Raw genomic sequence first — 57,671 nt, forward strand, 5'->3', positions numbered from 1 at the left:
TTATTTTTTTTGTGGTTTTTTTTTTTTTTTTTTTTTTTTTCTATTTTTTTTTTAAAAATTTTATATATAAAACACCATAAATTTTTTTTTTTTTATTTTTTTTTTTGTTCTTTTTATCTCACAATTTTTTCTATACCCCCCAACAACGTACTTATAAGATTTTTCACATAGTTAGTGTTCAAATATGTCTTTAAATTGTAGTAGGTCGAGTTGTACAATTGTGGGTAATGCTTGAAAACATTCTTGGGCTAATTCCCAACGTTCTTCTCTTTTTAGCATTGTGATTAGTTTTTCTTTTGCACTTAATAAATAACGCACGTCGTTGGCGGCGTAACGTAGTTGTTCGTTGCTTAAGTTGGCGGCGTTTCCCCAGTCGGAACTTTGGGCACTTTTATCTAGTTCTATTTGTTCTAGTTCTTGGATTAGGTCTTTTAATCCGTGTCTTTGGGTGTAGGTTCTGGCTAGTTTACTGGCTATTTTTGTACAAAAGATTGGTGTTACTTGAATTCCTAAGTTGTACCGTAATTGGGCTACGTCGAATCTGGCAAAGTGGAAGACTTTGGTGATGCTAGTTGCTTCCATTAATTGTTTTAGGTTTGGTGCTTCTAGTTGTCCTTTGGCGATGCGAATTACGGTGATGAAACCGGGACAAAATAATTGTACCAAACATAAGCGATCGCGCAACGGTAACAACCCCATTGTTTCTGTATCCACAGCTACGGCTGATGCTTGCAGATAATGGGATAATAAATCGTCGGGCAGGTCGCGATCGCAAACTTGAAAGTCTTCTAATTCCATAAATTGTTAACGGCTGCGAATGAAAATCTGTGTGAAATAATATTCCCCTTTGCTATTCTGTGCAACCCCTATTCCAGTTAAGTTAAAATTACCCCGAATATTCTTCAAGTGACCTGGACTTTTTAACCATCCTTGCACTGCTTGGGTAGCCGGATCTTTGTATCCTTGATTGTAGGCGACATTTTCCCCAGCACTATTGTAAGAAACGGATTTTTCGATCGCATTTACTCGCTGTTCAAATCCTTGATGACTAAAGGGAACTTTCCCATTTGCCATTGCTTGACTATGCAATCTTGATTGTTGAGTAATTGCCGAATTTAATGTTAAAGGTGGGAGTTTTTGCGATTGACGATACTTATTTACCTGTTCGTGAATTGACCTTTCTAAATTAGTAAGTGTATTGGGGTTTTGGGCAACAATTTCCGAGTTATCTTGAAAAATTTCTGGTTGCATAGATGAGTCAAACTCGCTAATAAAAATACAGCCACTCAGTCCTACAACCAGAAATAAGCTTCCGAAAGCAATTTTGCTGACTTTTCTGAACATTATTATTGTGATGATTCAGTTGAATTTAAGAATTTCGCTACAGTTTGCACATCCTTATCACCACGTCCAGAACAGTTAATTACTATCCGGGGATTACCACTTAGCTGAGGACAAAGTTTATCTAAAAACGCGATCGCATGAGCAGTTTCTAACGCCGGAATAATCCCTTCCAAACGCGAAAGCCGCTGAAATGCTTCTAGCGCTTCATCATCTGTTACGCTGTAATACTCAGCCCGCCCGGAATCTTTTAAATAACTATGTTCAGGCCCTACTCCAGGGTAATCTAAACCAGCACTAATTGAGTGCGGTTCAATTACTTGACCTTCCTCGTCTTGCAGCAAATAGCTCATCGCACCGTGCAATACACCAATTTGTCCTTTTGTCAAGGTGGCGGCGTGTTTTCCTGTGTCCACACCTTCACCCGCTGCTTCGATGCCAATCAAACGGACGCTTGTTTCTTTGACAAAATCGGCAAATAATCCCATTGCATTTGACCCACCACCGACGCAAGCGAGGAGAATATCGGGCAAAACTCCCCATTTTTCTAATGCTTGGGCGCGAGTTTCTTGACCAATAATCGCCTGAAAATCTCTGACTAACATCGGGTAAGGATGGGGTCCCGCTACCGAACCTAAAATGTAATGTGTAGTTTCGACGTTCGTCACCCAGTCGCGTATCGCTTCCGAAGTCGCATCTTTGAGCGTTCCCGTTCCTGCGGAGACTGGACGAACTTCGGCACCCATTAACCGCATCCGAAACACATTTAACGCTTGACGTTCCATGTCGTGAACGCCCATATAAATGATGCAGTTTAAACCAAATCTAGCGCAAACGGTTGCTGTTGCTACGCCATGTTGACCCGCGCCAGTTTCAGCAATGATTCTTTGTTTGCCCATGCGTTTTGCCAGCAATACCTGAGCTAGGGCATTATTAATTTTATGCGCTCCGGTGTGGTTCAAATCTTCCCGTTTTAAATAAATTTGTGCGCCGCTGCCATCGGGTCGGGCATAATGGGCGGTGAGACGTTCGGCAAAATATAAAGGTGTGGGACGACCAACGTAGTCTTTTAGTAATTGCTGAAGTTCATTTTGGAAGTCTGCATCAGCGCAATATTTCTGAAATGCTGCTTCTAACTCGCTTAAAGCAGGCATTAATGTTTCCGGCACATATTTGCCGCCAAAACGTCCAAAACGTCCTAATGCGTCGGGTACTTGTGTCGCGTTGTTACTTTGTTGGGGATTAATAGGGGTCAGTGTCACAGTGATTTCGGAAAAAAATTTCAACTTCTCCCAATGTACTACGATCGAGGGAGTAAGGGAGCAGGGGAGCTCCTGGGGACAAGGGGACAAGGGGACAAGGGGACAAGGGGAGAGTTTTAAAATTAGGTTTTAATTCTCAATCTTAAATCTCTATCTTACATCTGTGTTCATCTGTGTTCATCTGTGGACATCTGTGGTAAAAAATCTAAAGTTCGTTGTGGCGACTTCAGTCGTAGTAGGGCTAAAGCCCAACAACGTACCTAGTTTAATAGTTTAGGTGAAATTTATGTCTTCTAAAGGTAAAAATTCCGATTCTCAAAATAATGAAAATCGTGTTGTTTATTCTGAATTTGGCAACCAAAGTAATTCTGCTGCTTTTGAAAGGGCAATTCAAGAATTACCGCCAAATCAACAGGATTTACGGGTGCAAGCTTCTAGCAAAGGACGCAAGGGGAAAACTGTTACAGTAATTACTGGTTTTCAAGCGAAACCGGAAACTTTGGCGGACTTACTTAAAAAGTTAAAAACTCAATGCGGTGCTGGGGGAACTGTTAAGGAAAATTCGATCGAACTTCAAGGCGAACACAAACAAAAAATTCTCGAAATCCTCAAAAGCTTGGGTTACAAAGCCAAAATTAGTGGCGGTTAAAATTGTTAGTCATTTTTTAATTTGTCAGCGTGACTTTGCGATCGATCTAAAGTATCTTGAGATAGTTTAATTAATTCCCTGGTAGCTTGAATGTGTTCTATTGTGGCTTGAATGTGTTCTGCGGTTGCTTGAACGTGCTCTTCGGTTGCCTCATTTGAATGTTCTACTGATGATTTAGCATAATTTCCGGCTACCTTTCCATGTTGCTCGACTACTTTGGCTTTTTGCTGAATCAACTTTCCTTTTTCTTCAATAGATTTACCATGTTCTTGCTCTTCAATTGAACGAGCGTTTTCTTGAATTGATTTTCCCAGCGATTCTACTGATTCGCCGTGTTGGAAACTTTTCTGAGCGTGTTTTTCGATTAGTTTAGCGATATATTGCTGTTCTTCAGACATAATTTTAGTTTGGGTAAGTAATTATATTCAGCCCTCCGACTAAAGTCGGGGCTATACAGACAAAACCTGCCTTCGCAGGTTAAAAGTCCGCGTAGGCGGACTTGGTTTGTGTAGTCGCGATTTTAATCGCCAGACTCTTTTCAAACATCGGCTTAATATTTCTAATTTTCCTTACTTTAATCCTGTCTTTCATCTATCAATAGAATGACACCTTCTGGTCGATTTTCTACAATTAAGGATGTACAAATTACTCGACAACGAATATTTCTCCCGCGACGGTTTACCGCATTGACAACAGTTGTGTGTTCTTCACTATTTCCAGTTTGACAAGCGCGAATTAGTCCGCGTAATTGTTCAACTGGTAAACCAATATCTAAGTCAAAAAAGAAACGTTCTACAGCTTCTTCGGCGCGTAAACCCCATAACTCTTCGGCTCTTCCGTTCCAAAGTTGAACGCTGAGTCTATTATCTAAAACTATCATGCCAACGCGCAAACTAGTTAATATTGATTCCATAAATATGGTGACTCGGTTGAGTTCTTCTGTACGTTGGCGAAGTTCATCATTAGTTGTTTGTAATTCTTCGTTTGCTGATTGGAGTTCTTCGTTCATTGTCTCCAATTCTTCGTTGGTGCTTTGTAATTCTTCGTTGGTTGTTTCTAATTCTTCGTTGGTACTTTGTAATTCTTCGTTGGTTGTTTCTAATTCTTCATTGGTGCTTTGTAATTCTTCGTAAGCGGTTTCTAATTCTTGGGTGGAACGCTGTAATTCTCGCTCTAATTCGTTGTAGCGAGTGATATCTTGAAATACGATCGTTACCCCAAGTGCATCAGCGGAGTTATCTAATAAAGGTACTACTTGAATTTCTAAATATAGAATGTTCTCTTCGCTGCGAATTAATTCTATTTCTGATATAGTAACAGTGCGGCGTTCGGTGTATGCTTGTTGAATTCGCGATCGCAATTCTACCGGACGATATGATAACTCTAAATCCTGTAACGGACGACCTAAATCTTGCGTACTTAAATTAAATAATACTCTAGCTTGGCGATTAGCTAATACTATATTGCCCTGAAGATCTACTACTATTTGAGCCACTGGCAAAGACTCAAAAGCTTCGTCTTTTAAACGCATATTTCCTACTAATTGCGTACTGGCTTCGGTGTTACCCGATTCTGCCATAATTAATAATCGATCGCGTAAACTAATCCTTGGTACTCTAGAAAAAATGCGATATTTCAAGTTTGCTGGTTGAAAAAGATTAGCGTGTGTTAGCAACATTTCAGCTTTGCCGACAAACAAAAACCCCGTATCACTTAAAGCAAAGTGAAATCTTGCTAAAATCCTCGCTTGAATATCTGCATTAAAATACATCAAAGTGTTGCGACACACTAATAAATCTAAGCGGGAAATTGGCGCATCATGAACTAAGTCATGGCGACCAAAAATTACGCAACGTCTTAAATCGGTGCGAAAAGTATAGTTATTTCCCGAAGCTTCAAAGTATTTTTTCCGCAGTTCTTGTGGTACAGTTTCTAAAGCTTTTGCAGTGTAAGTTGCTTGCCGACCTTGTACTAAAGCTTCTTCATCTAAATCGGTTGCATATATTTTTACCCGATTTCTAAAAGCTTCTGCTCCTAAAGCTTCTGCTAATATAATAGCAATAGTATATGCCTCTTCTCCAGATGCACAACCAGCACTCCAAACTCGAATCGGTTCGTTGTTTGGTTTAGCTTCCAGAATTCGGGGAATGATTTCTGTTGCTAAAACTTCCCAAGCTGTTGCATCACGGAAAAAGTTAGTAACGTTCAGTAATAACGTATCGAAAAGTATGTTTAGTTCGCCTGGGTGTACTTGCAAATAATCTAAATAATCATTGAAACTTTCCACCCCTACTCGTTGAATGCGCTTTCGCATTAAACGCATTAAACTAGGGCGTTTATAACCTGTAAAATCAAATCCCCGATTGCGTTTTAAATACTGTAATAAGGCTTCAAATTCTGGGTCTTGCTCTGGTGTGGGTTTGTTCATTCGATCGCTCCTTTATGTAGCAAATTAACGATCGCTTCTGCTATTTTATCAATTGGCAAAATAAAGTCAACACATCCTGTGGCAATTGCCGATCCAGGCATCCCGAACACTTTTGATGTTGCTCGATCTTGAGCAATTACTGTCCCTCCCATGTTCTTCACTGCTTTTACTCCTTCCGCGCCATCCACATCTGCACCTGTTAATATTACTGCGATCGACCTTCCTTGATAATTTTCTGCAATTGATTTTAATAGTACATCCGCCGAGGGACGCACAGCGTTTACTTTTTCCGTTTGACTTAAATAAATTTCTTTATCTGCATTAACTAATAAATGATAGTTTGGCGGTGCAACATAAACTATAGAAGGCTTGATTTTTTCTCCCATTTCTGCTTCTTTAACTGTTAATAAAGTCCGATAACCAAAAATTCCGGGGAAATAGCTTTTGTAGCCACTAGCTAGATGTTTGACTATTAAAATCGGAACTGGTAAATCTTTTGGTAACTTCTTAAGAATATTAATTATAGCATTTGTGCCGTCCGACGATGCAGTTATTCCGACAATTTCAAAGAATAACCCTTGAGGCTGATTTAATTGATTATTTTCATTTGAGTAGCTCACAGTTACTTAGTGCTAAAATCAATATTTTTTCCGCCTGCAATTATATATCTAATAAATTTCACTTTTCCACAACCAGTAACCAACAAATATTTACATTTTATTTAAGTAGTAAATTATACAAAAAAATCCGGGCAAATATTGGAAAAGAACATATTTAATAATTAAATCATAGTTATTAAAATTTCAAAAAAAAAAAAAAAGAATTTATTTAGTAAACTATTGACAGTACAAAACCAAATAAATATGTGAATCTTTCTAAAGTTTAATGTATAAAGCAAATTATTTATCTTATCCTATTTAACATATACAGGGTAAAAAGCCCTAACCATTAAAAGAATGCTAGGACACGACATTATAGTTATTGGAGCGTCAGCAGGTGGTGTAGAGGCAGCAACTCAATTAGTTCGCAGCTTACCAGCAGATATTCCTGCGGCAGTTTTTGTAGTTATTCATATTGCGGCTCACAGTAAGAGCGTTTTACCACAAATTTTCCAACGTCGTGGTCATCTACCTGCAACTCATCCTAAAGACGGAGAGGACATTTTACATGGACATATTTATGTTGCGCCTCCAGACTTTCATTTATTAATTAAACCAGGATATGTTAATTTAGCTCATGGCCCGAAAGAAAACCGTCACCGCCCAGCCGTCGATCCGCTATTTCGTTCGGCAGCGCAAGCATATACTAACAGAGTAGTAGGGGTAATATTGTCTGGTTCCCTGGATGATGGGACAGCAGGTTTATTGGCAGTAAAAAAAGTGGGTGGAATAGCGATCGTCCAAGATCCCGAAGAAGCGCTTTATGATGGAATGCCAGGGAGTGCGATCGAAAATGTCCAAGTAGACTATGTATTACCTATTGCTGAAATTGGCGAGAAATTAGTTACTTTAGCTCACGAACCAGTAGAAACAAATAATAACTCAGTTGATTCTCAGTTAGCAATGGAAACTGATATGGCAGAGTTAGATTCAGAAGCTGTACAAAGCTTAGAGCGTCCCGGAAAGGAGTCTCCTTACAGTTGTCCAGAATGCGGTGGCGTTTTGTGGGAAATAAAAAATAGCAACTTTTTGCGGTTTCGCTGTCGCACCGGACACGCTTTTTCCCCAGACAGTTTGTTCGCTGAACAATCAGACGCATTAGAACAAGCGCTTTGGGTAGCACTACGAGCACTAAAAGAGCAATCAGGTTTATCAAAAAAACTTGCCCAACGAGCTAAAGCACAAAACCATTCGATCACAGCAAAACGTTTTGCAGAACGAGCACAAGAAACAGACGCAAAAGCCGATTTAATTCGCCAAGTGTTACTGCGAAGCAAAAATGAAACAATTAATACTGAGCATACAGATGCAAACGTCGAAGACAATGATTTAGAAACAGATGTGGGTTAATTTGTTCTTAAACTGGTTTGATTAACTTTTTAAACATTAGCGCTCGCTACGAAAAAAGAAAATTTATCATACAACTACTTATTCCTTTAGATAGTTGAAACTGCTCCTAACTATACCAAAGAAACCAAAATTGTAGTACAAAATACATCTCAGTAATAATTTATAAATAAATTCAAGATATTAGTAAATTCTTGAATATTTTGATTAAGATGTATTTTGTAAGAAAGAATCCAGCAACACTTTTTCAGGAACTCTACTATTCTCCTCTAATAAACAAGTTTAAAAAACATCATGATTGAAGATATCTTTGATACTCAGCTGGAAGCCGCCATTCAAAAACTAGAGCAACTTTGGGAAAAAACTGAACAGCTTCCCAGTAAAAGCAACCCAGCTTGGCAGATCTTTGCAGAAGAAACAAGTTCCGAAACTGAAAAGTTATTGCTGAGGGAAAGCTTGCATGAACTTGGTAATACTTTACAAGAATTGCAGTGTGCATTAGAGGAAATGCACCTGAAAAATGACGAGTTAGCTATTAAGCAAATGTTGTTGGAATCGGAACGCCAGCGATATCAAGAATTGTTTGATTTTACACCTCATGCTTACATAGTGACAGATGTTGCTGGAGTAATTACGGAAGCTAATCAAGCGGCTGAAAAGTTATTGGGAGTTAGGTGCGATCGTTTAATTGGCAAACCGTTAATTGTATTCTTATCAGATCTAGAAAGGCGCAAGTTTCGCAATTATTTAACTGACGTAAAAAGAAGCAAAACAACTCAAGAATGGGAATTAGAAATTCAACCCAGAAATAAACAACCATTACCAGCCGCTTGTATTGCTGTACCAATACTAAACACTTACGGATATGTAATTGGATTGCGTTGGCAAATTCAAGATATTTCCCAACGCAAACAAGCTGAAGAGATGGAAAAACAGTGGCGAATGCTCGATCGAATTCTCAGCGCTTCGCCAGCTAAAATTTGCCTAATTGACGAAACCGGAAAATACCTCTATGCTAGTCCAGCTGCTGCCAAAATTTTTGGTTTAGCAGCCACAGAAATAGTTGGGAAAACTAGTCCCGACTTAGGATTTACCCCAGAAATAGTCGAAAAGTTTGACAAACAAATAGAAACAGTTGCATCAACAAAAGTCAGTATTATAGATGAATTGACTTTGTATGGAATTAACGGAGTAGCTGATTACGAATATACCCTCAGTCCGTTAGAAGATGATTCCCTAATAGAAGGTAATGCAGTCGTAGTTACTTTCAGAGACATTAGTAAACATAAGCAAATAGCCATAGAGATTAACAAAGCACTCTGTAAACAAAGACAGCTTCATCAAATGAAAGCGCGGTTAATCTCCATAGTTTCCCAAGAGATTCGCACACCTTTAGCTAACATTTTCGCTTCCGCCGATATTTTGACCAATTATTCGCAAGACTGGAGCGCAGAAAGAAAAACTAAGCAACTACAAAACTTAAAAGCCAGTGTTAAACATATTAACCAGTTGTTCAACGACTTGATATTAATCAGTGAAGCAGAAGCAGGAAAATTACAAGTTAGCCGATCGATATTAGATCTAGAACAATTCTGCCAAAAACTGCTCGCCGAAGCACCATTTTGTGAAGAGAAAACACACACAATTAACTTCTCTGCCAAATGCGAACATACTAACGCCTGCTTGGATAAAAAATTACTGCGATATATTTTGGTAAACCTCCTCTCTAACGCTATTAACTATTCTCCTGAAGGAGGCGAAATTCAATTTGACTTAATTACTGAAGGTAAAGAAATAATCCTTCGGATTGAAGATTCTGGGATTGGCATTCTCCCAAAAGAACAAGCTCATATTTTTGAGTGGTTTTATCGAGGTAGCAATGTTGGTAAGGTAGAAGGCATCGGGCTAGGTTTATCAGTGGTAAAACAGTGTGTAGAATTACACAAAGGCAACATAGCCATAGAAAGTGAAGTAGGAATAGGAACAACTGTCACTGTAACTTTGCCGATGTACTATGCGCGTTAAACATATCCGTAGGGGTAATTCATGAATTACTCCTACAGATATGTTTCTATCTGTAGAAAGAGCCAAAACTCTTTTATCTAGGGACTTAGGATAGATTTACCAAATCAAAATCATTGTTAGATATATAAGTATAAATGAATTAGTCAACTACAGTGAAAACAAGCAAAAAATCGGGGTGCAAGCTGCTCGTTAGTCACAAAGACATACTTAATCGTCAAGGAGCGAGAGCTATCACAATGGTTAAATCAACCCCAGTTACTACTTATCATGCTATTCCTATTTATCTGCGACCATTTAAGAGAAAAGGCGAAATGTGGCTGCAATGGAAATATGCAGGCATTCAATATGGTGTCCGGGTGAGCAACATGGGTCAATCACTTTATAATGCCAAACAAATGATTGATGCTATGTTGGAATTAGAAGCCAAGAGTTATGAAGCTATGGGTTGTTGAACTCAACAATTTAAAATGCAAAATTTTAAATACTGTGAATCAAATTAAAAGCCCGGTAAATACCGGGCTAAATAGTTTTTTGAGGTTAGGTTTTAAGTCGAATGACAGGCAAGATGCCTGTCCTACGTGAATGATATTGGGAATTTTTATAAGTAGAGGTTGCTGGCAAATGGGATAGCTTCGATCGGATATCCTACAGCTTTCCATGCAGGTAAACCACCCCTGATTTGCGATACGTTGATATATCCGGCTGCACGTAGTTTGGCAGCGGCGATCGCACTTTCCTCATCAGTCTCACCATATATATAGATATCGCGGTTGAACTCTAAGCTGGCGCGGGCGCGTTCTACTAATTGGTCGATCGGCATCGGTACAGCACCTAAGATGTGGCTGGTGCGGAACTGGTTGCGATCGCGCACATCAATAATCGTTAAAGCTGGCTCTCCCCAGTCCAGGCGGGTTTTCAAGTCATAAACCAAACATTGCTCCCGTAAGGGTGTGGGGCTAGGAATCAAATCCAAAATCCGGCTCATAGCGCATTACATCTTCATTGACAATACTTGCAATGTAACAACATATTTCAGATATTGCAAATTTTTATAGTAAAAGTATTTACATAAGTGATAATTCGTGCATTTGTATCCAACTTGGCAAAAAAAGAATTAAAAGAGGTAGAACCTCCTTTCGTCTCGTTCCCTGGTTCAACCAGGGAACAAAAACTGAGGCTCTGCCTCTTGGTACAAGTGTGAGTAATTACTGCTTTGCAGATTTTGCAGATTCAGAGATCCGGCTGACTACGTTGTAATCGCCTGCGGTGGGAGGAGTCATCGACTCAACGACACCTTCAGTTGGCCCACCGATCGCTTTCCATGCGGCTAAACCACCTTGGAGTTCGGAAACGTTGACAAAGCCAGAGTTACGAAATTGGCTGGCAGCCTGAGAAGTTTGCTCATCACTGTCAGAGTAAATGTAAATATCACGGTTGAGAGCTAAAGAAGGAGAAGGTTCAATACCTTGTGATAATTGTTCCATTGGCATCGGCATTGCGCCCATGATATGACCATTATTGAAGGTTTCGCGATCGCGCACATCCAAAATAGTCAATGCTGGTTCGCCCCACTCTAAACGAGATTTTAAGTCGTGAGCAGAAGATTGCGCTTTGATTCCCGGAGGAGTAGGAATAATATTGGGCATTTTTTCCTTAGCATTTAAAATTGCTTCAGAAACTTTATCACCAGAGTATTTAATATCGTCAGACAGTTTTTCTTTAACGGTTTCTTGCGCGTCGTGCATTTTATCTGACATATTTTCCAGGTTGTTTTCCAGATTATTTTCCATGTTTATTTCCTCAACTACATCTGCTAGAAATGTAGCTAGCTGTCGCCCAGAATTAATCTTTCTTCAGGGAGATCGTATAGATACCTACAACTCTCTTTCTTTTGGTAGAGAGGAGTTGATGAAAGCTGCGTAACGCTTCTAAGTTTTGGCGAATTCTGATGATGACGGGATGATTGGGGAGCGAGATGCGATCGACTATTTCTAAAGCTTGTAAAAAAAGTTGTAAGATAGTTTATTCACCAATGATTATCACTGACTTACTCTACTGTTGAGTTAATTGATTTTACCTTAAACTTAATTTTATGGCATCTTCCCTTATTCAAAGCTTACCTAAAGAAGTTGTAAATTTAATAGCGGCTGGCGAAGTAATTGATTCTTTAGCAGCAGTTGTTCGGGAATTAGTAGAAAATTCTTTAGATGCAGGTGCAACGAGAATTGTGATTTCTGTTTGGGCAGATCTTTGGCGAATTCGAGTTGCGGATAATGGTTGTGGGATGGATTTAGATAATTTGCGTTTAGCAGCAACCGCCCATAGTACTAGTAAAATTCATGATTATGATGATTTATGGAAGATTACTACTTTAGGTTTTCGCGGGGAAGCTTTACATAGTTTAGCGCAATTATCAGATTTACAAATTGCTAGTCGGGCGATCGACAATTCTGAAGGATGGCGCATTTTATATGATAACTTGGGAGAACCCGTAATTGAAGAAGCGATCGCCATTGCACCCGGAACTATAGTCACTGTTTCTAATTTATTCGGTAATTGGCCTGTGCGTCGTCAAGGTTTACCAACTCCTGTCCAACAAATGCGATCGTTACAAGCAATGATTCACCAAATTGCTATCTGTCATCCCCAGATTACTTGGCAAGTTGAACAAAGCGATCGCCCTTGGTTTACCATTAGTCCCGGAACCACTGCCCAAGACATTTTACCGCAAATTATCCGCGATCTAAAATTAGGAGATTTGCAACATTTAAAAGTAGAATTATTAGCAGATTTGGAAAATTCAGAATATTTAGAATTAGTTTTGGGTTTACCAGATAGATGTCATCGTCGCCGTTCTGATTGGGTGAAAGTGGCAACAAATGGCAGAATTATTAAATCATCAGAAATAGAACAAACTATTTTAACAGCATTTGCCCGCACTTTACCACGCGATCGCTTTCCTGTCTGTTTCTTACACTTAAAAATTTCTCCCAATCAAATAGATTGGAATCGTCACCCAGCAAAAGCAGAAATTTATCTGCATAGTATTAGTTACTTGCAGAAACAGATATTGAGTGCGATCGAACAAGCATTAAATCTTAACCCTAATAATATCTCAGAAACCGCTCATAATCAAAGAGTCGGAAAATTACTCACTGCTGCTGAAGAGAAAGCTAGTTATAAGATCGATCGGACCATTCAACCAGAAACAGCAAAAAAAGACCAAATTAACTTAATGGAACTTCGGGCAGTTGCCCAAGTCAATAACACCTACATAGTAGCAGAACACCCCGCCGGATTATGGTTAATAGAACAACATATCGCCCACGAACGAGTATTATACGAACAAATCTGCCAACATTGGCAAATAGTCCCCTTAGAACCTCCAATAATTCTCAATCAACTTTCCCCGCAACAATTAGAACAATTACAACACATCGGGTTAGAAATAGAAATTTTTGGCGAACAAATTTGGGCAATTCGTAGCGCCCCAGCATTACTTTCCCAAAGGCCAGATTGTGCAGATGCTTTAAGAGAATTAAGCTTAGGAGGAGACTTACAAACAGCGCAAGTTGCTGTTGCTTGTCGCAGCGCCATACGCAACGGTACACCCCTAACTTTACCAGAAATGCAAACATTAATAGAACAATGGCAGCGCACCCGTCATCCCCGCACCTGTCCTCACGGTCGTCCGATTTTTTTATCATTAGAAGAAACAGCTTTAGCGAGATTTTTCCGCCGACATTGGGTAATTGGCAAAAGTCATGGTATTTAATTATTAAGATCCCCGACTTCTTCTGTGAAGTCGGGGATCTGAGGGGATCTGAGCAGAAATATCCATTAGGTTCTTATGAAAAAACACATCTGGAGTTTGGTAATTTCTTTAACCTCAATCTTTTTAGCAACTTCCGTACAAGCTGCTAACCCACTTCATGTTAAACAACTATTGGCAACTAACAAATGTCCTAATTGTGACTTAAGTAAAATCGACTTACGGGGAGGCAATTTTCAGGGTGCAGATTTAACTAATGCTAACTTAGCAGGTGCCATGTTAGAAGGAGCTAATTTAAAAAATGCTAACCTCCAAGACGCGCAATTGCAAAATACAGTTCTCAGAGGTGCAAATTTAGAATCAGCTAATTTAAAAAATGCCAAAATGCGCGGAGTCATGATGCGAGATGCTAAATTGCGAGGTGCTAATTTTCGGGGTGCGAGAATGCGAGATGCCAAACTTAGAGGAACTGATTTGCGAGATGCTAACCTGATGAATACCCTTTTAAAAGATGCGGTGTTGCGGGAAGCTGACTTAACTAATGCTAATTTAGGAGCCGCTGATTTGTCAGGTGCTAAACTTAATGATGCTGACTTGGAAGGTACTAAATTGGAAAGCGCTAACTTAACTAATGCTGATTTCAGTGCAGCTTATTTAGGCGATGCTACTTTGAAAGATGCTAATTTATCCAATGCCAATTTTAAAGGAACAAATCTAGTAACAGCGACTTTAGTGGGAGCTAAACTGATTCAAACTAACATGAGCAACACTAATTTACAAGGAGCTAATTTAAGTCAGGCGGATTTAAGCAGGGCTAATTTCACCAATGCAGATTTAAGTAAAGCTTTGATGAATATGGTTAATTTAACCGGGGCTAATTTGACGGGAGCTAAGTTAATTAATGCTTATGTTTATAATGCAAATTTGACAGGTGCTAATTTAAGTAAGTCTGATTTAACCAGTGCAAATTTAGAAGGTGCTAATCTGAAAAACGCGAATCTTCAGAATGCTAATTTAACTTTGGCTGTTTTACGATGGGCGAATTTATCTCAAGCAAAGTTGTTTGGGGCAATTCTCAATGATGCCGATTTACGAGATACTAATCTCAATGACGCTAGAATGGTTTCAGAGTTGTTAGGTCACTATTAAGCGGTTACAAAATAAACTTTTTTGCTGCCATTGTCTACTAGTCTAAAGGATGATTCGGAAGCGATCGCAACTTCTCACCCTAGACAGTTACTCCTCAACTAAACCATAAATTACTCTGAAAATATCAAAGGTTTAATTTTGAGGAAGTTAGATTATGAATGAGCAAGATAAAACCCCACATTTTGTTGCAGATTCATCCGATCGCGTCCAATCTGACAACTACGATCCCCATATAATCCCCGCAGAAACCGCAGCGCGGAAGGAAAGAGAAGGCGATACTTACAAAACTACTCCTGGCAAAGCACGGGAAGCAGAAGCGGGAACTAACGACCAAACAGATTCCGGTAGCATTGATACTACTCAGGGATATACTGTTGATAAAGAAGGTTTGGTCAATAACTTTGCGATCGAACCAGAAATGTACATCAACGAACCCGGAGATTTAAGAGAACAAGAAGCAGAACTCACCGCAGAACGCGCTCAAGAAATCCACGATTTAAGTGAAGACGAACAAGGTAAATTAACGATGGAAAACGATCTGCGCCATCGGGGACAAGGTATAGTCTAAAAATTTTTCCCACCAAAAAACGGAATAGGCGTTGCCATTACTTTATGATGTGCAACGCCTATTTATTTAATTAGCTGTTCACTTGTGGATACAAGTTACTTTTAGCTTGAATTGATAGTTATACTTCTGCTTCCCAAGCTACATCCCACCACCTAAATTAGTGGCAAGCTGGGCGATAGTGATGACGGTAGCAGGGTTTTACTTTGTAGCAAACTACTTTGCAACGAATTTTCGGACGATAGCAGTAGTGTTTGTAGCGTTTCTTGTAGAAGTACACAACTTTCTTGTATACAATCTTCTTGAACACTACCTTCTTATACAGCCTGTAGTGGGGACGATGATAACCACCACAATGGCTGTAACCACAACCGCCAGCTTGAGCAGCACTGGGGTTAGCCATCACGCTGAAAGCAACAGAGAGAGGCAGAAGTCCCAACAAAGCTAAGCTGGAGAGTCTTTTAACGCTGACGACACCATCAAATAAATAGGCATCATCTTCTCCGAAAACTGGCTCAACAGGAGCAATCTCCTCACTAGTGGAAGCACAATGTAAATATGCAAGCGTTTCCATGAATATCTGTCTCCTTGTTTGTGGCTAATTTCTGAAGGGCTAATTCAGAATTTTTCAGCCGAACGAAAGCATTCTATCCTAAACTTCTGATTCGCACTAGATGTTTATCTGTAATATTGATTCTTCGTAATAAAACTTTATTATTCAATCATTCTTGGAAAATAAACTTAATTAAAGACTCATAATTTTGAGTTGATTTACCATAAGTTTTAAATCACTATTAAGCAATACAACTACTTATTAATAAAAAAACGGAAAATACTTTGTCACTTTCGTAACACTGCTAATAAGTATTAGTTTTTTAAGTGTTGAAGTTTTGAGGGTTTAACCTTAGCTGAGGCTAAACCCTGTGGGGTTTAGTCTTCGTGATCTTCAAAGGGATCGCTCAGTTGCTTTGCCGGAGGCCCGAAAGCTGTATAAATAGACAAAGCAGTAATGGCAATAATCACCACGCCGATGGAAATGCTAAGAACTGTTGCGGGTTCCATATCTAAGATAAATTTATGAGTACGATTCCTCTATAATATTACAGAACGTTACGAAAGCGCCAAATTAGCTCATAGTCTAGGCAGTGGGCTAAACTTGTCGTTTTTCTTGCCACAGTATAAGTATTTTAGATTCATACTAGGTGACACATGGCACAAAGAACTTGGTTGGGAGATGTACTTAGACCCTTAAACTCGGAGTATGGTAAAGTTGCTCCCGGTTGGGGAACGACTCCGGTAATGGGAGTTTTCATGGTACTGTTTTTGGTTTTTCTGTTGATTATTCTGCAAATCTACAACTCATCGCTGATTCTAGAAAGCTTCAAGGTAGATTGGAGAAGCCTGGGGAGATAATTTCTGGCTATCTAAGGTGATGAGATAAATTTTCAGCTTTCCCGGCTTGACCGGGTTTTTTTGTTCTACCGGGAACAAAACTGAAGTGCTATAAATTATTTGAGGGAGTTAGAGAGGGTAAAGGTTTGAATATATTTGGCATTGGACTGCCGGAAATGGCAGTGATTCTGGTAGTGGCGTTATTAGTTTTTGGCCCGAAAAAGTTACCAGAAATTGGTCGCAGCTTCGGTAAAGCGATTCGCGGTTTCCAAGATGCTTCTAAGGAATTTGAAAGTGAGTTTCAACGAGAAGCTCAACAGTTAGAAGCTTCGATGAAGTCAGCAACACCAGCTAAGTCTGAAGAAGTTGCTAAGACTAACTCGGAAACAACCCAAAAAAGTTAAGGTATTTAATAGTTATGAGTTCGGCAGCCGATTCACCTGCGTTAGTGATTCCCCAATTAATTGTAGGGTTGGGAAATCCGGGCAGCAAGTATGAACAAACGCGGCATAACATTGGCTTTATGGCGGTGGATGCCCTGGCGCAGCGTTGGCAAATTACTTTATCGGAAAATCGCAAGTTTCAAGGGTTGTTTGGTGAAGGTTTGGCTGTCTCAACGGGAAAAATCCGGTTACTTAAGCCACTAACTTACATGAATCTTTCTGGGCAGTCGATTCGGGCTGTGACGGATTGGTACAAACTGTCTCCAGATTCAGTGTTGGTGATTTATGATGATATGGATTTACCTTTGGGGAAAATTCGTTTACGGTTGTCAGGTTCGGCTGGTGGTCATAATGGGATGAAATCGACGATCGCACACCTAAATACAGATAAATTTCCCCGGTTGCGCGTCGGGATCGGTAAACCACCAACTCCCACAGAAGACAAAGACCCGATTTCCCACGTTTTAGGCCGTTTTTCTAGTAACGAAACTGGGCTAATGTCGGATGTTATTCAACTAGTTGTAGATGCAGTAGAACTAAGTTTAAAACAGGGCGTGGAAAAGGCAATGAGTCTCTACAATAACCGCCAAGTTGTAGCAGAAACTTCCCGTTCTTGATGCGGAATCAGAATACTAAAGACGGATGGAACAGCCGTTTCTGCTAGTGGAGGGGAAGTAAGACCAAAGGGCGGACGCAAATCCGTTCTGAGGCACTCCCCTGTGAAGCTAGAAGCCCCAACTATACTGTTAGGCTTCGACCTGAGCACAGCCGAAGGTTAGTTGGGGTAGTTCACCGCATTCTTCTTTTACGTCTTGCGGCGACTGCTTTGCGTTTGCGTTTTTCTAAGGGGGTTTCAAAATGACGGTGATTTTTTACATCAGCCAAGATCCCGGCGCGAGAAACTTGACGCTTAAATCGACGTAGCGCGGACTCTAATCCTTCATTTTCACCTAAGAGGACTTGGGTCATTTTTTCTTCTCCATCTGTTACGTTTGGTACTATTTAGTGCGCTCGGTTTGTTTTTGCCGTAAATTTAATTAGGTTCACCTAGAGAACTGATAAATCAGCAAGGCAATATCTCCTAATGCAAGTCAATTGAGGAACCTAGTTTCGGAGATCTGCCCGCCAAAACAGAAGCCTATACTCTGCAACAAAGAACAAAGCCTACAACCGAACTTGATTCACGACTAGTACTTTAACATGAAATCCTTAGCTCGGAAGGAGATCGGGGGTTGCAGCCATGCTTATTTCAGTCGGCTTAAGTAAGAAAGGTCTACTGCTCCAAAGTGGATGCTTAGGGCAATATTTAAATTTTCTAGACATTGAATCAGCCACATTACGGCATCTCCAACGCTTGACTCGTAGTGATTAAATAAAATGGAAAATCGCTTTTCTAAGTAAGGTTTAACTTTCCGGCAAATTAGCACCAGTTTTAGTAGTAGACCTACTGTTCTGGTAGTACCCAAATTAGCTACCAAATCTATAAATACAAAATGTTGGGTTTGCTTCTGATTGTTAACTACCAAAAAGTTTAATAGGTTGCTACAGGTTCTAATGATTAAAAATTCACTAACTGGTTGGGAATCGTTGTGGGGCAGTGTATTTTGCAAATAGGTGTATAACTGCTTATTAAATTGGCGGTTCCCATAATTGGGATCGATGGAAGATGTCAAATAAGCATAGAGTTCTTTTTTCAAGTCTTTATATGTACGAGTTTGGCTACTATGAGTGACGAAACTATGAGCTAAGTCACGATAGCTATAAGCTCCTTCAACTTTACCAACGTATTGTTTTACAGCAGAAAACAGTTCGTTATCAGTCAATAAAGTAGGGTTGTTAATTGGACGAATGATTTGTTTGGGATGCTCTTCTGGTCTCTGACGTGCTACTTGAATTTGTCTTACTTGGTGAGTGATGTATTGCGATAATTCTATTTCATAATTTCTTTGGGCTTCAGTTCGCATTTTCCCGATCGCTTGCTGGTCTTCATAGGTGCTATCCTCACTGAGTAAGCAATGGTCATATAAGTAGGGGTAGCGATTTATTAACTTGGCTAGGGGTGTGGTTTTTATTTCACTTTTTTGTGCTACTGTTTTAGTTACTGCTTGCGATAACCGTTGCAGAGTAGTGTATTGTTCCGTCTGGCGGAAGTTTTTAATTAGTTCCCGCAAGCATCTGACTGATTTGTGACGGAACGAGCGGTTAAAATGAGTAGATTGAATTTCAAAGCAGGCTATTAATTGGGGAATTGTCGATCGCTGTTGCGGATGAATTTGCCAACGGTTTATTAAAATATGGCAGCATCGGTTCAGCACAAATTTAAATTGCGCCTCAGCGTCTTTTGCGCTAATAATCTCATCCAACGCCTGCATTATTTCGTTCTCAGGATATGTCCCACCTTCTATGAACAAAAGTTTAAAGCGTTCAATCAGGCGGTTTGGCGGTTCGACTTGTACTAATTTTAGCCAGTGTTGATACAGTTTTTGTTCTGCCAAAGAGGACTGGCGTGTGTATGGTTCGTTCCTAGTAGTCACTTTTTTTCCCTTTCTCTTACCAGGGCGCATATAATTCTGGCAACAACAGTTTTTGTATCCTGATTTCTCACTTTTAATGAACTGTCAATCTCTCCTGATGAGGATTTAAGGAAACCTTGTAGAAAAGGATGACTTGTTAATTGTCATTTCCTGTTTTCTTTCGTTGAATTTATTTGCCTGATTCTTTCTAAGTGCGGAATTTTAGCACACTCAGAGTCAAGTAGATGCTTGCTGTCATTGCTTTGAATGTTTAGCTTGCCATGTTTTTTTTCCATGTTTGTCTCGATCCTAACCAGACTATCTAAAGAGTCCCAGTGACTTACATCACTTTAACTCAGTCTGGTTGTTCTGTACTGTTTCATTGAGTTTTACTCAGAAACTAATTGATGAATTCATCACCTTTAAAAGGTTTCCAAGTAAAGTAGAGTTTGTCAAGGGGTTATCACCCCTTGTATTTTTTGCCACTATAAAAGTAATTTCACTACTAAGATGCCATATCTAATTCGCTACTACATAGTATTTTCATAAAGACATTCAGAAAGAAGCTGGATTTTATTTAAAGATTCTGTTAACTTACGGGCTGTGATTCAAGTTTCACTGAGGTTTGATTTTTGACCATGCCCTTTTCAATTAGTATATCTCAATTGTCTGAAGTTTTATTAGCTACACCAAAAAGTTTGACCGATACAGCGAAAAGTTACTTAATTAGTGGCGTTTCTACGGATACTCGCAGTATTCAGTGTGGGGATCTGTTTGTTGCTTTGCAAGGCAGCAACTTTGATGGACACGAATTTGTGCAAACTGCCGTAGCAAAGGGTGCTGTGGCGGTGGTGACGGGCAAAGATCTCGGTAGTCAGGTGGGAGAGGAGATCCCACAGTTAGTTGTTAAAGATACTCTACAAGCTTATCAGGCGCTCGCGCAATGGTGGCGCAATCATCTGAGGATTCCGGTAATCGGTGTTACAGGATCTTTCGGTAAAACTACTACTAAGGAATTGATTGGGGCACTATTGGCAACTCAGGGAAAGGTACTGAAAACTCAGGCAAATTACAATAACGAAATTGGCGTACCAAAAACTTTATTAGAACTGAATTCAGAACATGATTTTGCGGTGATTGAAATGGCGATGCGGGGGCAGGGAGAAATCGCTTTGTTGTCAAAAATAGTACATCCTAATATTGGTGTAATTACTAATGTGGGAACGGCACATATTGGACGGTTGGGTTCGGTTGAAGCGATCGCTCAAGCTAAATGTGAGTTATTGACAGAAATGCCAGAAGATAGTATAGCAATTTTAAATGCAGATAATCCGTTATTAATGGCAACGGCGGAAAGATTGTGGCAGGGAAAAACGGTAACTTATGGTTTGGAAAATGGGGATTTGCAAGGTCAGTTAGTTGACGGGCAAACTATGATGGTGGAGGGAATAAACTTACCTTTACCTTTACCAGGTCGTCACAATGCTCAAAATTATTTAGCTGCTTTGGCGGTGGCGAAGGTTTTGGGAATTGATTTGACTCAATTTAGTCAGGGTTTGGCGGTACAATTACCAGAAGGTAGGGCGAAACGTTACGATTTACCTAATGATTTAATGATTCTAGATGAAACTTATAATGCAGGTTTAGAATCAATGGTGGCGGCGTTGCATTTGTTAGCTCAAACACCAGGAAAAAGGCATATTGCTGTTTTGGGAACGATGAAGGAATTGGGAGATCGATCGGCACAATTACATTTTCAAGTTGGCGAGACAGTCAAGCAATTAAATTTAGATCAGTTGTTGATTTTGGTGGACGATCCAGAAACACAGGAAATCGCTAATGGTGCTGCGGGTATTCCTTGTGAATGTTTTACTAATCATCAAGCAATTGTAGATCGATTAAAGGAATTGGTGCAATCGGGCGATCGCATTTTATTTAAAGCTTCCCATTCAGTTGCATTAGACAAAGTTGTAAATCAGTTTCGCCAATTAGTTAATTAGTCATTGGTCATTGGTCATTAATATAATAGTTCACAAATGACTAATGACCAATAACAAATGACTAATTGGCGAATTATTGATTTAGTTGCTGACGATCGCGAAGCTGTTACACAAACAGCTGCTTTATTATTTGAAGGGTTTAAAACTCATTGGGCGAATGCTTGGCCTAGTTTAACAGATGCTTTGGCAGAAGTAAAGTTATCTTTGGGCGAGGATAGAATTAGTCGAATTGCTGTTGATGAAAAGCATCAGGTTTTAGGTTGGATTGGCGGGATGAGTCATTATGATGGTAATGTTTGGGAATTGCATCCTTTAGTTGTGCGATCGGACTTTCAAAAGCAAGGAATTGGTAAGGCATTAGTCACTGATTTAGAAGCACAAGTAAAACAACGGGGAGGAATTACACTTTGGGTGGGTGCTGATGACGAAGACGGCATGACTTCTCTGGCAAATATTGACCTTTATCCCAAGGTATTTGAACATATCGCTAAGATTAAAAATTTGCGCGGTCATCCCTACGAATTTTACCAAAAAATGGGTTTTGTAATTGTCGGAGTCATGCCAGATGCTAATGGTTGGGGAAAACCAGATATTTACATGGCAAAAAGAGTTAAATGATGTTATTGGTTAAATATATCGTATTAGCTTTAACTTATCTCGGTTTAGGTTTGGGATATTTACCCGCCTTGCGAATGAATCGCGCTACGATTGCGATCGCAGGTTCAGCTTTTATGGTAGCTTTAGGTGTATTAAATCTGCAAGAAGCATGGCAATCGATCGATCCTGGAACCATTGTATTCTTGCTGGGAATGATGGTGGTTAATTCTTGTTTGGGTGCAGCAGGTTTTTTTCAGTTAGCATTGGGATTTTTTACTCGCTTTGCCAATAGCCCTTTGGGGATTTTGCTGGCGATTACTTTTGGCAGTGGGATTTTATCGGCGTTATTTCTCAATGATACAACTGCAATTCTTTTGACTCCTTTAACTCTTAGTTTATGTCGTACTTTATCAATTAATCCACTTCCTTATCTTTTAGCTTTGGCGGGAGGAACGAATTTAGGTTCGGTAGCGACTTTAAGTGGAAATCCCCAAAATATTCTCATCGGTTCTTTTTCCGGGATTAGTTATTTGGAATTTGCCCGTTCTCTCACACCTGTTGCTTTTATTTGTTTAATTGTCCAAGTGGGTTGGTTATATTGGTTATATCCTGAAGTGCGTTCTTTTAATCCTTTTCCTGCATCTCCCAAAATTCGTTACCGTTTATATAAACCTTTATTGATTAAAAGTTTGCTAGTTGCGATCGGACTTTTAATAGCTTTTTTAGCAGGTGCACCTTTAGCAGAATCAGCTTGGATAGCAGCAACTTTTTTATTCATTACTCGGCGGTTGAAACCGCAGCGAATTTTAAAGGCTGTAGATTGGGATTTATTGGCAATGTTTGCCGGATTGTTTATTATTACTAAAGCGACTCAGGAATTAGGAATTTTAGATGATTTGACTGAGTTGGTAAAAGCGCCTCCCAGTTTGTTGGGGGTGACAGTAGTACTTTCTAATTTAATTTCTAATGTTCCAGCAGTTTTAGTTTTACAATCAATGATTCCTCACGGCGATACGAAAGCTTGGTTACTTTTAGCGGCGGGTTCTACTTTAGCAGGGAATTTGACGCTTTTGGGTTCGGTAGCTAATTTGATTGTGGCGGAGTTGGGTGGTAAGCAAGGTTATCGGTTATCTTTTGGGCAACATTTGCGCTTTGGTTTGCCTTTAACTTTGGTGACTTTGGTAATTGCTTATTTTTGGATTTATTAGGTTTTTGGTTAGGATGCGAGTTCTGTTTTTTCCCACAGATATCCACAGATGAACACAGATAAACACAGATGATTTACTGATGTTTCAAAGTTAGGATGCGAACTCTTTTTTAAACCTTTAATTTTCCGAAAATGTACACTGTTTCGCTGCTCTATTAGCATTGGCACTTCTTCTTAAGTGACCATTGGCATCATACATGGTATCTTTCATACATTTACTCACTTTTTGTACCATAATTGGGGTAGTCGCTTTTTGGCAAACTGAAGCCGCTGCTACGGCATTCATTTTCTCTCTGATTACAGTATTCGATTTGTACATTAAGTCGTTCATACAACTACTAATATAGCTACTTTCTGGGGCTGTTGAGGCATTTTGACAAGCGTTATTCGCCGCCGTTTCACTAATTTCAGAACGCCGCAGATTTCCGTAATACATTACACGATTCATGCAATGAATTTTGAATTGTGCATTAGTTGCGGCATCGGCAGGTGTCGCTATGAAAGTGGTGGTGATTAGGGTAAGTGCGATCGCTAATCCTACCACTTTCTTTAACAAGCTTCCGCCCATGCTTCCCCATGCCTTTTTACTCATTTCTTTCTCTCTGCTATTCTGACAAATCTAGATAATTTTATCACGACCTCACACAGATGATTCACGGATATTTCTGGTTGGGATGCGAATTCTTTTTTTTACCACAGATGAACACAGATGATTCACTGATATTCCTGGTTGGGATGCGAATTCTTTTTTTACCACAGATGAACCGCAGATGCACGCAGATGAACGCAGATGAACGCGGATGAAGATAAATATTTTTGATTTTGGTTCTAGATTTTTCCTTTTTATTTGCTTGTGCCTTCTGCCTTTGTAATCCCGAAACTGGCGATTTTCCCAGGGTCTATTTTCCAGGTTTCTCTTTCCGATGACCTTTGGGGCGCGTCAAGTTGTCTTTCTAACAAATCTATCGATCGCACTATCTCCACTAAGTCACTTTGCAATTTTAATTCTGCTGTTTCCCCGTGACATTCGTAACAGCGCATCACCCATTCGTTCGAGTTTCCTTCCGCCTGTTTCACCGCCATTAAAATTAGATTCTCGTCTGTTAAATCTAGCAATCGACTAACCGCAGGTAAAGTTGGATTCGGATTTTCTTTTACAGAGTTTAGCACCATTACTTGTAATGGTGTATTTAATTCGTAACCCCGCCGAACTGTTTGCGCCCTTTTCCAATTTCCCCGGTGCGGATAAAGGGCATAAGTAAATTCATGTTCGCCTTTGTCTGCTTCCGGGTCGGGCCAATTCGGACTTCTTAAAAGTGTTAATCGCAGTTGATTTGGTTGACTATCATAGCCATATTTACAATCATTCAACAAGCTCACTCCGTAGTCATCTTCACTTAAGTCTGCCCAGCGTAATGCGGGAACTTCCCATTTCGCTGTTTCTCTTGGTTCTTGCGGTTTGGTTCTTCTTTGAATCGCGCCGCAAGCTATCTCGTAAGTCGCCATTTCCGCAGTTACATTCAACGGAAATGCTGCTTTGACTAAAACTTGTCTCTCTTGCCAATCTACTTTCGTGCTGATTTTTAAAATTTGCGATCGCACTGACAATTCATAATCCTGCACAAACTCCGATTTCCCGATTTTTCTCCTTACCCGCAACCTTTGTCTAATCTCTCCCTTTTCTATCCATTCCATCGATTGCAATTGGGTTGGCGGTAAAGGTTTTTTTGCATAATTATGATCGATGTTCCAAGCATCCCAATATTGTCCACTGTCTTGGAACGCTTGCAGTTGATTTCCCTCTGTTCCTTCCAACACTTCCCTCTGATTAACCTTGTCAAAAACTCTCCTCAAATTCCCCGTTTCCTCACTCACTTCTACTCTCAGAAATTCGTTCTCCAAAACCCAATCTTTTACCCCGAAATTGTCATTTGAACTGGTTAGTTCATTTTTTGCTACTATATATATAGTATGATTAGCCGTTCTATTGCTTTCTGCTGGATTTTCCCCATCTACCAACGGCAAATCAAGCGTTTCAGCTTTCCCCGGAGATAACCAAAAGCCTCGATAACCCACAGATGGCAGATCATGTGCGACAAAAATTAGCCTTTTTTGCCCATTTTCGGCGGCGATATCCTGGCTGGGAAGGGGTGTTCCCTCCAAGTCACAAACCTGCCACAGCGTTTCAGCAGTCGGTAAAGTGAGGGTGACGACTTCGGAACGATGCCAATTGAGAGAGTTAAACACCAGTATCGGTAAAGCACCTGGTTTGGGTGGTTCAGGGAAGGCGATATGAGATGCGATCGCTCTCCAAGCATTCTCTAAAATTCCCCGCGCCACTGATTCAACTTCCTGCCAAGTTTGATTCGCCTCTAAAAACACTTGGTTAATCGAAGTTCCCGGCAAAATATCGTGAAATTGGTTGAACAAAACCTGCTTCCAGGCACTTTCCAATTGGGCTTTCGGATAAACCGCCCCAGTGGTTAAAGTTGCCAAACTCGCCCATAACTCCGCTTCGTACAACAACCCCTCGCACCGACGATTCGATCGCTTTTGATCTCCGTGAGTCGTATAGCAACCTCGGTGAAATTCCAAATACAACTCATCTTGCCAAACTGGAATCGACGAGTAAGGAATTGGCTGGGATTCTTGCTGTAACTGTTCGCGCAAATTCTCCAAATAACTCTCGGATTTCGTGAACTCTAGCTGCGGGAAAAACGGCGACTTTTGCCATCGCTTCGCTGTTTCCAACATATCACGAGTTGGCCCTCCCCCATGATCGCCTACGCCCGGTAGCCAAAGGGCATTTTTCACCCCGGTTTTAATCTCCCAATCAACCGCGTAATTCGTCATTTTAATTGGATCTATTCCCTCGCCAATTAAAGCAGACATGAAACTAAAAACTCTTGTGCCATCAGGAGATTCCCACCAAAAAGCACCGTAAGGAAATTTAGTTGTATCGTTCCAAGTCAACTTTTGAGTTACAAAATATTCAATTCCCCCAAGTTTGAGAAATTGGGGTAAAGTCGCGCAGAAACCAAAACTATCTGGCACCCAAGCTACCTTGCTCAATTGCCCAAACTTCTCTTGGAAATACAGCTGACCGTAAAGGATTTGACGAACGATCGATTCCCCGGAAATCAAATTTAAATCCGGTTCGATCCACATCCCACCAATTACTTCCCAAACCCCCGCTTCTACCTGTTTTTTAATCTTGGCAAATAAGTCTGGTCGATGGGTTTCTATCCAGGCATATAAAGCTGGCGAAGTGTGAGAGAAAATTAAATCGGGAAAATCCTTTTGTAAATTCAGAACTGAGGTGAAAGTTCTTTGTGCCGCTAACCAAGTTTCACTGACAGGCCATAACCAAGCCATATCTAAATGAGCATGACCTAAGAGAGAAATTTTCGTTTTGCGATCGGGAATTTCTGCCTTTAAACTTTCCCGCAAAAACTCCAAAGCAGCATCAAACTTTTCTTTGTTTGGTAGGGCTGACCAATCAATCTGCGAAATCGCATTTGCTAAAATACTTATCTTATCTCTGGCAAAAGTTTCGCAATGTTTGAGAATAACCGCTAACTCATCAGCGATAAAACTTGGTTCTAAAATTTTAGTTTGGGTCGATTCATAAACACAGCAAGCACGCATCAATGCCCCTTGGTCATGCCCCGGACTAACTAACCGCAAAGCCACAATAATTTCCTCGCCCGGAGTTACTGAATTACTCAACAAAACTCTGGTAAAGTAATCTAATAAATCCCCCGCTTGCACCAACTGATTATTCACAAAAATCTGCACATCTTCCGCCCACCAAGTTAAGGCTAAACGTAAGGATAAACCTTTTAAAGGATAGCCAGTTAAAGTTTCGGGAATTACCAATTTTTGTGCCAGCCACAAAACCTTTTTTCCAGGTTCCCAAATTACATAACCTTTATTGTTTAGTTCGACAGTAGGCGCATTTTCCCAAAAATCAGAATTTTCCAAATCAGATAAATTAAGATCTGTCGGCGAATAGCGCCAATGGGATATGATATCTACCTGCCCCAGTTGCCGTAACTTCTCTATCGCTGCTAATATCTGTTCGCTTTGAGATTGAGAATCAGAAATCTTGGCAAAATTAGTTTGCTGATTGTATAAGTTATCTTCGCTCATCCCCATCACCCTTGCTCCAGAAATTAACTTAAAATTGGCGGTAGAATCAAAAAATTAGCAATATTACTGCCCGAAACCTGTATACTTTAAACTTAAAAGGGGATAGTAAAATAGTAAACCTCTTCCTGAGAGTTTCTCATCCCGCAATTCCTGTGATTGTACTATGCCATCTTCCGCCGATCGCTATCGTAGTAGATTATTCAATTTTGTATCACGACAAACCCGCCGTTGGATAGATCGCGGAGAACGTGCTACTAGACAAGTGACAGTCGCAACTGTCTGGGGAGTGCAGATTCTCGTTTATCCAATTTACCTTTTATTTCAATCTGCTAGATTGGCTGGCAAGCAATTACAACATTTTTGGCAAGGCTTAAGTACTCCCCAACCAGTTTTACAACCCCTCCCCACCGATACCCCAATTCAAAAAGTATTAGAGACAGTTCAATCTTTGGCTTTACCTGCCAATCTTTCTGATGCTCAGTTGGTAGTAAGCACTGCCAAAAGTCAGGTTTCCACCGTTGAAAATCCTAGCGTTAATCATCAGGAAATTCAGGGAATAGCTACCTTACCAGAAAATCGTCATTTAGTATTAATAGATCGGCAAAATGGAATTTTAGATATTTTAACTCAACAACAGCAACAACAGCTGAAAAAACAAATTAGTTTAGAATTAGCTGAATATTGGCATCATCAACGTTTAGTTCAAGATGCTTTGCGCCCAGGGATGTATTTACCCCCGCCAGCTAGTAGCGAAAATGCTTTACCGCCAATTCGCTTATGGCAAAAATTTATGGGTTGGATGCAAAGGGGAAAAGTTGCTGGTGCAATTAATCTGTTTCAAGAAGAGACTTTACAACTGCATCAGGAGGTGAAAAATCGGGAGTTACAATACCGAACGCTGCAGTTAAAACAGAGAACTCAAGCGTTAAAAGAACGTCAGCAAGAGTTAAATTTCCGAACTCAAAATCAATTGGGTCTAGAATCAGAAAACCCACCTGAAGTTAATGATACATCTTTTTTGGCAAATGTCGATCGCGCGATCGCCACAATAGAAACAGGTACTCTGGTTATAGCTAATGTCCCCGGTTTTTTAATCCATCATTCGCAAAAGTTCAGCCAGTTATTTAATACTCGATTGCCAGAGTCACTCACAGAGGAAACCAACTATTCCCCTGATTTAAAATTAAGAATTGAAGTTTTAATTAAAGCCGCCGTTGAATACTTTTTTGGTGCTAGAAAAACGTCCCAATTAACTCCTGAATCCCACCTCGCTAACGCTAATAATCAGAATTTAGAACCTAGCGATGCTGACTTTTGGTTAACGGAGTCAGATTTATTTTCCCAGCCTTTACCCCCGGCAACAAAACTGGAACAATGGGAACTTCGATCGCCAACTTCAAAAGTAATTATTCAGAAGAGAACCACTGCTAATAACTTAGTTGAAACCATTGTATTTAGTCCAGGTTCTCCGGGTGAATTGGTTGGTGGAGATCCAGAAAATTCCCTAATAGATACTACAAATAATAATAACTCAGATTGGATAGAAATTCAAGCTACTGCCACAGGTTATATTAAACATCCTTTAGAGCAGGCATTAGAAATAGTCGATCGAACAATGTTTTTTATTGAAGAACTATTGCTAGCAATTTGGCGAGAAATTCAACAAATATTCAGATAGAATTGGGGACTCGGGACTGGAGAGGAGGGAAAGTTTCTCGTAAGGAGAGTTTTGAGTTCTCCCCCCATTTCCCCATCCCCCCATCCCCCCATCTCCTCAACTAATCTGTTTCCCGAATCACACCTGTATCGATAAAACGGACACCGGAACCTTGGAATGGTTCAGCGCCGACATTCCAATTAAAATCGCTAACTCGGAGGACAACAGCAGCGAGTTGTAAATCTGGGTTATAACGAATAGTAACGCCGTAAGTCCGACGACTATATTCTAAGAAAAAGTCAGTGCTGATGCTTTCTCTAGTATCCAAATTAAAAGATGATTGAAACCCGACTCTAAAAGGCCCATAAATTTGTTGAGTCAGACCAAAAGAAAGGACTCGTTCATCAACAATCCGGTCAAAAAAGAAGGGAGATAAACCTTCTAAAAACACCTTAGTGAAACGGATATTAAAAGCAGTGTAATCGAAAAATGGACGGGAGAAATGTCCGAATTGACCTTGTAAACCGATACTAAAAGTGAAAGAACTTTGGGTATCTCCACTGGTGTAAATACTAGTATTACCAGACAAAGTGGGTACTAATTGTACAAAAGGAATTACTGGATAAGGAGTATATCTTAACCCTTCGGTTGCGGTAGCTGGTAAAGGTTTACCGCGCCAAAGAAATATGCCACGACTAACATTAGCAGCAAATTGAAACCGACCTAATTGAGTGCGGGGATTCTCAAGATCAAATACAGGGGGTAATAAATCTAAGCGATCGGTATTGGCATTAATATATTGTGCGCCTAATTGATAAGTGAGATTAATTCCTGTATTTCCCAAAGTAAAAACGGGAGAAAGTAACACTGCGCCGAAAGATTGGAAAACATCTTGAAAACCTAAAGAACCATTGAATAAGCGATCGCGAAAACTGTACTCAAGAGATAAGCGATGGGGATAAGTAGTGCCAATAATTTGTTGTGCTCTTAAAGAAGCCCGAACTTTTTGTTCTGGTTCTTCCGAAAAGTCAAAATTTCTCACAATTACCGAAGCTACAACCACAGTTCGTTCCGTTAAACTTGCGGTCATGACACTTCTTAAACCAAACAATTCTGCTGGATTACCAAAACCATTAGTAACTGCTCTTTGGAGAAAGAATTGTGGTGTTACTCGTAATCTAACTCTAGGGCCAAAAAAATAAGTTAAAGGAGCTTCAATAAACAAACCACCCCGTTCGCCATCATCATAACCAAAACGGGCGATGGGTGGTTCGCGTTCCGTGCGATCGAACACAAAGCGCGATTGTAAAAGTGGTAGAGAAAAACCCTGATCGAAAACGATCCGTGGTCTTACCGTATCTACCACATCCCGCAACGGGGACTCCCGTGTTAATACAGCCCGGGGCGTGCGGATTTCCAATTCTGGGGGCGAAAATGGGTCATTAGTAAGACGAACATTGGTAGCAGTCCAACCTCTAGGGTAAAACTCCAGATTTTCCGCTTCAAAGCGGATGCGATTTACCTGACCTCTGCGACCGCTTCTGACTGCTGGTAAATTGACATTAGCCCGCCCACCGCCTACGGAAAAAGTCAAACCTTCTGCGCCTCTAACCTGCTGTGCTGGTTGGTCTTCGAGTAAGCGATCGCTCAATGGGCGATCGACCACCAAAGCCGGATTCGCTATAGCAGTTTCCGCATCAAAAGTCAACTCCACACCACTAGTAAGGGAAAAAATTTCTCCCCGACTTCTTTGTAGGGTGCCAGTATCTTGGACAAAATTGTAAACCAACCTTTCCCCACGTAACAGTTGATTTCCGCGCCGAAAAGCCACATCACCTTCAGCGACAGTCACGCGAGTTGCCAAGTTCCCCTGTACGCGATCGGCATCGAGTACGCCACCTTGGTAACGCACCACCACATTCCCTTCTGCCGTAAAAATTTGTCTGATGATATCGAACTCTTGACGGTCTGAGGACACCTCAACAATCCCCACCAAAGCCGGAACATTGACTGGTGGGGTTGGCGACCCAATTTCAATTGGGCCAATAATCGGGGCGATATGCCCTTCCAAAGGCAAATCTAGTTCCTGGGTGATTTCTTGGGACGCAAAACTGGGGTTAGTAACTTCAGGAAAAGCCTGTTCTTGCTTCCAATCGCTAACTTCCACTTCCCGTTGTTGCGGGAGTGCCAAAGTTTGGGCTTCACCCAACAAAGCGGCGCTAGTAGCTGTACTAGCGGGAAGCGGCGCAGCATCAGGTTTTTCGGGCAAATTTGCTGAAATTTCGCTATTTTGTGCAACTTCACCGGAGTTTTTGCTCAAATCTTTTGCAGATAAAGATATATCTGCGGGGACAAGATGTTGGGCTGGTAAATGTTGCACGATCGCAGGTGGTGTAGGTGGCAAATCTGGGTAGGGCATTTTTCACCCCAACGAAGCGAACGAACAAACCAGACGCACAGCCCCAACCGCATAAATAGCTGTGAGGGCGAGGAAAACCCCGCCCAGACAAGCTAGGAGGTAGATTAACTTCGTATTATTCCAAATCGCGACGTTTGGGGTTACGAGAAGGATCATTAGAGAGGAATCCAAAGACGAATAGTAAGACAAAGAAGGCAACGACAACATTGACAACAACTTTAAGGGTGAACATTACAGTATCTCCAGAAGGTGTGAACAGCCGAACCTATCGGTCAACTAGGTAAGACAGTTCTCTATAATACCGAAAGATGGTTCCTTTTTTTCACTTCAGTTAGGGATTGGGGATTAGGGATTGGGGATTAGGGTAGGGGCGATTCATGAATCGCCCCTACGACTGGGGAGGAGGGAGAAACTCCTCGCCAGAAATGACTTTACCTGCGATGCTTTGTTCCCGATGACTGGAAGCTGTCCAAACTTTATTTAACACTGTGGATAAAACTGAAAAAATATGACTATTTATTTTTACAGCACTCGTGGCACTTATGGTTGTTTCTCCAATTTTTCGCCTCACGGATTTGAATTAGATGGAATTTATTGGGCAACAAGCGAACATTATTTTCAAGCCCAAAAGTTTGCCGGAACACCTCATTGTGAACAAATCCGCCAGGTAAAAACCCCCAAAGATGCTGCCAAAATGGGACGTGACAGAAAACGTCCTTTGCGTTCTGACTGGGAACAAGTCAAAGAAGAGATCATGCGAAAAGCCGTCTTAAAAAAATTTCAAACTCATGCAGATATTCAGGAAGTTTTACTTTCAACAGGTGAAGAAGAAATAGTAGAAAACTCACCAATTGATTACTATTGGGGTTGTGGCGCTGATGGTAGTGGAAAAAATAGATTAGGAGTAATTTTAATGGAAGTTAGACAAATAATTCGCAATAATCTCGAAAAAACCTCCACCTCCCAACAATAAAGATAACGCTAACATCTGTGTGCATCTGTGTGCATCTGTGGATATCTGTGGTTAAAAAAATCCTCAATTTTTGACTCCCACCAACAACCTTCATAAACCATCTGCGTTTATCTGCGTTTTAAAATGACTCAACTCCAAAGGGTAACAATTTCCCCAACCCAAATCCAAAACCAACAAATCACCCTAACACCAGAACAATATCATTATTTAAGTCGAGTATTACGCTTACAAAAAGACGATCGCTTCATCGCCATGAACGGACAGGGAGAATGGTGGTTAGCTAAACTCGTAAATCAACAAGCAGAAATTCTCGAAACGATCGCAATTAAAACCGAATTACCTATTTCAGTTACCCTAATCATAGCCTTACCGAAAAATGGATTTGATGAAGTAGTCAAACAAACAACGGAATTAGGAGTAACTAAAATTATGCCAGTACTTAGCGATCGGACCCTCCTAAAACCCAGCCCGCAAAAGATCGATCGTTGGCGACGCATTGCCACCGAAGCAGCCGAACAATCAGAACGGCAAATAGTTACTGAAATCTTGGAACCAATCCCATTTAAAAATAGCTTTTCCTTAGTTAATGGAGCAAAATATATTTGTTATGCCAGGGGAAACTCACCCCATTTACTTAATTATTTAACCCCATCTCCCGACACAGGAATTACCATAGCAACAGGGCCCGAAGGAGGATGGACAGAGAGGGAAATACTTGAAGCTCGCGCCGCCGAATTTCAAACCGTATCATTAGGAAAGCGTATCCTCACCGCAACACTCGCCCCAATAGTTGCCCTTTCCCTAGTAGCAGCAACCGCAGAAGCTGCTAGCTAGATTCCCTAGATCCCCGACTTCTTTAAGAAGTGGGGGATCTCAATCCAGTAGAAAAGGGAATTATTAGATTGGAGAGGTTATAAAAAAGGTTTTCAGGGAAAAATGATTAACCAAGTTGCCGCCGCTTTTGATCGGAAAGACTACCGGGAAGCCGCACGTTTACTTAAAATCCTACTGAAAGAATCGCCCCAAAACCCTTGGGGACACTTGTACGCCGCCCGTTTGCATGAAGTGACAGGCAAACTGGAAAAAGCCGAAACTATTTATCGTCAGTTATTGCGGGATACTACCAACCCGAAAATTGTCTCCCAAGCGCGTCAGGGATTACAAAACATTGAAAAAACCCGAAAAGAAAAACGCCGAGAGGAAATCGCTAAAGCTAAAGCCGATCCTAGCGACACTCAACCGGGCGTATTAATTTTAGAACCAGTGAGTAGCGAGGCGAAACAACTTGCCGCCCAAAACTTTGCTCAGATTATGAATATTGACCCCTACAGTGCGAGATTAAAATTACAGAGTAGAGGTTGGCGGTTGTTCCGAACAGGTGCGATCGGGGAACTGCGATTTTACGGTCAACAATTACTTAACGCCAAAATTCCCTGCTTTTGGATAAAATTAGCTGAGATCGAGAAAATCAACGTTTTCCGCGTCAGCTACTTTCAATCAATTTATCCTCAACCCACCGTAGTTTGCTACAACCAACAAGGTCAGCTAGGTTCCCTAACTTTTGACTGGCAAGAAGTCACTCAACTTGTCCTTGGACAACTACCCATTTTTGAAGAAGTCGTAGACCTTGACTTCCGCAGAAAACTTCAGCGCAAAGTACAAACCCAAGACTACGCTCAATTTTGTGACTTACACCTACCAGCGAGAAACTGCATTCTGCGGTTGTGGGATAGTAACTACCAGTTTCAGCAGGGTATTACTTTTGTTCCCGATCCAGAGCAAGCTACCACGAGAATTAACTGGAATGGCTTACTCGATTTCTTGGGCCATCAAACGCCACAAGCAAAAGTCTGGTCTGATTTCACCCCTTTTGCTGAAACTGCACTCGACTACGTTGAACTTTTAAACCAAATTCCATCCCACATTACCTTATTCCGCAGAGAGCCAACCCACTGGGACCCAGCTTTTCAGTTGTACAGCAGCCTCGCTTTTCTCAAGCAATAGGTAGAAGGCAGAAGGCAGAAGGCAGAAGGCAGAAGGTAAAAATTCACCTTGTCGCCCGTTCCCTGTTCCCTGTTCCCTTTCTACCAGAAGAAACGTTGAGAGCCACCTAGTTTTAACAGGTGGGTGAAAACGGTAGAGAGGATTTATCCTGGTGTTTCTCTTCACCACTCCTACAAAATATCCTGTAATTTGAGTAGAAGGTAAAAACTAGTGTTAACTTTGACTTACGAATACAAAGCCAATCCTACAGATTTCCAGATTAAACTAATCGAACAGACAATAGATGTTTGTCTTCATGTGTGGAATTTCGCTTTAAGGGAACGTAAAGACTGGCTAAATTCTCGCAAGTCTCCAGTTAATGCTTGTTCAATTGTCTGTGAGTACATCATGTCTCCAGACGCGCCATTCCCTAATTATGCTGTTCAATGTAAAGCTTTGACAGAAGCTAAGGAAAAATATCCAGAACTAAAAACTGTTAATGCTCAGGTTTTACAGCAAGTATTACGAAAACTAGAAACCGCATTCATTGATATGAAACGGAAGGGAATGGGCTGCCCTCGGTTCAAAAATCGATACAGAATGCGTTCTTATGTTTATCCGCAATTGGGGAAAGGGCAAATATTGAAAAGCAATCAAGTCAAGTTACCGCAATTGGGGTGGATGGAGTATGTCAAATCCCGTGAAATACCAGATGGTTTCAAGCTAAAACAAATCAGGGTAGTTCGCAAAGCCTCTGGGTATTTCTTGATGTTCACATTAGAATGTGATGTTAATGTTCCTGATGTTGTACCATCGGTGACCCCAAGAGGACTTGATTTAGGACTAGATAAATTTGTCGCCACTTCTGATGGTGAATTAGTCGAACGTCCGCGATTTTTACAAACACTACAAGGCAAGTTGAAATTACTGCAACGTAGGTTAAAGAAAAAGCCGAAAGGTTCAAGCAATCGTCATAAATTAAACCAAAAAATAGCTAGGTTACATCAACGAATTTCTGATACTCGCAAGGATTGGCATTTTAAGTTAGCTCATAAACTTTGCGATGATATAGGAATGATTTTTGTTGAGGATATAGATTTCCGAGTCTGGGCAAAAGGTATGTTTTGCCAGCATACTTTAGATGCTGGATTTGGGCAATTCATATCAATCTTGCAATGGGTGTGTTGGAAGCGTGGGGTATATTTTGCCAAAGTAGAGAAGAATTATACCTCGCAAGTTTGCCCTCAATGCGATGCCCATACAGGGAAAAAAGAATTAAGTGATAGGATTCATTCTTGCCCTGAGTGCGGATTTACAACTCACAGAGATGTAGCTGCTGCACAAATAATCTGTAATCGAGGGATATCGGCGCTGGGACGCAGCGTGGAAGAAAATGCTTGTGGAGATGGTCTGACGGGGACTGGCAATAGTCTAGTTAAGAATCGAAGAAACAAGAAGAAAGGTTACGAGTCGCGGATTCATCCCGACTCGTAACATCCTTTTGAGAATCCCCTCGGTTTTAACCAGGGGAGTACGTCAATTGTTAGGAGTTTTGACTTGACGCGCCATGTCCAAGTAGGAACTCATATTCGCACCTGGACGACGACGACCATTGCTACCAGTAGATAGGAGATACTTGGGTGCAAAGGTTTTGTCTGCTTCTGGTTGACTCTTCTCCTTAGTAGCTGCTACTGGTGCAGGAGTTGGGGCGGGTTCCGGCTTCTCTGCGGGTGCAGGTTTCGCTTTTTTGATTGAGGTTTTAGCTGGCTTGGTTTCCGCTTTGGCTGGTTCTGGTTTGGTTTCAGTTTTGGTTTCAGCTGTGGCTGGTTCAATTATGGTTACGGTTTCTAGCGCTTTAGTAGGCGAAGTTGTTGCCACTGGTGCAGGTTCAGCTTTGGGGGTTTCGGCTGGTTTACTGCCGTTAGTGGTTTGAGGAGTTGCGGAATCATCTAGTTCTAAAAAGTAACCTTTCTGCTTTTTTGTTTTGGGTGCAGTTGAGTCTGATTTGTCCGATGAGAGTATATTTTTGATAAAACCAAACATTAGGAGTACTCCAGAAAGTGATGTAAATGGACTGGTATGATTTGGAAAAGTTGGGGGCAAATCTTTGCCGAGGTGCGATGTTAATTAATGAATCAGCCCGATCGCAAAGACAGATACACTACTCCACAGTTCTCATATCTTCAAACTGTGACCATTAAAAAAATTAGAACTTGTTGTCCCTAGAGTTTAATTATCAAGTTATAAAGTAACAATTTGCAAGATTTTTTGATATTCCTTAAGAAATATTAATATCATTCATCGGCTGCGCCAAAGTCTGCTAGGTAATTATTCCTGACCCATTCTCCGGTAAATATTAAGAAAATTAGTAACTAGCAAAAGTTTCTATATTAACAAACTTTTGTATCCTAAGTGTGATAAAATATGGGAATATCCAAAATTCCGACCGGATTACCGGGATTAATAAATCAGAAGTTTCACCATCCAGACTTAAGGGTGGGAAGGAACATCTCAGGGAAAGTCCTAAGTTCAAATTCAGAATAGTTCCATGACCCAGTTTGCCACACCAACAGCTACAGCACGGAAACTTTCTAAAGTAGAAGGTTTAAAAGAACAGAGTAATTATTTGCGCGAACCAGTAGCCACTGAACTTTTACAAGATACAAACAGTTTTAGCGAAAACGCCACTCAGATTTTAAAATTTCACGGGTCTTATCAGCAAGACAATCGAGATAATCGGGTGAAAGGTCAGGAAAAGGACTACCAGTTTATGCTGCGTACCCGTAGTCCGGGGGGATTTATTCCACCACAACTGTATTTGACCATAGATCAATTATCGGATGAGTATGGCAATCAGACAATCAGAGCGACTACTCGCCAAGGTTTCCAACTACATGGCATTTTAAAGCAGAATCTGAAAACAGCGATCGCAGCGATCGTGAAAAACATGGGTTCAACCCTGGGCGCTTGTGGTGACATCAACCGTAACGTGATGGCACCCCCAGCCCCCTACAAAAATCGCCCAGAATATAAATATGCTTGGGAATATGCCAACAACGTCGCTGACCTACTAACTCCCCAAAGTGGAGCTTACTACGAAATTTGGTTAGATGGGGAAAAAGTGATTTCTGGCGAAGAAGATCCCGAAGTAGTAGCAGCGAGAAAACGCAACATTAACGGTACTAACTTAGAAGACGAAAAAGAACCAATTTACGGGACTAATTATATGCCTCGTAAATTCAAATGTTCTGTGACTGTACCAGGGGATAATTCAGTTGATTTGTATTCCCAAGATTTGAGTTTAGTTGTGATTACTAATTCTCAGGGAGAATTAACGGGATTTGATGTGTTTGCGGGTGGTGGTTTAGGTCGGACGCATGATAAAGAAGAGACATTTCCCAGATTAGCAGATCCGATTTGTTATGTAGACAAAGCCGATGTTTACGACTTAGTGAAAGCAATTGTAGCGACGCAGAGAGATAATGGCGATCGCACCAACCGCCGTCATGCGCGGATGAAATACCTGATCGAAGATTGGGGATTAGACAAATTTAAGCAAACAGTAGAAGGATATTTTGGGAAGAAATTAGAACCATTTAAACCCCTGCCGGAGTTCAAATATTTAGACTTTTTAGGCTGGCATGAACAGGGAGATGGGAAACTGTTTTTGGGGATTTCCATTGAAAATGGTCGTGTTAAAGACTCAGGGGATTTTAAATTAAAAACTGCACTGAAAGAAATCGTGCAGAAATACCAATTACCCATGTATTTGACACCGCATCAAAACTTAATTTTGGCGGAAATTGATGGGGAAATTAAGGGAGAGATTGAGGGAATACTCGATCGCAACGGCATCAAAACCGAAACTCAAATCGATCCCTTAGTGCGCTACTCAATGGCTTGTCCCGCCTTACCCACCTGCGGGTTAGCAATAACCGAGGCGGAAAGAATTATTCCTAGCATTCTGGAAAGACTGCGAACATTACTAGTAAAAGTCGGACTCAAAGAAGAACATTTCGTAGTCAGAATGACAGGTTGCCCTAACGGATGCGCTCGTCCATATTTAGCAGAACTTGGCTTTGTGGGTCAAGGGCCCGATGCCTATCAAATTTGGTTAGGAGGAGATCCAAATCAAACGCGGTTAGCCAGACCTTACATGGACAAGCTGAGCATTAATGACTTAGAAACAACTTTAGAACCATTGTTGGTTTATTTCCGCAAAGAACAACTACAACCAGAAAAACCCGAAAGCTTTGGTGATTTTTGCGATCGAGTAGGATTTGAAGCACTGAGAAGCTTTAGCACCTCATACCAGACTGCACCAACTGATGTAGAGTTAGCCAATGGTCATCTAGTTAATTCTGGTATGGAGAAAACAGAAGTTCTAACGCCCGTGGAATCAACCGAAACAACTGCAACTACTGAAAGTAAGACTCCGAACAAAATTCGCCGTCGGATTAGCGTCCGCGATGATGTGTACGATCGACTAAAACAAACGGCTGCTCGTCAAGGTAAGCCACTGGTTCAGTTAGCAACCGAAGCCATAGAAGCCTATTTAAAGGAGAATGCTGACTCCTGAACGGCTCAAAAGGGTAAAAATCGCTAAAAATTAATTTTTAGTAGCTATTTCACCCCTTTAAAGTCAACCTCTAATACTAAAAAACAAGTATGGGGGGTTGACTTTTTCGTAATAACAAAGTGATGCAAGAAGCAAAGAGTAGAATTGGAATCAACCTAAAATCTAAAATCTAAAATCTAAAATCGATCGATGCACCCTCACTAATAGCAATTAATCTACTCAAAAGTTCTGCCATCGGGCATGATTGCGCCATCTAACTCAGCATTTTTTAGATTTGCTCGATTCATATTGGCATCAATCAAAATTGCTCCCCGTAAAATTGCGCCAGTCAAATTAGACCAAGTAAGTTTAGCACGGTAGAGATTGGCTCCTTGTAGATTAACACCGCGCAAGGTTGACCAACTAATGCTGACACTTCTCATATTAGTGCTGCTTAAATCTGCGCCAGCTAAATTGCAACCAATCATTTTGGCGCGGCTTAAATCTGCTCCACTCAAGTTAACTCTTTCTAAAACTGCGCCGTTGAGAATAGCTTGTACCAATTTAGCTTTTTCTAGGTTAGCTCCGCTGAGAATCGCGTTAGTTAGGTTAGCTCCCTCCAAAATGGCACCACTGAGAACAGCATTGATTAAGTTGGCTCGACTCATGGGCGCGTCAACTAACTTAGCACCGCTGAGGTTAGCACGTCGTAAGTTAGCTTCACTCAAGTTAGCTTCGCTCAAGTTAGCTCCCATGAGTTTGCTATCCTCTAACTGAGCAGTTCTTAAACTAGCTCCTGTGAGGTTAGCGGCGCTTAAGTCGGCTCCAGCGATATTGGCAGCAATTAGGTTAGCTTCACAAAGGTTAGCCCGGAGAATTGCTCCTTTAAGGTTCGCTTCGCGTAAATTTGCCCCAACTAAGGAAGCTCCGGTTAAATTAGCCTCGCTTAAATCTGAGCCACGCAGGTTAATCTCGCTCAAGTCAACGCCTATCAGGGATACGCCATGTAGGTTTAAATCCAAAAATTCTCTCTCATTGGCTGCATATCGTTCTAAGAGTTCATCAGCATTCATTATTCTTTGCCTCGTAAATTTAACAGCGGAGCATTTGCCCTAAGAAAATTTTCTCGAATCGGAGAAGCTCTACAAGAACTAAATGCTCCGCTTATGGAATTTAAGATCTCTTCCTATAGATAATTCCCAATTAATGGATGATTTTGGTAAACTTTCCTGATCTTGTGCATCCAAATCACAGTGCATTTGAGAGAATCAGATACGAGCATCATTGGTTATAAGAGTTGATGAGTTGTTGGTTACTGGATGAGAGGGCATTAAGGAGAGGGAAGATAAATTTTTCCCGTTCTGCACTTCCATTACTCTTAATATTCCCCTATTTGGCGATTTTGCTCACTAATGACCAAGGACTAATGACTAATAACCAATGACAGAAGATATAAGCATATAAGGATTTCCCATGCCCGATAATCTGAGAAGCCAAGTTGTTACCCAAGGCGTACAGCGAACTCCTAACCGCGCTATGCTGCGTGCTGTTGGTTTTGACGATCAAGATTTTACTAAACCGATTGTTGGTCTTGCTAACGGATTTAGCACGATTACCCCCTGCAATATGAGTATTAATGATTTAGCAATGAAGGCAGAAGCTGCTTTTCGTGCTGCGGGGGCGATGCCGCAAATTTTTGGCACTATTACCATTAGCGATGGTATCTCTATGGGAACGGAAGGGATGAAATATTCCCTGGTGTCGCGGGAGGTGATTGCTGATTCCATTGAGACGGTGTGTAATGGTCAGAGTATGGATGGCGTTCTGGCTATTGGTGGTTGCGATAAGAATATGCCAGGGGCGATGATTGCGATCGCACGAATGAATATTCCAGCTATTTTCGTTTATGGTGGTACGATTAAACCTGGTCATCACAATGGTAAAGATTTAACTGTTGTGAGTGCGTTTGAAGCTGTGGGAGAATACAGCGCTGGCAGAATTGATGAGGCAGAATTAATCGAAGTTGAACGCAAAGCTTGTCCGGGTGCTGGTTCTTGTGGGGGAATGTATACGGCAAATACGATGTCTTCTGCTTTTGAAGCTATGGGGATGAGTTTGCCTTATTCTTCGACGATGGCAGCTGAGGATGAGGAAAAGGCGGAAAGTACAGAAAAGTCTGCTTATGTTTTAGTGGCGGCGATTAAAAAGCAAATTCTCCCTCGTGATATTATTACTCGGAAGTCGATCGAAAATGCCATTGCTGTAATTATGGCTATCGGTGGTTCGACGAATGCAGTGTTGCATTTTTTGGCGATCGCTCGCGCCGCTGGTGTAGAGTTAACTTTGGATGATTTTGAAACTATTCGCGCCAGAGTTCCGGTTCTTTGCGATTTGAAACCATCGGGTAAATATGTAGCAATTGATTTACACCGAGTTGGCGGCATTCCTCAAGTAATGAAAATGCTTTTAGTACATGATTTAATTCATGGTGATTGTCTCACAATTACAGGTCAAACTATTGCCGAAGTTTTAAAAGATGTGCCCGAAGAACCGCCAGCTAATCAAGATGTAATTCGTCCTTGGAATAATCCCATGTATGCTCAAGGACATTTGGCGATTTTAAAAGGTAATTTGGCGACTGAAGGTGCGGTGGCAAAAATTACCGGAATTAAGAATCCGCAAATTACTGGCCCAGCGAGAGTTTTTGAATCGGAAGAGTTGTGTTTACAGGCAATTCTAGGGAATCAAATTAAGGCTGGAGATGTGATTATTATCCGTTATGAAGGGCCGAAAGGTGGGCCTGGAATGCGGGAAATGTTAGCACCAACTTCGGCGATTATTGGGGCTGGATTGGGTGATTCGGTTGGGTTAATTACTGATGGCAGGTTTTCTGGTGGGACTTACGGTATGGTGGTAGGTCATGTTGCACCAGAGGCAGCTGTGGGTGGTGCGATCGCTCTCGTCCAAGAAGGCGATACTATTACCATAGATGCCCATGCTAGGTTGTTACAATTGCACGTTTCCGATGAAGAATTAGCCAGTCGTCGTGCCCAATGGCAACCCCCAGAACCCCGTTATACTACTGGCGTATTGTATAAATATGCCAAGTTAGTTTCTTCTAGTAGTATTGGCGCTGTTACTTGTTAGTAAATTAATGTAGGGTGCGTTAAGGTAGTGTAACGCACCTTACTTAAAAGAGTAAGATCAAGCTTTTTGCTGGGAATCAGAGGGGTATTTTTTACCACAGATGAAACACAGATGAACACAGATGAACACAGATATTTTTTAGTTAAATTTGTGATGGGAGTAGAGAACTAAACCATGTTTGGTAATGTTCAGGTGTGTTTAAATCAGCTAAAACAATTGGGTGATTAAATTCTACTTTTTGAATGCTTGAATTGAATTGTTTAACTATTTGTCTTAATCCTTGGGTTGCTTCAGAAATTGAGTTTAAGTAAGGTAATATTTGCGGAGAAAATAGTAGGGGATGTCCGATGCGATTTTCATAAGTTGGCGCGGTAATTAAGGCTTTATTTAATTGATGAAAATAGCGCAATTTGTGGTAAACTTCTCTAGGGCGAGGTTGGTCTACTGCTGATATTGCTAAAGTGGTAAAATTTTGGGAAATTAGAGTTAATCCTGTAAGAATAGAACTGGTTTTGCCGCGACTAGGATCGGGGTTAATTATTGTTTGACTTTCTGGGGGAAATTCGGGTTGGAAAGCAGCATTTTGTGGGGATAAAACTACGATTGGGATAAAGTTTGATTTGAGAAATTCCGTTACTTGATATTGCAGGAGTGTTTGGTTGTTGTACCAAGGAAGGGAGGTTTTACAAGTTCCCATTCTGGTAGATTTTCCAGCAGATAAAATGATAGTAAAGTTTTTTTTCTCATTTATCATTACTTTTTAATTGGCTTGACACCATTACCGTGTCTTGTTGGATTAATGGTAAAGTTTGATGTGCCAGGAGGATGAACAATTAAGGAAATAGCCTCACGAATTTCATCGCGAATAATAGACCAATCACTCGATTCTGCAAAATTTCCAATGCTAATTAGAGAGATTTCTTGGACAATTTTCATATTGACTATTTATTGAGGCTGATTGCGATCGATCCACCTGTGGAAATGATTTTGTTTGTTGTTGGGGGGAGGGCGATCGATCTTATACGGCTACCATTTCAGTTTTTGTATCGGGTGGTACTGGCTCAAAACGCAATACCATAATTTGTTCTGGACGCAATCCTAATGATTCGTAAGTGCGCCCATTGCGATCGCTAAATTCAACTTCAAAAGCTGTACCATTGGCTAATATTTCTACCACTGTTCCAACTTGTCCCCGCCACAGATTGTATTGCGGTAAGTCAACTGTTAAAGCGACAACATCTAATAATTTAACTGTGTTATTAATCACGCTAGTTACCTTCACTAATTACAGAGGATAGCAGGTGGTTAATTTAGGAATCTCCGAACCATGTTCGACGATCCAACCACTTCGCAGGTTTGCACTTTTATTCTGCCATTCAATTGTGAAATCTAAGGTATAACGTTGTCCAAATTCATCCTGTCTTCCCAACTGCGCTTCATGAGTTTTGACAACTTCCAACAAAATTTCACGTAATTCTTCCGCATTTTCAGCTGTCATCCCCAGAATTGACATAAAAAGCCGAGCTTTGTGTTTGCCATCATCATGTTCAGGATTAAGGCAGTAGTCACGAAGCTTACGAATATTAACCACTGCATTGTTTGCATTTGGGATGAGCATAGAAAAATATTGTAGCAATTGCGGCGATCATGTTAGCGATCGATCTACCTGTGGAAATGATTTTGTTTGTTGTGGGGGGAGGGCGATCGTATTCTTGCATTATCTTATACAGCAAAGGATACTCAATATACTTTTACTTCATCAGATTATTTATTAACTCATCAACTTGTAGAAGTCCTTGAATGATTTGTTTTACTGTATTGACTTCAGTTGCGGGGTCTGGTGGTTGATTGGTTCTATAAGTTGTAGCAGAGGAATGCGCTACTTGACCTCTTTGTTCTCCAAATGTATTCATAGTAGCTAGTAAGGAAGAATCCAGGTCATCACTATCTATGCCTATTGGTAAAAGTAACGCCAAAATATTGGCTTCTTTGACTCCATGATTCTCATCAATAACTCGTTTAAAAGATTTGATGGCTAAATCTAATTTCTTGTCTATTTTTACTTTTTCTTCAGGATGCGTTCTACTCCCCCTAGTTGGAGTGAGCGTTGAAGGAGGTTTATCCATAGACTGACCAGAGAAGGCGATTAAGCAAATTAAAGTTCGATGTGCCTTGCGTGAGCTATCCCAATTTCTTTTTACATTAAGAACTACTTCCCAAACTCTCTCCTCAAGATAAGACTCTATTTCAGCATGAGCTAGCACCCTATATGCAAGAGTTCTAGCTAACTGTCTCTCAGAATAGAAACCTGTAGGACTGATACTAGGAATAAATTGCTTTTTTAATCTATTGAGTTCTTTGCATAAAATACGAAACCTAGCAGATTTTGGCATACTCAAACGTGAATTTACCTTAAACTATCAAATATAATGCGGTTATCAACGAGTTTAGGAACGTTAAAATCAATATTTAAAACTCTTAATAAAGCTTTACCCCATAATGAAAGGCGTGTATAAGTTTCACGAATGTTTTGTGTTGTAACTTCAACAGATTTTTTGAATTCATTATTAGCACACAACTCCTTAAAAGCTTCTTCTACTCCTGATTTATTATTTTCAGCAGCTTGTCTAATAACCGGATCTGAAAAATAAAAAACCATTACATCTAGAATTGCTCTATTGAACTGAGAACGATAAGTTTGTTTTGTGTTTAACCACATACGAGAAAAACTTTTTTCTCCAAATATATCGATAGTTGCTTGTACTGCTTTTTCAAACTGGTCAATTGTATTTATGATATCGCTTGATTTTTTCTCCCAGTCTCTATTAAGAACTTTGCACGTCATATCAAGAAATGCTTTTAGATCGCTACGATATTCAGAAAGAAAATAATGAAATGCTACGTAGCGTAATAACAATTCAACATCACGCATCCGAAAATCAGGATTATTGGACTTGAATATTTTTCTTAAAGCTTCACTCCTAATTGATTGATCATCCAGAAAATTAATAAAAGGACCCGGATGTAGTGCTTGCCTTAATTCTTGTGGAGATAATGGAGTACTTTCTACATTAAGACGCAAGAATATCTTGTACAAAAAACTTTCACTGTGCCAATTTCGGATCAGTGTAGTACGAATAGTTTGATTATCTAAATTATCTAGTTCCGAGCTAAATAATAAATTATTCTTTAACTCCTCGTATGTTTGATTATTAAGTTCAGGCCGGAATTCCAAATTTTTCAAAGCAAATCCATTATTCGGAGTTTCACTTCTTCCATAAAACTGAAGAATTGTTAAAAGACGTTGTTTGCCGTCAAGAACAATAAATTTACCATGTTTTTCGCCATCCGTAGCTAATACTATTTGTGGAATAGGGAATCCAAGAATTAGTGATTCTATGAATCTACTTTTACGAATTAAATTCCAAGCATCTCGTCTTTGAAATCTTGGATTTAATTTAATATTTTCGCGAACTAACTGATTAAGAATAGTTTCTGTTGTCCAGTCTGTTCCAGATACGACAATTCCTGCAATCTCCTTTAGCTCTGATTGTCGCTTTGCATCAGTGCTTTCAATCTCCTCATCATCATCTTCATCAAAGAAACTTACTTCTTCTTTTTCTACAAGTTCTAGTTCATACATGATTGTAATCTAGTTGAAGGATCTAGGTCTAAACAGGATATAGATCTGTATTAACTAAGTATATTCGATCTGACGAGTTAAGGTATAAAAGTCTGGTTTACCGATTACTCCCTCTCAATCATTACCATACACTCTCTACTCATCGTGCAAACCCTGTATCGCTTGCCATAGTCTTTCGGGTGTTATTGGTAATTGTTTGAGTCTAATTCCGGTAGCATTTGCAACAGCATTGACGATCGCAGGAGCAACACAATTAATCACCACTTCCCCTACTCCTTTCGCTCCAAAAGGCCCATAAGGATCTGATTTTTCAATGAAATAAACTTCTATTGGTGGCACATCTTTGGCAAGGGGTAAGCGATAGCTGCGAAGGTTGGGATTGATGATTTTTCCTTGTTCATCGAAGTGCAATTCTTCGGTTAAAGCATACCCTAATCCCATCACTATTCCGCCAATTACTTGCCCTTCACAAATGCGCGGATTAATCGCTTTGCCAATATCAATTGCTTGGACGCAACGCAATATTTTAATTTTTCCGGTTTCTGTATCTACTTCTACTTCTACTCCTAGAACTGCAAAAGTTAGCGTAGAACGTTCTGCTGCATATTCTGATTCTGCTACTAATGGTCGATCGCTGAGTTTAGCTAAAGTTTCTAAGTCTATCTCTTGATTGATTGAAGTATTTTTTGATTTAATTAAAATGCCGTTTAATTCCAATTTTTCGGGGACAATTTGCCAAATTTCGCTAACCTTATTTAATAACAATTCCTGTAAGTTTTGGGCGGCTAAAATTACCGCTTGACCTGAAATGTAGGTAGTAGCAGAAGCATAAGAACCTGCATCAAAAGGAGTTTCTTTGGTGTCGCTAGCAATAATATCAATTTGGTCGAAAGTTGTATTTAAAACTTCGGCGGCGATTTGTCTTAAGGTAGTTTCTGCGCCTGTACCAACATCTACTGCACCAGTTCTTAATTCATATCGACCATTTTCTTTAAGTGCAATTTTCACTTTTGCTGTATGGATTTTGGCTAATCCACTTCCTTGCATGGCGACGGCAAAACCTACTCCTTGGCGCAAATGTCCGTTAACTTTTGGCGGAGTTCCTGGTTGATATTTTAATACTTCAGAGACTTTTGTTAATGCTTCATCTAATCCACAACTACCGACTATTTTGAAATGTCTTTCTACTCCTAATAGCAGGGAATCTTCGGTGTTAATTAAATTTTGTCGCCGGAACTCTAAAGGATCTAATTGCAATTTTTCGGCTATTTCATCTAATAAACATTCCATTGCAAAAAAGCCTTGGGTTGCTCCATAGCCGCGAAATGCTCCGGCTGGCATTGTGTTAGTATAAACTGAGCGACCGTGAAATTTTTGGTTAGGACAACGATACAATCCTAATGGCATTGTTCCGGTGAGGAAAATTACTTGTGTGCCATGATTTCCGTAAGCGCCTGTGTTGGCGATCGCATTCATTTCCACAGCAGTTAAACTACCATCTTTTTTCACCCCAATTTTTAGGTGAACCTTCATCGCATGGCGGCTATTTGTAGCAGTAAATTCCTCATTGCGGGTAAACGCCCATTGCACAGGACGACCTGTTTTTAATGTTGCTAAAACACAGAGATCTTCGCTTAAAATTTCTTGTTTATTACCAAAACCTCCGCCGATATGGGCTTTATAAACTCTGACTTTCTCTTTAGGTAAATTGAAAATTTGCGCGAGGAGTCGTTGACAGTGAAAGGGAACTTGTGTGCTAGATCTAACTACTAATGTGCCATCTTCTTCTAACCAACTTGTGCTAATATGAGGTTCTAAATGTGTATGTTGTACTGCTGGTAAGTCGTAGGTATTTTCTAATATTAAATCTGCCTCTGCGAATCCCTTAGCTAAATCACCTTTTTCAATCAATACTTCCCCAGAAATGTTATTTTGTGCATCATGAATTTGATAAGATTCCGGTTCATCATGAATTATAGGAATTGGTGGTTTTGTTAACTCCCCAATCCCCAATCCCGTAGGACAGGCATCCTGCCTGTCATCCTTAAACCCCATTTCTTTCACCTTTTCACCCATTGCTAATACTGGGTCAATTACATGAGGTAAAATTTCATAATCTACTGTGATTAATTGACAAGCTGTTTGGGCAATTTCCGGTGTTTCTGCGACTACTGCGGCAATGCGATCGCCAATAAATCGCACTTTATTATCTAACAAATAATGATCGTGTGGATCGGGTACAGGTTCGGCGTGTCCGGCAGTTGTGTAAGGAATTCTGCTAACATCTTCATGGGTAAAGATTGCGTGAACTCCGGGTAATTCTTTTGCTTTGGTGGTGTCAATTTTGCGGATTCTGGCGTGGGGGTGTGGCGATCGCAAAACCTTTAAATGCAATGTTCCTTCTGGTGCCCAATCTGGGGTATAAATTGGTTTTCCAGTAACAATTTCATAACCATCTTGTTTGGGAATACTTTGTCCTATTTGGGAGGTTGACAGGCAGGATGCCTGTCCTACAAGATTGGGGGAATTATTTAGATTTTTGCCTTTTTTGATGCTTTCAACTATTGCTTGATATCCAGTACAGCGGCAGAGATTTCCATCCATTGCGGCGCGAAGTTCTTGTTCTGTGGAGAAGTCTAATTTTTCGGCGGACATAATCATTCCGGGGGTACAAAATCCGCATTGAAATCCTTGTTCGTCGATAAATGCTTGCTGCATTGGGCAAAGTTCGCCGTCTTTTGCTAGTCCTTCGATGGTTGTTATTTGGGTGTTGTTAATACGATGGGCGGGAAAAATGCAGCTATGAACTGGTGTTTCGTTCACCCAAACTGTACAACTTCCACAGTCTCCTGTTTCGCAAACTTTATGAGTTCCCATCCATCCTTGTTGGCGAAGTAAGGTTAGTAAACTAGTGCCGGGAGGACAAGTAATGTTATAGTTTTGATTGTTAATTTGGAATTTTAGAGGCATTTTTTTGAACCGCGAAGACGCGAAGGACACGAAGAAAGAGAAGAAAGAGAGAGTTTTATAATAAATTTTAAAATTGTAGCGATCGCTTCATCAAAATTTGGGTAATATGTTGGCGATAGGTGTTGGATGCAGTTGTATCGTTGAGATAATTGGTTAATGGAATTGTTTCATTAAGTTTTTGGGTAATTTCAGTTATTGGGGGAATTTGTGCAAATTCAATTAATTTGGGTGAGGGTATACAACCGCTAATTGCAAATTTGATTTTTTGGGTATTTGGATTGTAAGCGGCGACTACTGTTGATATGGCAAGTCCGGCGGAAGTTAGACAAATTCTTTGGTAGTTAGTTTGTAGTTCTAAGTTTTCTTTGGGAATGAATATTTTTCGCAAAACTTCTCCTGGTTTGAGGATTGTTTTTTTGATTCCTGTTTGAAATTGTTTGGCGGAAATCCAATAAGGTTCGCCTGATAAAGGGAGTATTTGATATTTAGCGTCTAAGAGTATCATTACTGGCGCAAAGGTTCCTGCTGGTATTGCTAAACAAAGGTTTCCTCCAACTGTGGCGACGTTTTGAATTTTGAAAGATGCTAATTCATTAACGGCGCTTTTTAATGCTTTTACTGATGTCCAATTTTCGGGGAAGTTGTAGTTTAATAATTGACTCATTATACAAGTTGCGCCAATTGTTAAACCTTCGGAGTTAATTTCTATTTCTGACCATCCCAAGTTTTGCAGGTCAACTAAGGTGGTAATTTCTGGTTGCGGTTCGCTGAATAACCAAGTACCTCCAGCTAACCAACTCCATCCACTTTTCCAGTTAGTAATTTCTGCTAAATTTTGAGGAGTAAGAAAAGTTTCTATGTTGGGTAAATCCATCTTGTGATTTAGATTAACTTCCTCGATATGTGCTGTATGACCAAGGTGATGTTAGTAGTGGAACGTGATAATGTGCTTGGGGATTTGCGATGCCAAAACGAATGGGAATTTGATCTAAAAATAGCGGTTTTGGTAAGTCTTTTAAGTGGTGATTGAAGTATTCGCCAACGTGAAAGACTAATTCGTAAATTCCCTGCTGAAGTTCGCCCTCAATTAAAGGTGAATCTGTGCGTCCATCTTGGTTGGTACGAATGGTTTTTAAAAGAGTTTTTTCGTTGGTTTCTGGTGTTATTGACCAAAGTTCGATCGCCAAATCTCGCGCCGGACAACCTTGTGCTGTATCTAAAACATGAGTAGTTAATTTACCTGCCATAACATCTGTGTTTATCTGTGTTTATCTGTGGTTTAAAAAACTCATTAATGCAACGGTCCTCCTAAAATAGTTTTGCTAATAGCATTAGTAACATCTAAAGGACTTTCTTGCCGTAATTGTTGATACCATTGCTGAGTAATTTCCGGTTCTTTACCGTGAATTTGATCCGCACGTTTTCGCGCTTTCAAAACGATCGCATTAGCCCGTTCTTTGCGTTCCTTTTCGTATCTTTTTAGTGCATCTTCCACACTGATATTTGTTGTTAAAAGATAGTGAGTTAACACTTCTGCATCTTCCATCGCTTGACAACCTCCTTGTCCTAAGTCGGGTGTGGTAGTATGGGCAGCATCTCCCAGTAAGGCAACTCTACCACGCACAAAAGTATCTATTGGGCCGATATCATGAATTTCTAATCGATTAGTTTCTAAGGGATTAATCTGTTTAATTAAGTTTTGCACAACTTGAGGCCAACCTGAGAAAAAATTAGCTAATTCTTTTTGTATTGCTTCCGGTGGGGTAGATGTGCCTTTAGGTAATGGTACATCGAAAAAGAAGTAAAAGCGATCGCCCCCCACTGGCATCATTGAAGCGCGTTTGTGTTCGCCAACATAAATCATCCAAGTGTTTTTCGGTGCTAAATCTTCACTCGCTTTTACTAATCCATTCCAGTTAACATATCCAGCATAACGAGGTTCAATTTCTGTTCCTAAAATGTAAGGGCGCAAGGTAGAACGCACGCCATCAGCAGCAATTAATAAGTCTCCTGTTGCTGTATTTCCATCTTCAAAAATTGCAGTAACGCGATCGCCAAAATCTTCAAATCCTACACATTTGCTACCTAATTTAACTGTGCCGGGAAATGCTTCTAACAGCATTTGTTGTAAGTCTGTTCTAGCGACTGGGTAAGGGCGTTGTCCAACTTCTTTTATTAATGGTTGCAGGCTAATATCGTTGAGTAATTCATCTTTATAACTACGATATTGCATCTGATTCATTTGTCCGCCAATGGCAGCCATTTTATCACCAAGTCCTAATTTGTTGAGAACTTTTACGCCGTTTGACCAGAGGGAAATCCCTGCACCTGCGGGGCGTAGTTCTTTTACTTTGTCATATATTTCGACTTGGTAGCCCGCTTTTTTTAGGGCTATTCCTGTTGTTAATCCGCCAATACCAGCGCCAATGATTATGATTTTTAGATTGTACATTTTTTTGAACCGGACTAAAATATTTGCGATTTTTATGCTTTCAGTCCACTTCAGTGGACTTGAACTATTAGCCTGCGAATTGATTCGCAGGCGGGTGTTGGGACTGATGCAAAATCTGAGTTGAATAAATTTGATCTAATTGTAGGAAAGTTTGTAGTAATACGTTGGTTCCTTGGGTACATTGTTCGGGTGTGGTGTGTTCTTTGGGAGAGTGACTAATCCCTTCGATGCTAGGAACAAATATCATTCCTATGTCGGTGAAACGTCCGATTTCTTGGGCATCGTGTCCGGCGCGACTGGGTAAAATATGATGGGATAATCCTAGTCGATCGCAGGTGTTTGCGATCGCTTTTACAATCTCAACAGCTGCTAAAGTTGGATCTACCCACAAATAAGGTTTTAAAGTAATTTTGGTTTGAGTACCAGAGGCAATTTCTATTAATTCTTGTTCTAATTTGGTAATTAAATATTTAACATGATCTGCTGATAAATCTCGGATATCAACACTCATTTCTACTTGTCCTGGTACAATGTTGGTAGCGTTAGGAAATACGTTAAATTTGCCGACTGTTGCTACTTGATTTCCCGGTATTTTTGTGCCTAAATCGTTGACTGCTAGGACAATTTGGGAAGCTGCAACTAAGGCATCTTGGCGCATTTCCATTGGCGTAGTTCCGGCATGATTGGCTTTTCCAGTAACAGTAATCATTCCCCGATATGCGCCAACAACGCCTTCAACTACTCCAATTTGTTTGTTGAGATTGTCTAAAATTCCCCCTTGTTCAACGTGCAATTCTATGTAGGCGGCTATATCAGATCGATCGCGTTTTGCCCTCCCCAATTTATCCCAATCTCCCCCAATTTTTGCTAAACTTTCTGCAATAGATTTACCATCAGCAAGGCGATAATTTCCCAGATCATTATTAGCTGTTCCCGCCATTGCTTTACTACCAATCATTGTACTTTCTTCATCAGTGAAAACAATTACTTCGATCGAATGTTCCAATCTAATATTATTCTCCTTAAATGTTCTCACTATTTCGATTCCCGCTAACACACCTAAAGCGCCATCATAACGACCTCCATTAGGTACAGTATCAATATGAGAACCTGTTGCTAAAGCCGGAAAATTTGCCTGTTTTCCCTCATAACGTCCAATAATATTTCCGGCTGCATCAATGCGAACATTCATCCCCGCTTCCCTCATCCAATTGAGCACTAAATTACGCGCAGCAATATCTTCTGGACTAAAGGCAATTCGCGTTACTCCGCCATCAGCAACTTGACCAATTTGGGCAAGTTTTTCTATACTTTGGTTAAGGCGATCGCTATTAATAAACAAAGCGGAAGCTATCATTATTATTGTTACCTGCAAAAAGTAAAACTAAATGACAAATGACCAATAACTAATAACACTTTTTAACCTGTTACTTTCCCACTATCTTGTTTATATGCCGCCCAACCTCGATAATGAGAAATATCAGGCCAATTGTATTTTTCTACTAATTCTTGAGGATAAAGCATCGCAGTTAAAGTTTCGCCATCTTCTAAAATTACATCCCCCGGATACATATTTGGCGGTTCATTAGCTAACAGATATTCATATTCCTCTTGTGTCATTTCATAAACCTCCCCCGGAATACTAATTCCCCCTGTTTCCACTTGGTAAATTGCCGGATGCCAACCATTACCCTCTGCGTGTAAACGATACAAAGCTTGGGTTTTTGCAGGTTTAATAAACTTGGCATTTTGCAAATTCCCGTGATCCGGTTGTCCCCTTAAAGCAGAACCACAAATAAAAATTTTTTTCATCTTACTATTATTTTGAATCATTAACAATTCTAAGTTTACTTGCTATATACAAATTTAGCTTAATAATTTTTGTAATTTATAATACTTTTTTATGAAACCGCAGAGACGCAGAGGACACAGAGGAAGAAATGAGGAATTAGAAACTTTTTAGAGAGGAAAGAAGAAATAGTTTCTTACTAAATCTCTCTCTTCTTCTTTCCTTCGTGTCCTTCGTGTCTAAGTGCTACGCACCGCTACGCGAACGTGGTTCAAAAAAAATTGATTTAGGAAATCAGAACCTTTAAATCTTCCATCATCACTGCTAAAAGATTCACATTATCAACCTCCATTGCTACCCAAGCATTAGCACCAACTTTCGTCTTATTCCGACTATCAAACAAAGTCTTTCCTCTAGTCCATTCCCCCTTAGTTTCAATCATCACCTCAGCGCGACGAAACAGCAAAGTTTCAGGATAAAATAGATAAGCTAAAGTCGCAGCATCATGCACCAAAAAACCTTCTTTACCTTGCATTTCTCGAAAAGCAAGGGCAGTTTTAGTCATAAACTCACACAGGGAAACTATAAACTTAGAAATCTCACTTTCTGGATTAACTTTACTAACTTGTTTAGCCATTTCCTGAGTAAAAATTAGCTTCTCAGTTACATCAATTGGAATAACTACAATATCATCTCGACTAGCGAACACTGTCGCCGCAGCTTCCACATCATAAGCAATATTAAATTCTGCTTCTGGTCTAATATTTCCCGGAACTTTAAACGCACCTCCCATAATGATAATTTCCTTAGCATTTTTCAGAATACCTGGGCATTTTTTCTCGGCAGATGCTAAGTTGGTTAGAGGTGCGATCGCAACAACAACAATCTCCCCCGGATTAGCCTGCAACTTCTCAATTAAAATATCATCAGAATAAACCGCATCTTCATAATTAACATCAATTTCCGGCAAAGTATGTGACAGATTTCCCATCCCATCAGCACCATGAATCCCCCCTGCATCTTCCAGATCCCTTTTTGATCCCCCAATCACACCTTTGCCAACTTCTATTGCTGGAAAACCTGCTAATTTCAAAAGTTTACTAGCACCTGCAAAAGTGTATCTTGCATGAACATTTCCATCTACTGTAGTCACAGCAACTAGTTCCGCAAAACCCTGTTTTACTAAACTCAATAACCACAGCAAAGCAAAAGAATCATCCCCGCCGGGATCGGTATCAAGAATAATTTTAGGTTTAGTTTTTTGGGTAATCATATTAATTTATTACTTCAGCTTTTCCGCCGCAACTTTAACTACTTCTTCAAAAACCTTTAACTCTGTATAATAATTTTCCGGTGTTATTTGCTGACTTCTCAACTCTCCGCCACTGACGATAATTGCCGCTTGTAACATTAAATTATCTACCATATCAAAATGCTCGATCGCCATTCCCCAATTATCTAAATCAGCAGAAATTTGCGGAATCCTGTCAGCAAACAAACGCCCATCATTAGTGTAACCAAAAACAGGCTTTCCTTGCGCCGTCATATAACCCATTTCAAAAGCCGTACCCACATCCATACTTGACCCCCGAAACGGAGTCATATTAGCAACTATTAAATCACAACTATCCATCAATTGAATGTTACTTTTATAAATCGCAACACCCGCCTCTTTCGGAGACAAATGGGTTAAATTTAGATTATTATCGAAAGGAAACATCCCGATAAAACCATACTTTTGGCAAATCTCTTGTTTCGCCTTAGCAGCTTTCATCGGCTCGAGTAAAAATACATCAGGCCCAGCAAGATAAATTCGCATAATTAAACTCCTAAACATGAGTATAATCGTCTTCGGCAGCATCAACATGGATCTCGTCACCCGGAGTCCTCGTTTACCAGTTCCCGGCGAAACTCTCCTGGGTTATGATTTTTTTACCGCACCTGGAGGTAAAGGCGCAAATCAAGCAGTTGGTAGCGCACTTTTAGGCAGAACTACTTATATGATTGGGCGTGTTGGTAATGATAATTTTGGACAAGAATTACTGACATCTTTAAAAGTTGCAGGTGTGCAAACTGACTCAATTTTAATAGATGATACTACAAGTTCTGGGGTAGCAGTAATAGCTGTTGACGATCGCAGCGAAAACACAATCATAGTAGTTCCCGGTGCCAATGGCAAAGTTAACCATACAGATGTCGAAAGATTAGAAAAATTCTTACCCAATGCCAGCGTTTTATTATTACAATTAGAAGTTCCCATTCCAGCAATTATCGCCGCCGCAGAAGCCGCAAAAAAAGCCAAAGTAAAAGTAATTCTCGACCCCGCACCAGCACCAGAAAAATTACCTGATGAACTCTACTCTTTAACTGATGTAATTACCCCAAATGAAACCGAAGCAAGTCGATTAGTAGGATTTGAGATTTCTCATCAAGAAACAATGACAAAAGCAGCCGAAATTCTGCTCAGTCGGGGTGTAAAAATTGTCGTATTAAAACTAGGAAGTAGAGGAGTCTTTTGTGCCACTGCTTCCGAAAATTTTATGCTACCAGCTTTTCCAGTAAATGCGATCGATACTGTAGCTGCTGGTGATGCTTTCAACGCAGCAATGGCAGCAGCTTTTGATAGTGATTTATCCTTAAAAGAAGCGATTAAATGGGGTGCAGCAGCTGGCGCTTTAGCCACAACTAAAAAAGGCGCACAACCATCCTTACCAAACAAAGAAACCTTTGAAGGTACGTTGTTGCGCTTCAGCGCTACAGAAGAGCGCTAAAGCGCAACAACGTACCTTTTTTCTAGACAGTAATTGTGTGAATTTTCATGAAATTAGTGCCTCCAGCACGCTGCATTGGAATCCCACCCATAACCAAAATTCGATCGCCAATCGCAGCCATTTTCCGTTGTACCAAAAAAGTTTCCGCCTGCCAAAGCGCATTTTCAAAAGTCTCCACCTCGTACTCCAACAACAAAGGAGTCACACCCCAAATTAAATTTAAACGGTGGTAAACCTTTATATTATGCGTTAGAGCAATTACAGGTGCTTTCGGACGTTCTGCTGAAGCAATTAACGCCGTATAACCTGTACTTGTAAAAGCTACAATACAGCGTAATGGTAAAGTCTTGTCAATGGAATTTAGCGCCTCACTTAAAGCATGAGTTTCATCACTTTTAGCTGCCGGATTATTTTCAAATTGCAAATCTTTTTCCACTTCATAAGCTATCCGTGCCATCATTTCTACTGCTTCCACAGGATAGCTTCCCACCGCAGATTCACCAGATAGCATAACCGCATCCGTTCCATCAATAATTGCATTAGCAACATCACTTGCTTCTGCACGAGTCGGACGAGGATTATTAATCATGCTATCTAACATTTGGGTAGCAGTAATTACCGGAATACCTTTGCGATTACACATCCGAATAATTCGCTTTTGTAAAAGCGGCACTCTTTCAGGACTCAGTTCTACACCCAAATCACCCCTTGCTACCATCAAACCATCACATTCATTGACGATTTCTTCTATATTGGTAACTGCTTGTGGTTTTTCAATTTTGGCAATTACAGGGATATCTGCACCCTTAGCAGCTAATATTTCTTTCAAGATGCGAACATCTTCTGCTTTACGTACAAAGCTCAAAGAAATCCAATCTACTCCTTGGGAAATTCCAAACTCTAAATCTTGTTTATCTTTGTCAGTGAGAGAAGGTAAACGTAAATTTAAGTTGGGGAAATTTACCCCTTTGCGGTTTTTCAGAATCCCGCCTTTAATCACTTCGCATACTACTGCATTTCCTGAAATCTCTTTAATTCTCAGTTCCAAAAGTCCGTCATCCAAAAGCACTTGTTCGCCTGGATTGGCATCGGCTGCTAAATCAGGATAATCAATAGGTATCGTATCAATTTTATCTTCATACTCGGAAATGGGTACAAGTGTAACTTTTTCCCCCTCAATTAAGCCCATTGCCCCATTAGACAACAGACCTACCCGAATTTTTGGCCCTTGTAAGTCTTGCAGAATTGTAATCGGCGTGTCTAATTTTTCCGAAATATTTCTCAGCAGAGAAACTGTGCGTCCGTGATCTTCATAGCTACCATGAGAAAAATTTAGTCTCGCAACGTTCATCCCTGCTTTCACCAGTTTCTCAATTACTTCTGGCGTGTTGCTAGCAGGGCCAAGAGTGGCAACGATTTTAGTGCGGTGAGGTATTTTGGGCATAATTTGAGATTGCTTTTTCTCTACAAAAAGTCCAGTATTTTTTTTGTTAAGTAGCAGACAAATTTGAGTTAATGTCTGTGGTTTCAATACTCATGATTTGTCATTATGAAGCATATCTTTAAAACCTTAAGGCAATTTTAAGGTAAGGTAAGATTTTTCCCTTTTTCTACTATATTGTCAGCTGCTTTTTGTAATCATAGTTACCTTATGGGCTGTGCAAGTAGTTTTTGCTAGATCATTGTAGCGAAGAATTAAATTTAAAACACTGGGAATTTTTCCCCCTTTGGCATGAGGACATTCGATTTTAGATTTTAGATTTTAGATTTTAGATTTTAGCTTCACCTCAGAGATAAATCTGGAACTG

The 57,671-nt window shown here is 40.4% G+C and carries 54 protein-coding genes and 1 pseudogene; 22 read left to right on the forward strand and 33 right to left on the reverse strand.

What is annotated here, in order from left to right; all coding sequences use genetic code 11:
- Positions 1–171: 171 nt before the first annotated feature.
- Genes ACE1CC_RS19170 through trpB form a run of 3 tightly spaced genes read right to left on the reverse strand, consistent with a single transcriptional unit; the run spans position 172 to position 2,603 of the window.
- Positions 172–798: a ribonuclease D gene (locus ACE1CC_RS19170; RefSeq protein ID WP_413272034.1), complete on the reverse strand. Its 627-nt coding sequence runs from the start codon at positions 796–798 to the stop codon at positions 172–174.
- A gap of 6 nt (positions 799–804) precedes the next feature.
- Positions 805–1,344: a CAP domain-containing protein gene (locus tag ACE1CC_RS19175; RefSeq protein WP_413272035.1), complete on the reverse strand. Its 540-nt coding sequence runs from the start codon at positions 1,342–1,344 to the stop codon at positions 805–807.
- Positions 1,345–1,346: 2 nt separating this feature from the next.
- The gene (gene trpB, locus ACE1CC_RS19180; RefSeq protein WP_413272036.1) at positions 1,347–2,603 is read right to left on the reverse strand and encodes a tryptophan synthase subunit beta; all 1,257 of its coding nucleotides are present in this window, start codon (positions 2,601–2,603) and stop codon (positions 1,347–1,349) included.
- Positions 2,604–2,889: 286 nt separating this feature from the next.
- Here trpB and ACE1CC_RS19185 point away from each other — a divergent pair, with 286 nt between their 5' ends.
- On the forward strand, positions 2,890–3,252 hold the full coding sequence (locus ACE1CC_RS19185) for a translation initiation factor (protein ID WP_413272037.1): 363 nt from the start codon (positions 2,890–2,892) through the stop codon (positions 3,250–3,252).
- Positions 3,253–3,257: 5 nt separating this feature from the next.
- Here ACE1CC_RS19185 and ACE1CC_RS19190 read toward each other — a convergent pair whose 3' ends face one another.
- The 3 genes from ACE1CC_RS19190 to ACE1CC_RS19200 all read right to left on the reverse strand — a co-directional run bounded on the left by ACE1CC_RS19190 (position 3,258) and on the right by ACE1CC_RS19200 (position 6,300).
- Positions 3,258–3,650: a hypothetical protein gene (locus ACE1CC_RS19190; protein WP_413272038.1), complete on the reverse strand. Its 393-nt coding sequence runs from the start codon at positions 3,648–3,650 to the stop codon at positions 3,258–3,260.
- Between the two features lie 176 nt (positions 3,651–3,826).
- Entirely contained in the window at positions 3,827–5,680 is a 1,854-nt protein-coding gene (locus ACE1CC_RS19195) for a CheR family methyltransferase (protein ID WP_413272039.1), read from the reverse strand.
- Entirely contained in the window at positions 5,677–6,300 is a 624-nt protein-coding gene (locus tag ACE1CC_RS19200) for a chemotaxis protein CheB (RefSeq protein WP_413272040.1), read from the reverse strand. The genes ACE1CC_RS19195 and ACE1CC_RS19200 overlap by 4 nt, the downstream gene beginning before the upstream one ends.
- A gap of 336 nt (positions 6,301–6,636) precedes the next feature.
- On the opposite strand from ACE1CC_RS19200, the gene ACE1CC_RS19205 reads away from it, so the two are divergent.
- The 3 genes from ACE1CC_RS19205 to ACE1CC_RS19215 all read left to right on the forward strand — a co-directional run bounded on the left by ACE1CC_RS19205 (position 6,637) and on the right by ACE1CC_RS19215 (position 10,163).
- Positions 6,637–7,689: a chemotaxis protein CheB gene (locus ACE1CC_RS19205; RefSeq protein ID WP_413272041.1), complete on the forward strand. Its 1,053-nt coding sequence runs from the start codon at positions 6,637–6,639 to the stop codon at positions 7,687–7,689.
- Between the two features lie 291 nt (positions 7,690–7,980).
- Positions 7,981–9,711: a sensor histidine kinase gene (locus tag ACE1CC_RS19210; protein ID WP_413272042.1), complete on the forward strand. Its 1,731-nt coding sequence runs from the start codon at positions 7,981–7,983 to the stop codon at positions 9,709–9,711.
- Between the two features lie 236 nt (positions 9,712–9,947).
- The gene (locus ACE1CC_RS19215) at positions 9,948–10,163 is read left to right on the forward strand and encodes a hypothetical protein (RefSeq protein WP_413272043.1); all 216 of its coding nucleotides are present in this window, start codon (positions 9,948–9,950) and stop codon (positions 10,161–10,163) included.
- 146 nt (positions 10,164–10,309) lie between these two features.
- On the opposite strand, the gene ACE1CC_RS19220 is transcribed toward ACE1CC_RS19215, so the two are convergent.
- Positions 10,310–10,696, reverse strand: coding sequence for a rhodanese-like domain-containing protein (locus tag ACE1CC_RS19220; RefSeq protein ID WP_413272044.1), 387 nt, complete (start codon positions 10,694–10,696; stop codon positions 10,310–10,312).
- 220 nt (positions 10,697–10,916) lie between these two features.
- Positions 10,917–11,357 carry a rhodanese-like domain-containing protein gene (locus tag ACE1CC_RS19225; protein WP_459563883.1) on the reverse strand — a complete coding sequence of 147 codons (441 nt, stop codon included), beginning with the start codon at positions 11,355–11,357 and terminating at the stop codon, positions 10,917–10,919.
- A 446-nt stretch (positions 11,358–11,803) separates the two neighbouring features.
- Between ACE1CC_RS19225 and mutL the strand changes: the two genes are divergently transcribed.
- The 3 genes from mutL (at position 11,804) to ACE1CC_RS19240 (ending at position 15,200) form a co-directional block, all read left to right on the forward strand.
- Entirely contained in the window at positions 11,804–13,486 is a 1,683-nt protein-coding gene (gene mutL / locus ACE1CC_RS19230; protein WP_413272046.1) for a DNA mismatch repair endonuclease MutL, read from the forward strand.
- 75 nt (positions 13,487–13,561) lie between these two features.
- The gene (locus ACE1CC_RS19235; RefSeq protein ID WP_413272047.1) at positions 13,562–14,632 is read left to right on the forward strand and encodes a pentapeptide repeat-containing protein; all 1,071 of its coding nucleotides are present in this window, start codon (positions 13,562–13,564) and stop codon (positions 14,630–14,632) included.
- Positions 14,633–14,786: 154 nt separating this feature from the next.
- Positions 14,787–15,200: a hypothetical protein gene (locus ACE1CC_RS19240; RefSeq protein ID WP_413272048.1), complete on the forward strand. Its 414-nt coding sequence runs from the start codon at positions 14,787–14,789 to the stop codon at positions 15,198–15,200.
- A 157-nt stretch (positions 15,201–15,357) separates the two neighbouring features.
- Here the strand turns inward: ACE1CC_RS19240 and ACE1CC_RS19245 are convergent, their stop codons facing one another.
- Complete coding sequence (locus tag ACE1CC_RS19245; RefSeq protein ID WP_413272049.1) at positions 15,358–15,771, reverse strand: hypothetical protein; 414 nt, start codon at positions 15,769–15,771, stop codon at positions 15,358–15,360.
- A 356-nt stretch (positions 15,772–16,127) separates the two neighbouring features.
- Positions 16,128–16,259: a photosystem II reaction center protein PsbN gene (gene psbN / locus ACE1CC_RS19250; protein ID WP_193983017.1), complete on the reverse strand. Its 132-nt coding sequence runs from the start codon at positions 16,257–16,259 to the stop codon at positions 16,128–16,130.
- 147 nt (positions 16,260–16,406) lie between these two features.
- On the opposite strand from psbN, the gene psbH reads away from it, so the two are divergent.
- From psbH to ACE1CC_RS36875, 4 genes and pseudogenes are all read left to right on the forward strand, one after another.
- A complete protein-coding gene (psbH, locus tag ACE1CC_RS19255; RefSeq protein WP_413263631.1) occupies positions 16,407–16,610 on the forward strand; it encodes a photosystem II reaction center phosphoprotein PsbH in 204 nt (67 codons plus the stop codon).
- Positions 16,611–16,735: 125 nt separating this feature from the next.
- Complete coding sequence (locus ACE1CC_RS19260) at positions 16,736–16,993, forward strand: TatA/E family twin arginine-targeting protein translocase (protein ID WP_413272050.1); 258 nt, start codon at positions 16,736–16,738, stop codon at positions 16,991–16,993.
- A gap of 14 nt (positions 16,994–17,007) precedes the next feature.
- Positions 17,008–17,649, forward strand: coding sequence for an aminoacyl-tRNA hydrolase (pth, locus tag ACE1CC_RS19265; protein WP_413272051.1), 642 nt, complete (start codon positions 17,008–17,010; stop codon positions 17,647–17,649).
- Positions 17,650–17,652: 3 nt separating this feature from the next.
- Positions 17,653–17,811: pseudogene (locus ACE1CC_RS36875) on the forward strand (RNA-guided endonuclease TnpB family protein); the annotation flags it as partial.
- Between the two features lie 10 nt (positions 17,812–17,821).
- On the opposite strand, the gene rpsU reads toward ACE1CC_RS36875, so the two are convergent.
- Together rpsU and ACE1CC_RS19275 are read right to left on the reverse strand one after the other, a co-directional pair.
- Entirely contained in the window at positions 17,822–18,001 is a 180-nt protein-coding gene (gene rpsU, locus ACE1CC_RS19270; RefSeq protein ID WP_073592868.1) for a 30S ribosomal protein S21, read from the reverse strand.
- 275 nt (positions 18,002–18,276) lie between these two features.
- Complete coding sequence (locus ACE1CC_RS19275) at positions 18,277–19,566, reverse strand: hypothetical protein (protein WP_413272052.1); 1,290 nt, start codon at positions 19,564–19,566, stop codon at positions 18,277–18,279.
- Positions 19,567–20,183: 617 nt separating this feature from the next.
- Between ACE1CC_RS19275 and ACE1CC_RS19280 the strand changes: the two genes are divergently transcribed.
- From ACE1CC_RS19280 to ACE1CC_RS19290, 3 genes are read left to right on the forward strand one after another with little or no spacing between them, the layout of a single operon-like run.
- The gene (locus ACE1CC_RS19280; RefSeq protein WP_413272053.1) at positions 20,184–21,545 is read left to right on the forward strand and encodes a UDP-N-acetylmuramoyl-tripeptide--D-alanyl-D-alanine ligase; all 1,362 of its coding nucleotides are present in this window, start codon (positions 20,184–20,186) and stop codon (positions 21,543–21,545) included.
- A 57-nt stretch (positions 21,546–21,602) separates the two neighbouring features.
- Positions 21,603–22,163, forward strand: a complete 561-nt coding sequence (locus ACE1CC_RS19285; protein ID WP_413272054.1) for a GNAT family N-acetyltransferase — start codon at positions 21,603–21,605, stop codon at positions 22,161–22,163.
- Positions 22,163–23,350 carry an anion transporter gene (locus tag ACE1CC_RS19290; protein WP_459563884.1) on the forward strand — a complete coding sequence of 396 codons (1,188 nt, stop codon included), beginning with the start codon at positions 22,163–22,165 and terminating at the stop codon, positions 23,348–23,350. Before ACE1CC_RS19285 ends, ACE1CC_RS19290 begins: the two co-directional genes overlap by 1 nt.
- A 117-nt stretch (positions 23,351–23,467) precedes the next feature.
- On the opposite strand, the gene ACE1CC_RS19295 is transcribed toward ACE1CC_RS19290, so the two are convergent.
- Positions 23,468–23,941 carry a hypothetical protein gene (locus ACE1CC_RS19295; protein ID WP_413272056.1) on the reverse strand — a complete coding sequence of 158 codons (474 nt, stop codon included), beginning with the start codon at positions 23,939–23,941 and terminating at the stop codon, positions 23,468–23,470.
- 251 nt (positions 23,942–24,192) lie between these two features.
- Positions 24,193–27,501 (reverse strand): alpha-mannosidase, encoded by a 3,309-nt coding sequence (locus ACE1CC_RS19300; protein WP_413272057.1) that lies wholly within the window; start codon positions 27,499–27,501, stop codon positions 24,193–24,195.
- A 163-nt stretch (positions 27,502–27,664) separates the two neighbouring features.
- Between ACE1CC_RS19300 and ACE1CC_RS19305 the strand changes: the two genes are divergently transcribed.
- Positions 27,665–29,179: a hypothetical protein gene (locus ACE1CC_RS19305; protein WP_413272058.1), complete on the forward strand. Its 1,515-nt coding sequence runs from the start codon at positions 27,665–27,667 to the stop codon at positions 29,177–29,179.
- A 100-nt stretch (positions 29,180–29,279) separates the two neighbouring features.
- Here the strand turns inward: ACE1CC_RS19305 and ACE1CC_RS19310 are convergent, their stop codons facing one another.
- On the reverse strand, positions 29,280–31,577 hold the full coding sequence (locus tag ACE1CC_RS19310) for a DUF3769 domain-containing protein (RefSeq protein ID WP_413272059.1): 2,298 nt from the start codon (positions 31,575–31,577) through the stop codon (positions 29,280–29,282).
- A 115-nt stretch (positions 31,578–31,692) separates the two neighbouring features.
- On the reverse strand, positions 31,693–31,809 hold the full coding sequence (locus ACE1CC_RS19315) for a photosystem II reaction center protein I (protein WP_073592861.1): 117 nt from the start codon (positions 31,807–31,809) through the stop codon (positions 31,693–31,695).
- Positions 31,810–32,085: 276 nt separating this feature from the next.
- Between ACE1CC_RS19315 and ACE1CC_RS19320 the strand changes: the two genes are divergently transcribed.
- From ACE1CC_RS19320 to ACE1CC_RS19335, 4 genes are all read left to right on the forward strand, one after another.
- Positions 32,086–32,550 carry an NADAR family protein gene (locus tag ACE1CC_RS19320; protein WP_413272060.1) on the forward strand — a complete coding sequence of 155 codons (465 nt, stop codon included), beginning with the start codon at positions 32,086–32,088 and terminating at the stop codon, positions 32,548–32,550.
- A gap of 123 nt (positions 32,551–32,673) precedes the next feature.
- Complete coding sequence (locus tag ACE1CC_RS19325) at positions 32,674–33,384, forward strand: 16S rRNA (uracil(1498)-N(3))-methyltransferase (RefSeq protein ID WP_413272061.1); 711 nt, start codon at positions 32,674–32,676, stop codon at positions 33,382–33,384.
- Positions 33,385–33,486: 102 nt separating this feature from the next.
- Positions 33,487–34,554 carry a tetratricopeptide repeat protein gene (locus ACE1CC_RS19330; RefSeq protein ID WP_413272062.1) on the forward strand — a complete coding sequence of 356 codons (1,068 nt, stop codon included), beginning with the start codon at positions 33,487–33,489 and terminating at the stop codon, positions 34,552–34,554.
- 210 nt (positions 34,555–34,764) lie between these two features.
- Positions 34,765–36,027 (forward strand): RNA-guided endonuclease InsQ/TnpB family protein, encoded by a 1,263-nt coding sequence (locus ACE1CC_RS19335; RefSeq protein ID WP_413272063.1) that lies wholly within the window; start codon positions 34,765–34,767, stop codon positions 36,025–36,027.
- Between the two features lie 42 nt (positions 36,028–36,069).
- On the opposite strand, the gene ACE1CC_RS19340 is transcribed toward ACE1CC_RS19335, so the two are convergent.
- The gene (locus ACE1CC_RS19340; RefSeq protein ID WP_413272064.1) at positions 36,070–36,576 is read right to left on the reverse strand and encodes a hypothetical protein; all 507 of its coding nucleotides are present in this window, start codon (positions 36,574–36,576) and stop codon (positions 36,070–36,072) included.
- 505 nt (positions 36,577–37,081) lie between these two features.
- Between ACE1CC_RS19340 and sir the strand changes: the two genes are divergently transcribed.
- On the forward strand, positions 37,082–39,112 hold the full coding sequence (gene sir, locus ACE1CC_RS19345) for a sulfite reductase, ferredoxin dependent (protein WP_413272065.1): 2,031 nt from the start codon (positions 37,082–37,084) through the stop codon (positions 39,110–39,112).
- Between the two features lie 215 nt (positions 39,113–39,327).
- On the opposite strand, the gene ACE1CC_RS19350 is transcribed toward sir, so the two are convergent.
- The gene (locus ACE1CC_RS19350; RefSeq protein WP_413272066.1) at positions 39,328–40,164 is read right to left on the reverse strand and encodes a pentapeptide repeat-containing protein; all 837 of its coding nucleotides are present in this window, start codon (positions 40,162–40,164) and stop codon (positions 39,328–39,330) included.
- Positions 40,165–40,564: 400 nt separating this feature from the next.
- On the opposite strand from ACE1CC_RS19350, the gene ilvD reads away from it, so the two are divergent.
- Positions 40,565–42,238: a dihydroxy-acid dehydratase gene (gene ilvD, locus ACE1CC_RS19355; protein ID WP_413272067.1), complete on the forward strand. Its 1,674-nt coding sequence runs from the start codon at positions 40,565–40,567 to the stop codon at positions 42,236–42,238.
- A gap of 142 nt (positions 42,239–42,380) precedes the next feature.
- On the opposite strand, the gene ACE1CC_RS19360 is transcribed toward ilvD, so the two are convergent.
- From ACE1CC_RS19360 to ACE1CC_RS19425, 14 genes are all read right to left on the reverse strand, one after another.
- On the reverse strand, positions 42,381–42,992 hold the full coding sequence (locus tag ACE1CC_RS19360; RefSeq protein ID WP_413272068.1) for a nucleotidyltransferase family protein: 612 nt from the start codon (positions 42,990–42,992) through the stop codon (positions 42,381–42,383).
- Positions 42,992–43,174, reverse strand: a complete 183-nt coding sequence (locus ACE1CC_RS19365; RefSeq protein ID WP_413272069.1) for a PDDEXK family nuclease — start codon at positions 43,172–43,174, stop codon at positions 42,992–42,994. Before ACE1CC_RS19365 ends, ACE1CC_RS19360 begins: the two co-directional genes overlap by 1 nt.
- A gap of 82 nt (positions 43,175–43,256) precedes the next feature.
- Positions 43,257–43,505, reverse strand: coding sequence for a DUF4926 domain-containing protein (locus ACE1CC_RS19370; RefSeq protein ID WP_413272070.1), 249 nt, complete (start codon positions 43,503–43,505; stop codon positions 43,257–43,259).
- 18 nt (positions 43,506–43,523) lie between these two features.
- Positions 43,524–43,856, reverse strand: coding sequence for a DUF6883 domain-containing protein (locus ACE1CC_RS19375; protein ID WP_413272071.1), 333 nt, complete (start codon positions 43,854–43,856; stop codon positions 43,524–43,526).
- 133 nt (positions 43,857–43,989) lie between these two features.
- Positions 43,990–44,631: a HEPN domain-containing protein gene (locus ACE1CC_RS19380; RefSeq protein WP_413272072.1), complete on the reverse strand. Its 642-nt coding sequence runs from the start codon at positions 44,629–44,631 to the stop codon at positions 43,990–43,992.
- 14 nt (positions 44,632–44,645) lie between these two features.
- Entirely contained in the window at positions 44,646–45,881 is a 1,236-nt protein-coding gene (locus ACE1CC_RS19385; RefSeq protein WP_413272073.1) for a DUF262 domain-containing protein, read from the reverse strand.
- A gap of 135 nt (positions 45,882–46,016) precedes the next feature.
- Complete coding sequence (locus ACE1CC_RS19390; RefSeq protein WP_413272074.1) at positions 46,017–48,851, reverse strand: molybdopterin-dependent oxidoreductase; 2,835 nt, start codon at positions 48,849–48,851, stop codon at positions 46,017–46,019.
- A 67-nt stretch (positions 48,852–48,918) separates the two neighbouring features.
- Positions 48,919–49,725, reverse strand: a complete 807-nt coding sequence (locus ACE1CC_RS19395) for an FAD binding domain-containing protein (protein ID WP_413272075.1) — start codon at positions 49,723–49,725, stop codon at positions 48,919–48,921.
- 13 nt (positions 49,726–49,738) lie between these two features.
- Positions 49,739–50,098 (reverse strand): hydroxyisourate hydrolase, encoded by a 360-nt coding sequence (gene uraH / locus ACE1CC_RS19400; RefSeq protein WP_413272076.1) that lies wholly within the window; start codon positions 50,096–50,098, stop codon positions 49,739–49,741.
- A gap of 44 nt (positions 50,099–50,142) precedes the next feature.
- Entirely contained in the window at positions 50,143–51,303 is a 1,161-nt protein-coding gene (gene hpxO, locus ACE1CC_RS19405) for an FAD-dependent urate hydroxylase HpxO (protein ID WP_413272077.1), read from the reverse strand.
- Between the two features lie 67 nt (positions 51,304–51,370).
- Complete coding sequence (locus tag ACE1CC_RS19410; RefSeq protein WP_413272078.1) at positions 51,371–52,660, reverse strand: Zn-dependent hydrolase; 1,290 nt, start codon at positions 52,658–52,660, stop codon at positions 51,371–51,373.
- A 62-nt stretch (positions 52,661–52,722) separates the two neighbouring features.
- The gene (locus ACE1CC_RS19415) at positions 52,723–53,115 is read right to left on the reverse strand and encodes an allophanate hydrolase-related protein (RefSeq protein ID WP_413272079.1); all 393 of its coding nucleotides are present in this window, start codon (positions 53,113–53,115) and stop codon (positions 52,723–52,725) included.
- Between the two features lie 263 nt (positions 53,116–53,378).
- Positions 53,379–54,365 carry a nucleoside hydrolase gene (locus tag ACE1CC_RS19420; RefSeq protein WP_413272080.1) on the reverse strand — a complete coding sequence of 329 codons (987 nt, stop codon included), beginning with the start codon at positions 54,363–54,365 and terminating at the stop codon, positions 53,379–53,381.
- Between the two features lie 9 nt (positions 54,366–54,374).
- The gene (locus ACE1CC_RS19425; protein WP_413272081.1) at positions 54,375–54,911 is read right to left on the reverse strand and encodes a nucleoside 2-deoxyribosyltransferase; all 537 of its coding nucleotides are present in this window, start codon (positions 54,909–54,911) and stop codon (positions 54,375–54,377) included.
- Between the two features lie 16 nt (positions 54,912–54,927).
- Between ACE1CC_RS19425 and rbsK the strand changes: the two genes are divergently transcribed.
- On the forward strand, positions 54,928–55,863 hold the full coding sequence (rbsK, locus tag ACE1CC_RS19430; RefSeq protein WP_413272082.1) for a ribokinase: 936 nt from the start codon (positions 54,928–54,930) through the stop codon (positions 55,861–55,863).
- Between the two features lie 22 nt (positions 55,864–55,885).
- Here rbsK and pyk read toward each other — a convergent pair whose 3' ends face one another.
- Positions 55,886–57,307: a pyruvate kinase gene (pyk, locus tag ACE1CC_RS19435; RefSeq protein ID WP_413272083.1), complete on the reverse strand. Its 1,422-nt coding sequence runs from the start codon at positions 57,305–57,307 to the stop codon at positions 55,886–55,888.
- Positions 57,308–57,671 lie beyond the last annotated feature (364 nt).

It is taken from the genome of Floridaenema aerugineum BLCC-F46, assembly GCF_041929345.1.
Taxonomy (GTDB): domain Bacteria; phylum Cyanobacteriota; class Cyanobacteriia; order Cyanobacteriales; family Aerosakkonemataceae; genus Floridanema; species Floridanema aerugineum.

Excerpts from the sequence above, each read along its gene's own strand:
- ACE1CC_RS19170 (WP_413272034.1), bottom strand. The coding sequence starts at position 798 with ATGGAATTAGAAGACTTTCAAGTTTGCGATCGCGACCTGCCCGACGAT.
- ACE1CC_RS19175 (WP_413272035.1), bottom strand. The coding sequence starts at position 1,344 with ATGTTCAGAAAAGTCAGCAAAATTGCTTTCGGAAGCTTATTTCTGGTT.
- ACE1CC_RS19185 (WP_413272037.1), top strand. The coding sequence starts at position 2,890 with ATGTCTTCTAAAGGTAAAAATTCCGATTCTCAAAATAATGAAAATCGT.
- ACE1CC_RS19190 (WP_413272038.1), bottom strand. The coding sequence starts at position 3,650 with ATGTCTGAAGAACAGCAATATATCGCTAAACTAATCGAAAAACACGCT.
- ACE1CC_RS19195 (WP_413272039.1), bottom strand. The coding sequence starts at position 5,680 with ATGAACAAACCCACACCAGAGCAAGACCCAGAATTTGAAGCCTTATTA.
- ACE1CC_RS19205 (WP_413272041.1), top strand. The coding sequence starts at position 6,637 with ATGCTAGGACACGACATTATAGTTATTGGAGCGTCAGCAGGTGGTGTA.
- ACE1CC_RS19210 (WP_413272042.1), top strand. The coding sequence starts at position 7,981 with ATGATTGAAGATATCTTTGATACTCAGCTGGAAGCCGCCATTCAAAAA.
- ACE1CC_RS19215 (WP_413272043.1), top strand. The coding sequence starts at position 9,948 with ATGGTTAAATCAACCCCAGTTACTACTTATCATGCTATTCCTATTTAT.
- ACE1CC_RS19220 (WP_413272044.1), bottom strand. The coding sequence starts at position 10,696 with ATGAGCCGGATTTTGGATTTGATTCCTAGCCCCACACCCTTACGGGAG.
- ACE1CC_RS19225 (WP_459563883.1), bottom strand. The coding sequence starts at position 11,357 with ATGCCCAATATTATTCCTACTCCTCCGGGAATCAAAGCGCAATCTTCT.
- mutL (WP_413272046.1), top strand. The coding sequence starts at position 11,804 with ATGGCATCTTCCCTTATTCAAAGCTTACCTAAAGAAGTTGTAAATTTA.
- ACE1CC_RS19235 (WP_413272047.1), top strand. The coding sequence starts at position 13,562 with ATGAAAAAACACATCTGGAGTTTGGTAATTTCTTTAACCTCAATCTTT.
- ACE1CC_RS19240 (WP_413272048.1), top strand. The coding sequence starts at position 14,787 with ATGAATGAGCAAGATAAAACCCCACATTTTGTTGCAGATTCATCCGAT.
- ACE1CC_RS19245 (WP_413272049.1), bottom strand. The coding sequence starts at position 15,771 with ATGGAAACGCTTGCATATTTACATTGTGCTTCCACTAGTGAGGAGATT.
- psbN (WP_193983017.1), bottom strand. The coding sequence starts at position 16,259 with ATGGAACCCGCAACAGTTCTTAGCATTTCCATCGGCGTGGTGATTATT.
- psbH (WP_413263631.1), top strand. The coding sequence starts at position 16,407 with ATGGCACAAAGAACTTGGTTGGGAGATGTACTTAGACCCTTAAACTCG.
- pth (WP_413272051.1), top strand. The coding sequence starts at position 17,008 with ATGAGTTCGGCAGCCGATTCACCTGCGTTAGTGATTCCCCAATTAATT.
- rpsU (WP_073592868.1), bottom strand. The coding sequence starts at position 18,001 with ATGACCCAAGTCCTCTTAGGTGAAAATGAAGGATTAGAGTCCGCGCTA.
- ACE1CC_RS19280 (WP_413272053.1), top strand. The coding sequence starts at position 20,184 with ATGCCCTTTTCAATTAGTATATCTCAATTGTCTGAAGTTTTATTAGCT.
- ACE1CC_RS19285 (WP_413272054.1), top strand. The coding sequence starts at position 21,603 with ATGACTAATTGGCGAATTATTGATTTAGTTGCTGACGATCGCGAAGCT.
- ACE1CC_RS19290 (WP_459563884.1), top strand. The coding sequence starts at position 22,163 with ATGTTATTGGTTAAATATATCGTATTAGCTTTAACTTATCTCGGTTTA.
- ACE1CC_RS19295 (WP_413272056.1), bottom strand. The coding sequence starts at position 23,941 with ATGAGTAAAAAGGCATGGGGAAGCATGGGCGGAAGCTTGTTAAAGAAA.
- ACE1CC_RS19300 (WP_413272057.1), bottom strand. The coding sequence starts at position 27,501 with ATGAGCGAAGATAACTTATACAATCAGCAAACTAATTTTGCCAAGATT.
- ACE1CC_RS19305 (WP_413272058.1), top strand. The coding sequence starts at position 27,665 with ATGCCATCTTCCGCCGATCGCTATCGTAGTAGATTATTCAATTTTGTA.
- ACE1CC_RS19310 (WP_413272059.1), bottom strand. The coding sequence starts at position 31,577 with ATGCCCTACCCAGATTTGCCACCTACACCACCTGCGATCGTGCAACAT.
- ACE1CC_RS19315 (WP_073592861.1), bottom strand. The coding sequence starts at position 31,809 with ATGTTCACCCTTAAAGTTGTTGTCAATGTTGTCGTTGCCTTCTTTGTC.
- ACE1CC_RS19320 (WP_413272060.1), top strand. The coding sequence starts at position 32,086 with ATGACTATTTATTTTTACAGCACTCGTGGCACTTATGGTTGTTTCTCC.
- ACE1CC_RS19325 (WP_413272061.1), top strand. The coding sequence starts at position 32,674 with ATGACTCAACTCCAAAGGGTAACAATTTCCCCAACCCAAATCCAAAAC.
- ACE1CC_RS19330 (WP_413272062.1), top strand. The coding sequence starts at position 33,487 with ATGATTAACCAAGTTGCCGCCGCTTTTGATCGGAAAGACTACCGGGAA.
- ACE1CC_RS19340 (WP_413272064.1), bottom strand. The coding sequence starts at position 36,576 with ATGTTTGGTTTTATCAAAAATATACTCTCATCGGACAAATCAGACTCA.
- sir (WP_413272065.1), top strand. The coding sequence starts at position 37,082 with ATGACCCAGTTTGCCACACCAACAGCTACAGCACGGAAACTTTCTAAA.
- ACE1CC_RS19350 (WP_413272066.1), bottom strand. The coding sequence starts at position 40,164 with ATGAATGCTGATGAACTCTTAGAACGATATGCAGCCAATGAGAGAGAA.
- ilvD (WP_413272067.1), top strand. The coding sequence starts at position 40,565 with ATGCCCGATAATCTGAGAAGCCAAGTTGTTACCCAAGGCGTACAGCGA.
- ACE1CC_RS19360 (WP_413272068.1), bottom strand. The coding sequence starts at position 42,992 with ATGATAAATGAGAAAAAAAACTTTACTATCATTTTATCTGCTGGAAAA.
- ACE1CC_RS19365 (WP_413272069.1), bottom strand. The coding sequence starts at position 43,174 with ATGAAAATTGTCCAAGAAATCTCTCTAATTAGCATTGGAAATTTTGCA.
- ACE1CC_RS19375 (WP_413272071.1), bottom strand. The coding sequence starts at position 43,856 with ATGCTCATCCCAAATGCAAACAATGCAGTGGTTAATATTCGTAAGCTT.
- ACE1CC_RS19380 (WP_413272072.1), bottom strand. The coding sequence starts at position 44,631 with ATGCCAAAATCTGCTAGGTTTCGTATTTTATGCAAAGAACTCAATAGA.
- ACE1CC_RS19385 (WP_413272073.1), bottom strand. The coding sequence starts at position 45,881 with ATGTATGAACTAGAACTTGTAGAAAAAGAAGAAGTAAGTTTCTTTGAT.
- ACE1CC_RS19390 (WP_413272074.1), bottom strand. The coding sequence starts at position 48,851 with ATGCCTCTAAAATTCCAAATTAACAATCAAAACTATAACATTACTTGT.
- ACE1CC_RS19395 (WP_413272075.1), bottom strand. The coding sequence starts at position 49,725 with ATGGATTTACCCAACATAGAAACTTTTCTTACTCCTCAAAATTTAGCA.
- uraH (WP_413272076.1), bottom strand. The coding sequence starts at position 50,098 with ATGGCAGGTAAATTAACTACTCATGTTTTAGATACAGCACAAGGTTGT.
- hpxO (WP_413272077.1), bottom strand. The coding sequence starts at position 51,303 with ATGTACAATCTAAAAATCATAATCATTGGCGCTGGTATTGGCGGATTA.
- ACE1CC_RS19410 (WP_413272078.1), bottom strand. The coding sequence starts at position 52,660 with ATGATAGCTTCCGCTTTGTTTATTAATAGCGATCGCCTTAACCAAAGT.
- ACE1CC_RS19415 (WP_413272079.1), bottom strand. The coding sequence starts at position 53,115 with ATGAAAAAAATTTTTATTTGTGGTTCTGCTTTAAGGGGACAACCGGAT.
- ACE1CC_RS19420 (WP_413272080.1), bottom strand. The coding sequence starts at position 54,365 with ATGATTACCCAAAAAACTAAACCTAAAATTATTCTTGATACCGATCCC.
- ACE1CC_RS19425 (WP_413272081.1), bottom strand. The coding sequence starts at position 54,911 with ATGCGAATTTATCTTGCTGGGCCTGATGTATTTTTACTCGAGCCGATG.
- rbsK (WP_413272082.1), top strand. The coding sequence starts at position 54,928 with ATGAGTATAATCGTCTTCGGCAGCATCAACATGGATCTCGTCACCCGG.
- pyk (WP_413272083.1), bottom strand. The coding sequence starts at position 57,307 with ATGCCCAAAATACCTCACCGCACTAAAATCGTTGCCACTCTTGGCCCT.